The sequence below is a fragment of the Achromobacter marplatensis genome, assembly GCF_049060505.1.
GTDB lineage: Bacteria > Pseudomonadota > Gammaproteobacteria > Burkholderiales > Burkholderiaceae_B > Achromobacter > Achromobacter marplatensis_A.
Window position 1 is genome coordinate 279,276 of record NZ_JBMGRB010000010.1, and the last position, 56,128, is coordinate 335,403.

A 56,128-nucleotide genomic window follows, 5' to 3' on the forward strand; every position below is an offset into this window, starting at 1 on the left:
GAGGCGGATCGCCCGCCGAGGCGGCCAGGGGAAAGACGCACCACGCCACGGCGAGCAGCGTCTTCAGACTCGCGGATCGCGTTCGGCGGCTCACGGCGACTGCCCTATTCGGCGTTCCCACCCGTGAACCAGCGCAAATAGGGGTTGTCACGGCTGGCTGCCGCCAGCCGCGCGCCGTTGCGCGCCCAGCCGTCACGGTCGCCTTCATAGGCCGCCAACGCGCTTTGGTAGAACACGTCCAGCGCACTGCGCTGGCTGTCGATGTCCAGCGCCATGCCGGCGTCCACCGCGCCCAACGGCGGTTCGCTACGTTGCGCCAACAAAGCGGGCAAAGTGCGGGCAACCTCGCGCGGTCGAACCCACGTGGCGTACTCGATCGCCGGCCGGTCGTCGGTGACGGCGGGCGTCGACCCGGCAAAGCGCGCCAAACCGTCGCGGTCGGTCACCCAGGTCGCAAGCAGCGCCGCCGGCGATGCAATTCCGACCTCGGCTAGCGCGGCTTTCACGGTGGGCTGCGCGAACCGGGCGGCGATGCGGGCGGAATCCAACGGCAGCGGGGCCATCGACCCGATCATCAGCATTTCATGGAACTCGGTGGTCCAAAGGGTGGCGTGCGGGAACACGTTGATGAAACTGGCGACCAGCGCGCGGGTGTCTTCCACATTCTGCGTGGGCAACGGCAGCCATTGCGCGACGATGCCTTGGGGGTTCAGCCGCGACGACGCCAGGGAATAGAAGTCTTGCGAGTACAGATTGACCACACCCGCGGCCGACGGCGGAGGCGGTTCGAGCGTGATGAGGTCGTAGCGGTCGGCACTGCCCAACAATTCCCGCCGCCCGTCTTTCAGCCGGACTTCCAGGCCGGGGTCCGTCGACGCCCCATAGCTTCCCTTGAACAGCGGCGCGGCGTGCAGCACGCCGGGAAGCAGTTCGGCGACCACCCTGCGATCCAGGCCGGGATAGCGCGACAATGCGCCCGCCGTGATCCCGGTGCCATAGCCGATCACCAAGGCAGAGCGGGGTTCACCTGCATGCACGATCAGCGGCAAGAGCGCTTGCAGGCGCATATAGCGCAGCGAAGGCATGGCGTCGCCAGAGTTGGACACGCCCTGGATATACAAGCGATGGAAGCGCCGATCACCCTTCCCTTGCTCGACCACCGCGACCGTGCCGCCGTGGTTTTCTTCGTAAAAGACCAGATTGCCTCCTTGCGCGCCCGGCAAGAGGCGAGCCAGGTGATCGACCGGCATGGCAACGCCCAGGATGACGGCGGCGCCCGCGAATGCCGCGCTCAAGCCCTTTGTCAGCGGCGATGAGGATTGCGCGCGCCATATTGCCGCCACGCCGATGCAGCAGGCAATGAACGTCAGCAACGCCAAGCCGCGCACCGTGCCTAGATAAGGCAGCAACACGAATCCCGTCACCGCCGTTCCCACAATGCCGCCGAGCGTGTTCGACGCCAGTACCGCGCCCGCGCCCTGCCCTCGGCGTTCGGCGGGCACGGCAATGCGCAACACCGCGGGAAACGCCGCACCCAGCAGCAGCGTCGGCAACAGCACCACGGCGCTTGCCGCCACGGCGAACCGCCCGCTCATGCCGGCCATATCGCTGTCGGTCCAGCGCAAGATGGACGCTTCGGCCACGCTTTGCGCGCTGATCAGCCAGCGTCCCAGCAACGCGGCTTCCACCAGCGCGACCAGCCCGGCGCCCGTCACCAGGAACCCGAAGACGCGCCAGGGGTCGCCCAGCCAACGTTCGCAGCGCGCGTACAACGCCGCGCCCATCGCCAAGCCGGCAAGATAGACGGCCAGCACGATCGAAAATGCGAATGCCCGGGTGCTCATGAAGGGCACCACCATCTGCGACCACAGGACTTCGTAGCCCATCGCGACCGCGCCCGCGGCCGCATACAGCCCCAGCGCCACACGCGCGTCTTGGGGCAAGGCCGGCGTCGGCGATGTCACGCTTGGGGGCAGCGCTTCGCCAGCGGCTGGGCGACTTTTCCGGTGCAGCGACCACGCGCCCAGCGCGGCAAGCAGGTTCAGGCCGGCGGCCGCCCACGCGGCGCCGCGCACGCCCAGCGCGGGAATCAGAAGAAACGCGGGAAGCAAGGCGCCGATGATCGCGCCGCCCGTGTTGGCGGCATAGAGCGTGGCCCCGGCCCGGCCGATTCGTCCGGCGCCCGTCGCGCGCAGCAGGACGGGCAAGGTGCCGCCCATGAAAAAGGGCGCAACGCCAACCACTAACACGACCGCAAGCCAGGCCAGCAACGGGCTGACCGCTTCACCGCGCGCAAAGGCCGGCGCGCCAAGCGCCAGGATTGCGGTCACGCCCACGCCCAGGACGGCGATGGCCACTTCAATTCCCGCGTACAGCAGGAACGGTCTGGTGGACCTGTCGGCGCGGCGTCCCAGCAGCCAGCTGCCCGCCGCCAGCCCCAAAAAGAACGCCCCGACCGCAGCCGCGATCGCATGCACTTCGACGCCGACGATCAGCGACAGTTGTTTGATCCACAGGATCTGGAAAATCAATGACGCCACGCCGGACAAGGCCAGCAGCACGGCCGCCTGCCACAAGGTCGTCCGGGAAAAAAAGGCCGCGCCTGCCGCAGGGACCGCCGTCATCGGGCGCGCGGATGCATTCATGAGTTGTCCTCTTGCTCTTATCGGGTCAACCAAAATTACCAGCGGCGGGCGCAGCCGCAAAGCTGCACCCGCCCCTTACTTACCGCTTAACTGCCCTTCTTTTTCGCTTGCTGCGCGAAATACTCCTCGATCTTCTTGTCCACTTCTTCCTGCACCTGATCGGTGCTGAAGCTGGGCGGATTCTGGCTGGGCGGCCAGTCGATGAAGGTCTGTAGGAACTCGCCGGCCTTGGCGGATCCGATGAACGCCAGATACGCGTTCTTGGTCAGCCAGTCGTTGTACTGATCGGAAACGATGTCGGCGCGTTCATACGGGTCCATGCGCAGGTTGAACACCTTGGGCACGCGCAGGCATACGAACGGTTCCTTCCATACGGCGAACCCGCCCGGCGCTTTTTGTTCGCAAAACACGACCTTCCAGTTCTCGAACCGCATGGCGACCAGCAGGCCGTCATCGTTGAAGTAATAGAAGTCTTCGCGGGCGCTCTTATCGCTCTTGCCGGTCAGGTAGGCCAACTGGTTATAGCCGTCCAGGTGGACCTTGAAGTCCCGATTGGCGCCGTTGGGACGCCAGCCCTTGAGCAACTGATCCTTCACCCCGTCGTTGCCGGCGGCGGCCAACAGCGTCGGGAACCAGTCCAGCCCCGAAACGATGTCGTTCTTGACCGTGCCGGGCTCGATGTGGCCAGGCCAGCGGATCATCGCCGGCACGCGGAAGGCGCCTTCCCAGTTGGTGTCCTTCTCGCTGCGGAATGGCGTGGTTGCCGCATCCGGCCAACTGAACTGGTTGGGCCCGTTATCCGTCGTGTAGATCACGATGGTGTCCTTGGCGATGCCCAGATCGTCCAGCTTTTTCAGCAGCTTGCCCACATCCTGGTCATGCTCCCACATGCCGTCGGCGTAGTCGTTGCCGGGCATGCCGCTCTTGCCCTTGTGTTCGGGCCGGATGTGCGTGAACAAGTGCATCCGCGTGGTGTTCATCCACAGGAAGAACGGCTTTTCCGCCTTGCCGTGCTTGTCCAGATAGTCCAGCGCCGCGCCCACGGTTTCGTCGTCGATGGTTTCCATGCGCTTGGTCGTCAACGCGCCGGTATCTTCGATCTTGCCGTCCGCCGAAGCCTTGATCACGCCACGCGGCATGTAGGCTTTAATGACGGGGTCCTTTGCATTTTTCGGAAAGTACGGGCGCTCGGGTTCTTCTTCGGCGTTCAAGTGATAGAGATTGCCGAAGAACTCGTCGAAACCATGCTTGGTCGGCAGGTATTCGTCGCGGTCGCCCAGGTGGTTCTTACCGAATTGCGCCGTGTTGTAGCCCAGCCCCTTCAAGGCCTGCGCAATTGTGATGTCGCGGTCCTGCAACCCGACGGGCGCGCCCGGGATGCCCACCTTCGACAAGCCCGTGCGGCGGGCCGACTGGCCGGTGATGAAGGTGGACCGGCCCGCCGTGCAACTATTTTCGGCGTAGTAGTCGGTGAAAATTGCGCCTTCGTTGGCAATGCGGTCAATGTTGGGCGTCCTGTAGCCTACGACGCCTTTCGTGTACGCACTGATGTTGGCCTGTCCCACGTCATCCCCGAAGATGACAAGGATGTTCGGCTTTTTGCCGGACGTCTGCCCCTGAGGGCTGGACTGCGCATTTTGGGCCTGCGCATAAGCACTGCCCATCACCGCAAGTCCGCTCGCGGCCACCAGCGCCGCGCCCAACCATCGTCTTGCTTTCATGACTGCTCTCCTCGCCCAAAAGGGCCATGTACTCCCAAATCACGCCTGCTTAAGGCTTTTCGAACGCGTATATCCGTTTCCACTCCGTTTTCATGTCAACAACCGTCCATCCGCCGCGCTGCGCTTCGTCCAGCGCGCGGTCCAAGCGCCCGATACTGGAATCCCGGTCATAGGCCCATTCGCGCTGCGCGTCGGTGTGGTGGACGATGCCGGCAAAGCGCTTGCCCGCGCCAGCGGCTGTCCACTGCAACATCTGTAGGTCGCCGTCGGAATTGCCGAAGGCCAATAGCGGACGGCGGCCGATGTAGCGCTGGATGGCCACCGGCTTTCCCGGGCCGTCGTCAATGAATTCGAGCTTGCCCTGACGCCACAGCACCGGTTTGTCGCCGCGCATTTCGAACGTTGTGGTGAAGCCGCTGCCGATCACCTGCTCCGGCGGCACGCCGTAGGCGGCCTGTGCCCACGGACGCATGAACTCGGTTTCGCCGCCCGACACGATGTAGGTCTTGAAGCCGTTCGCGCGCAGATAATCCAGCAGTTCGCGCATTGGCACGAAAGTCATCGAGGTATAGGGCTGATTGAACCGGGGATGCCGCGCCGTCGCCGTCCACTGCGTCACGCTTTGCGTGAACTCGTCCACGGTCATGCTGGTGTGTGTGGCGCCCACGATCTTCAGCAGACCTTCCTGCCCGCTTTTAGCCAACGCGGTCTTGTCGCCTTCGATCGCCGCTTTGAACGGCGGGCGCTTAGCCCATTCGGGATGCGCGGGCGCCATCTCCTTGACCCGGTCCAGGGCGAACAACGCCTCGAAATACATGGGCTGCTCGGACCACAGCGTGCCGTCGTTGTCGAACACCGCGATGCGTTCTTCGGCCGCCACGAAGTCCGGGCTGCCGGGCTGCGTCACCGCGCGGACGAAATCCACGATGGCGGTACGCGACGGCCCGTCGTTCCATGACGGCAGGTCTGCTTGCGTCGGCGCGGCCTTCTGCGGGGAAGCGCAAGCCGTCAACAGCAACGCGATGGAAGCCGAAGCCAACCACGCCGTCCAACTCCGTCGTCTTTCAGTCGTTTGCTTCATTGCTGGCTTCCTTGCGCATTTTGCGCCGTTGCGGTTCGCCCTGCTGGGGCCGGATTCAAATCGCGCGGCAAGGCATGCGCGGGCGTCGGCGCCTGCCCGCCCCGCCATGCCTGTCTCCACTGAGCCGATGATTTTGCGAGCACGCCGCGCCATCCCGAAGTGGCCTGCGGCGTGCCATAGGCGTCTTGCAGCACGGCCGCTGCCGTCTGGCGCGGGCCCTGCCCTAACGGCGCCACGGCCGTCCGCAGGTCCTGCGCGCCCGACGCCACGCGCAGCCAGCGATAGAAGGCCCCAAGCGACGCGGTCTGGCGGCGCGCTTCTTGCTGCCATGCGCGCCACTGCCAGGCTTCACTCGCGCGCCGCGCGGCGGCCGCTTGCGCCGCACGGGCGCGCAGCGCCGCGGCAAGGCGCCGCCACCAGGGCCAGGTCAGCCATAGCGCGACGATGACAGCCAGCAGTCCCGCGCCCCACGCCAGCCAGGCGGTCGGGATGACCCAGCGCAGTCCGTGGCGCAAGCGGGCCAGGTCTTCCGCCAGCGAGAACGGCGGCGCGACGGCCGGCGCGGGCGCCACGGTGAATTCCCGTCCCGGCAATTCCGATTTGGCGGGCTCGCCGGTCGCGCCATCGCGCCATCTGACGATCAGGGGCGGCAGGCGGAACGTGCCTGCCGCCTGCGCGACGTAATCGGCGCGATCGGTCCGCTGGCCACCGACAAAACCGCCGCGGCCATCGTCCAAGGCGGTCACTTCGGGTTCGCGCGGGTAGCGTTTGAACCCCGGCAGATCCGGTAGCGCCACGGCGGGAAGCAGCATTGCCTGCACACCTTCGGCGCGCTGCGTGACGGACCGCGTGATCCGCCCGCCCACGACCAGCGGGTCGGGCGCCACCGAGAAGTCCTGGGACACTTCCATTTTTCCGGCCGCCACCGCCTGCCCCGCGGCCGCCGTCTGCGGCAAGACGGAAAACGAAAGCGGTTTGCTGGTGCCCGATGCCACCAGCCCGCCAGGGCCCACCTTGGCCGTCACCGTCAAGGCCGGCACTTGCATGGCGCCGGCCGACGTCGGGCTAAGCACATAGGTGTAGCGCACGCCGCTGTAGGACACCCCGTCTACGGAATCGCGCACCAACTCGCCTTCGCCCTGCGGCGGCGTCACCAGGGCGCCCGGAATATCCAGCCCGGGCAATACCGGCGGTTGCGTGAACCAGGTCGGAGTCAGCACCTCAAGCGCCACCCGCACGGTCGCGCCCACGCGCACTTCCCCCGGTGCCTGCAACGTCGCGGTAACGCGCAGGGTCGGCGCGTTTTGCGCGTTTTGCGCGCCTGCCGCGCCCAGCAGCCCCAATAGCCCAAAAAGGCCCAGCAGGGCCGATCGGCCGAAGCCGCCGAATGCGCCCTGCGCCAGTAACGAAATCGCCCGGTGCGCGCAGCTCATGGACGCCCTCCCGCCGCCGCGTCTTCAACCGCGAACCTGCCGCGCAGGAAGCGCGTCGGCGATAGCGTCAGGTTGCGCAACCACACGTCTTCGGAGGCGGCCTGAGCAACCGGCGCCGCCACCATCTTGCCGGCTTTTGCCGTCTTGTCCGCGATCGTCTGATCCGGCGGCTCGGCCTGATCGCCCTGCTGTTCCTGGCTCATCGCCGCCAGCAACCGCTCGACGATGCCCCGGTTCACGACGGCGGCATCCCACCCCGGCGACAAGGCCAAGGCCCGGTCGTAGGCCGCCAATGCCGCGTCGTATTGCCTCAGGCGCGTCTGGGTGTTGGCCACATAGAAAACGCCCTCTGGCGTTTCCACCTTTGAAAACGCGGCCAAGGCATCGGCGTACTTGCCCGCCTGGTAGGCGGCGCGCCCTTTCCAGTATGGGTCTTGGAAAAGCGTGGCGGCCTCTTCAAAGCGGCCGTTGTCGAATGCCCGGCGCCCCTGCTGGTCCGGCGTCAGAAACGCGTTGGCCAGCGGATTGGCGCGCGATTCCGTCGGCACGCCCATCGATACGGCGACAAGGATCGCGGCCATCCAGGCCACGTTCCATCCTCGCCGCACCGTCAACCATGCCAGCAATGCCAGCGGCCAGCACAGCCAATAGCCCGCATCCTTCCAGTGGATGGCGCCCGATTGCGCATCCTGCACGGCCTGAAAATGCTGCTGGGCGTGCAGCGTGATCCAGTCCAGGTCGTCGGACGTGGCCGAAAGGCTGCCCAGCGGCGCACCGGCCGCCCGCGCCAAGCCTTGCAGCGCATCCTTATCCAAGCCGGACTGGCCCACCGCCATCACCAGCACCTGCAGGTCGGGCGCTGCTTGCGCGCGCTGACGTACCGCGTCCAGGCTGCCAGCATCGGCGCCGTCGGTCAGCAACAGCAATGTGCCGCCGGCACGCTCGGCCGCCAACACCTGCGCGGCCAATGCGATGGCGCCTGCCGCATCGCGTCCTTGCGGGCCGATCAGGTCGGATGCCAACGCCTGGGTGAACAGGTCCAGCAAGTTGGTGTCGTCGGTGGGCGGCAGCACCAGGTGGCTACTGCCCGCGTAGGCGATCAGGCCCGTCTTGGCGCCGGCGCGACGCGCCGCCAGGTCTCGCACCAGGTGCTTCGCCGCTTCCAGACGCGTGGGCGGAACATCGGCGCCATCCATGGACGGTCCCAATGCGACAGCCACGATCAGCGGCGCCACATTGTCCAAAAACTCGGGCTGATCGCGGTGCCAGGCCGGGCCGGCCGCGGCAACGGATCCGACGGCCAGGATCAGCGCCAGCGCATCGATCGGGCGCGGCCCCCGGCTGCCGGGAGAGCGCACGATAAGGTATGGCAACAGCACGGGCGAAATCCGGCTGGCGCGTCCCACGGCATCCCCTTCGTCGTGCCGCGCCCACCAGGCCAGCGCCGCGCCCAGCAGGCCCAGCAACCACCACGGGCGCAGGAAATGGAAGGCGCTTAGGTCGAGGTCCATGCTTGCCCCTCTTCCGTCCGCCCTTTCCGTGGGCCCGGCGCACGGCGGGAGCGCCACGCGGAAATGGCGGCCACGCCGTGCCAGGCGGCCAGCAGGCACAGGGCCAGCCCCAGCGGCAACCAGAAGTAATCGCGCTTGGGTTGATGCCGCAACGTCTTGACCTCTTGCGGCGTGATGCGGTCCAGCGTGTCATACACCGATCGCAGGCTGGCCAGGTCTTCGGCCTTGAAGAACTGGCCGCCCGTCGCCCGGGCGATTCCTTCCAGCACGCCGAAGTCGACCCGGTCTTCGCCGGTTGCCGCCGGATCGCCAATGCCGATGGTATGCACAATGATGTGGTGCTGGGCCGCCAGCGCCGCGGCTCGCGCAGGCGGCACGGCGCTTCCGGTATCGTTGCCATCGGTCAATAGAATCAGTACCTTATCGCGTTCTTTTGCGGCATCCAGCATCCGTATGCCCAGGCCGATGGCATCGCCGATGGCCGTGTTGGGCCCCGCCATGCCCACGGCCGTCCGGTCCAGCAACAGGCTTAGCGCGACGTGGTCGCCCGTCAGCGGCGCCTGCGGATACGCGCTGGTGCCAAACACGATCAACCCCAGCCTGTCGTCCGCGCGCTTGGCGATGAAGTCCGCCACCACCGCCTTGACGGCCTTCCACCTTGATTCGGGCTGCCCCTGGGCGTTCCGAAAATCGGCGGTATCCATCGACTGGGAAATGTCCACCGCCAGCAAGACATCGCGAACTGCCTGGGTGTGCGTCAGCGGCGGTTCGACCCATTGCGGCCGCGCCAGCGCCAACACGATCAACAGCCATACCACGACGTTCAGCCAAAGCTGGCCGGGGCTGGCCCGCACGCCCGGCCGTGATGGAGACTGCCCCGTAATCGCGGCGACGGAATCGAAGAACGGCACGCGCAGCGCGTTGCGCTGCTGCACATAGGCCGGTAGCCAGCGATAGGCGGCCAGCGCCAAGGGCGCGGCGGCGAGTAGCCAGGGATATTCAAGCCGCCACATGGTGCTTCACCATCCACTCGCGGCTTGCGCGGATCAATTGCGAAAGCGCCACGCTGTCCAATCCACGCACCGTCTCGTCCGGGGCGTAAGCCAGCAAACGCATCAACGCGGCGCCGTCTTTCGGGAAGCCCTGCGGCACGTCGCGTTCCAGGTAGGCCAGCCACGCCTCGCCGCTCAGTGACGCCACCCCCGCACGCCCATCCGACGGCTGGGCGGCCAGCGCCGCACGCTTGAGCAACGCCGGCAGGCCGCGCGCCGCCAAGGGATCACTTGCCGCCGCCTGCGCCAGTTGCTGCAACGCCTTCAGCCCCTGCCGGCGGTAAAGATTGCGCCGGCGGCGGCGCCAAATGGCCACAGCGCCCCAGGTGCCGCCCATCACGACGACGACAGCCAGGACCGCCCACCCCCAAGTCTGAGGCCAGTACGACACCGCTGCCGGCAACGGCAGCTCGCGCAACTGGTCCAGGCCTGGCAGCGTGTCGCTCATCCCCGGGCCCCTTGTTGCTGCGGCGCGGTGGGCGCCGTTGCCTGTTTGCCGAGTTCGCGGCGCAACTGCGCCAGTTCATCTTCCGCCGTGTCGATGGACAGCAACGGCACGCGGCTGCGCCGCAGCAGTTCCGCCACCTGGCGCAGGCGGTCGCTGAAAAAGTGCGCAAGCGGCTCGCGTTCCCGCTGCCTGCCCACAGCCACTTCCAGCTGTAGTTCGCCCTGCGTGACCACCAGCCTTCCGTTGCTGGGTAGTTGCTGCGCCATCGGATCGAACACCAGCATGGCCAGCACGTCATTGTGGGCGGCCAGAAGACGCAAGGCGCGCAGCGTTTCCTCGTCCGCTCCGGCGAAATCGCTGATGATGCAGACCAGGCAGTCATGCGGCGCGTTCAGTAGCGCGCCGCGCAAGGCATGGTTCAGCCCCTGCGCGGCGGGCACATCCGGCTGGGCCGCGGATAAGTTGGCATTCGCGCGGGCCACTTCCGCCAGCAATGCGCGGACCCGGTCGCGGCTGCGCAACGGCTTGAAGGCCCTGACTCCGGCGTCGTCGAATACCAGGCCCCCGACACGGTCCCCTCCCCGATAGGCGATCCACGCCGCAATGGCTGCCAGCCGCGCCGCCACCGCGCACTTGAATGCGCGCACCGATCCGAAGTACATGCTCATGCGTTGATCGACCACGATCATCGCCGGGCGGTCCCGTTCCTCGGTGTAGGAACGCACAAACGGCTTGCCATAACGCAACGACGCGCGCAGGTCCAGGCGGCGCAGGTCGTCGCCGGCCACGTAGCGCCGAAGCTCGGCGAAATCCAGTCCCCGCCCCCGTAAGCGCGATCCGTGCGGGCCGGCAAGCACGCTGCTGAGCGGCTGGTGTGCCAGAAACGACAACCCGCTCGCGGCCGCCTCCAGCGCGATCAGCTCGGACAGCGGTGGGTGGACGGGGTGCGGCACGAGGTTCATGGCGAGCGCTATGCCGGCACGGCAACAACGTCAAGGACCCGATCGATGGCCTGGTCGGCCGTAATCCCGTCGGCGACCGCATCATACGAAAGGTGCAAACGATGGCGCAGCACCGCGTGGGCCACCGCGCGCACGTCGTCCGGCGTGCTGAAGCCGGCATTTTCCAGCCACGCGTGCACGCGAGCCGCACGGTCCAGGGCGATGGCCCCGCGCGGGCTGGCGCCTACTTGAATCCAACGGCCCAGATCCGCGTCGTAGTCGGCGGGGCGGCGCGTGGCGTTCACAAGGTCTACCGTATAACGGTCCACCGCTGGGGCCACCTGCACCGCCGCCGCTTCGGCGCGGCAGGCGAACAACGTCTCTTGTGAAATCCGGGCGGCATCGCTGCGGTCGGCCGTGGCAGCGTCCCCTGGCGCACCCCTCAGCAGCGCCAGCATGGCCATTTCGTCCTCGGCGCCGGGATAGTCCAGCTTGATCTTCATCAGGAAACGGTCCATCTGCGCCTCGGGCAAGGGATACGTGCCCTCTTGTTCGATCGGATTTTGCGTGGCCAGCACCATGAACAGCGCAGGCATCTTCCGCGTGTTGCCACCGACGGTGATCTGCCTTTCCTCCATGGCTTCCAGTAGCGCCGACTGCACCTTGGCCGGCGCGCGGTTGATTTCGTCGGCCAGGATCAGATTGCCGAACAGCGGCCCGGCCTGGAACGCGATGTGATTGCGTCCTTCCGCGTCCTGCTGCAACACATCGGCGCCGGTGATGTCCGAAGGCAGCAGGTCCGGCGTGAACTGGATGCGGCTCATATCCGCCGCCAGGTGCGCGGCCAAGGCCTTGACCATGCGCGTCTTGGCCAGCCCGGGCAGGCTCTCAAGCAGCACATGGCCGTCGGCCACCAACGCGATCAGCATTTGGCGTATGACCGCTCCCTGCCCCAAGACCTCCTGAGAAATCGCCGCTTCCAACGCCAGAATTCCATCGCGCTGCGCCATGCTTAGCCCTTTCGTCACATGCAAAACGGGTATCGCTCGCCGGGATTCCCGGCGAGCATTCAACGGCTGGCGACCTGTCCGGTGCGGCTTCGCGCCTGCTTCCATTGTTCAGGCGTCATCACCGTGCGAAAGCCCAGGTGCGACATCCCGTTCAAAGGGTCGGTGCCCCGGCGCGCGCTGGCCCGGTAGCTGATGCAGTAGGTGTCGCTGCACAGGAAAGAGCCGCCACGCGTGACCCGCTTGGGCGCGGAAGCCGGGACGTTTCCGTCGTCGGGATCGAAGCTGTCGGCCGGCCCGGCGGGATCTTGCGGCGGCTGGCGGTACTGGGCCTGAATACGGAACGCATCGGCGCGATACCAGTCGGCTGTCCACTGCCAGACGTTCCCCGCCATGTCATAGAGGCCGTAGGCATTGGGGGGGAACGAACCGACCGGGGTCGTACCGACCTGGATCTTTTCGTCCTTGACCACCGGGAACGGCTGCTGTTGCTGCGTGTCCCAGATGTTCGCCATGGGTTTGCCATCGGGGCTGAGTTCGTTGCCCCAGGCGTAGGTGGCCTGCTCCAGGCCGCCCCGCGCGGCGAATTCCCATTCCGCTTCCGTGGGCAGGCGCTTGCCCGCCCATTTGGCATACGCCTGCGCATCCTCATACGACACTTGGACCACCGGATGGTCGTCCTTGCCGTCGATGTTGCTGCCAGGACCTTGCGGCTGACGCCAACTGGCGCCGGGCACGAAGCGCCACCAGCGGGTGTAGTCGCGCAACGATACTTCGGACTCGGATCCCACGAAGACCATGGCGCCCGGCACCAGCAGGCTGTCGTCCGGACGCGGCGTGCCCGGGGGCAGTTGCACCTTCAGGTCTTCCCATTTCGGCTTTTTCTCGGCCGTCGTCACATAGCCCGTGGCCTCGACAAAACGGCGGAACTGGGCGTTCGTGACATCGTGGGTATCCATCCAGAAGCCGCTTACCCGAACGCTGTGCGGAGGCAGTTCGTTCGGCTGCGAGAGCTTGTGGTTGTTACCCATGAGGAATTCCGCAGGCGGAATCCAGGCCATGCCGGCGGGCCCCTGCTTGCCGTCGCCCAGCGTGGCCACCACGGCTGCGGGCTTGGGCGTCAGGCTGACGCCCGCGACATAAGCCCCCAGCGCGCTGGCGCCAAGAAGGACGCCAGCTATCGTCAATCCAACTTTCAGTTGCTGCTTCACGTGCCCCTCCGTACTGCTATGGAAACGAAACGGCGCGCCGGTACGCTGGCGCTTGGGTATCACGAATTGCTTGTCACGCTGAATCGGAAATGCATTCGGCGAATGCCGACGGAGACCTTCAAGAAAACACCTGCCGGGTCGGACAATCAATCCACGCTGAAAGCGTGGCGGTCCTTGCCCCTGATCCAGTTTGGAGGACGGCCGATGCCGTTCCACGTCTGGCCTGTTTCGGGGTGGCGATAACGGACCAGGTCAGAAAGATCGGGGCCAAACAAATGGTCTGGCTTTATTCCATATTCCTTTATCTTTTGCCGCATGTCGACAAGAATGATCTGCAGTTCCTGGCGACGCAAACGTTCTGCTTCTGCCTCAAGCGTGCGTATGCGCGCTTTGACCTGCCGATAATTCTCCTCCATGGACCCACCTCTCAGCCGTTCGGTGCGTGCGATAAAAATAACGTGTTGCGATTTCCTGCGATATCCGAAAAGCGAAATCACCCGGCCGTCATTTGTTAACGTTAGCTACGAACGCGCCGCAGCGTGTCGCGCGGCGATTCGCCGAACGCCTGCCGGAAATACTGCGCAAACCGCGACATATGCCGAAAGCCCCACTTCGTGGCGATCTCCGACACGCTACGCGTCTGGCCGTCCGTGAGCAAGTCCCGCAACGCGCCATTCAGCCGGGCCGTCATGAACCATCTTCCCGGTGTCATACCCACGCTGCGCCGGAAAATCAATTCCAACGAACGCAGGCTGTAGCCGCTGCGCCGGGCGATCTCGGCTAGCGCAACATCGGTGTCTTCGCCCGAAAGAACCAAACGCTCGCAGGCGGAAATCAAGTGGTGATGGCGCCGTTCAACGATGGAACGCGCGGCCTCATGCGCGGGTGTCGCACTGCCTAACGCGTCGATATAGCCGTTCAGGAGCGATTCGTAGACCACGGCAGCCAGATCGGGGTCCATCCCGCCCGTCGGTTGCGCGCGTCCGGCCACTTTTAGCGCGTCGTCGGCCAGGCACGTCAGTGCATAGCGGCCCCCCGCCGTCAGGTGCAAAGACTGCGCCGAATGCCTGGGCAGCGCCAGCGTAAACCCTAGCCTACGCGTCGCCCCCAGCTGGAGCACCGCTTCCGGAACAAAGAAATTCACCCAACGTGAAGGGCCGGATGCGTGATACAGCAGTTCCAGGCTTGCCGGGTAAATCTGTATTTCATCAGCGCGGATCGACGTGGTATTGACTTTGGTGTGGTCGCCGCCATCGGCCATGAATCCGATGCAGATGCCGTCTTCAGGCATGCTCCCTTGCGCAATCACCGGAAAGTCATAACAGCCGGTTTCCAGTCGAAGTTCGCCCAAAATCAGCCGTTGATGCTGCAGCACGGTTTCGCGCGACGAAAGCAGGCGGTGTTCGAAGCGGCCGCCATACACGACGTCGAATGCCTGCGACGGTTCGAAACCCGAATAGACCTGCGTCATGTAGACCGACTGAAAGGACACGGCAAAACCCCTGCATGATTTCGCTTTTCGGATAACGGCCGACTGAGATTAGCACCAGGCAATAAATCGCTACAAGGCTAAACGCCGTCTTTAATCGGTATACCTCAGAATTGTTACTCCTCTTCGATTTGCCGGAACCGCAACACAAGAAAGTCAATCAGCGCCCGCACCGAAGGCAGCAGCCCGCGACGCGAGGGGAACACGGCATGGATAATCTCGGGGCGCGGCGCCCAGTCGGGCAGCACGTGGATCAGCGCCCCGCTTTCCACGGCGTCGCGCACCACCATCTTGGGCAACTGCACAACCCCCACGCCCGCCAAAGCCGCGCAACGCAGTGTCAGCATGCCGCGGGTCACCAAGCGAGGCTCGTGACGGACCTGCGCCACTTCTCCTGCAGGTCCATGCAGGTTCCAGACATGTTGGCTTTGGGGCCGCCCAAGCTCCATGGTGGGTAATCGCGGCAGATCCGATGGCGTCTGTGGCGAACCGAGGCGCGCCAACAGCCCGGGGCTGGCCACCAGGCATTGCCGCCGTTCGGCCAGTACCCGCATGACCAGTTCGGAGTCCTCTAGCGGAGGCGGCCGGACGCGTATCGCCACATCAATGTTCTCGGCCAGCAGATCGACGCGGCGGTTCGTTGCCTCCAGGTGTACCTCTACCCCGCGGTACTCCACCATGAAATCCGCGATCATCTCGCCGACGCGCGTATCCAGCAGCGTCACGGGACAAGCGAACCGGACGATGCCGCGCGGCTCGCTGCGGGTTTGCTCGATGGCGTTGTGGGCGGATTCGGCTTCCACCAGCATTGCCTTGCAATGCGTGTGGAATGTCTGCCCGATCTCAGTCACGGAAAAATGCCGCGTGGACCGCTGGATCAGGCGCACGCCTAGCCGGTCTTCAAGCATTGATACCCGCCGGCTGAGCTTGGATTTGGGGATGTCGAGCGCCCGGCCCGCCGGCGCAAACCCGCCGTGGTCGACAACTTGAGCAAAGAAATAGAGATCGTTGAGATCGTGCATGTCGCGCAGTGTTCTGAAAGTAGAACTATGATGCCAAATTTTGGCACTACCGGAGTTATTGTCCGCATTTTATCGTCACGGCCATCTCGCATATCCAGATGGCACCACTCTGTTTCCCTTTCTCCGTATTGCTCGCTGCACCCATCTCTTGCTATGGGCCGCGTCGTTGGCCTTGCCCGCGATCTCGCGCGCTGACGTCCCGCCCTCGCTGCCTTCCATTGACCCGTGGCGCTACACAGAGGACTACCGCTATCTGGACGATCCTGCCAACCGAACCGGCGCCTGGGGCGAGCGCGGCAAGTGGATACGACTGGGAAACGGCGCCGGCCTGACCCTGGGCGCCGAGGTGCGCGCGCGCTACGAGCACTACCGCAACAATGAATTCGGCGCCGCCGCCGTGCCCGACGAGGGCTATGCGCTATACCGGTTTTTGCCTTATGCGGATCTTAGGGCCGGCCGGCACTTCCGTGCGTTCACTCAACTGATCCTGACGCAGACCAACCGCGATGGCGCGTCGATCGGCCCGCCCGACGATACGGGCAACGACGTGCTTCAAGCGTTTGCCGATGTCTCGCTTGCTGGCGCCGCCGGCGAATGGACGCTGCGTGGGGGACGCCAGGTCATGGCCTACGGCAGTGAACGCCTGATCTCGGCACGATACGGACCGAACGTGTTGCGTGCCTTTGATGGCGGCATGGCAAGCTGGCAGGCATCGGCCCTGCGCGTGGACGCGTTTCTTGTTCGCCCGGTTCGCAACGACCGTGGCAATTTCCAGGACCGCGCCGACCGCGATCGCCGGCTTGGCGGGTTCCACGCCACCTGGTTTCAGCCCGGCGGCCACCCCGACACCGGCCTGGACACCTATCTGCTCAACCTGTCCAGCAAAGATGCCCGCTACAACCAGGGCAGCGGCCCGGAAAACCGAAACACCGCCGGACTGCGGTATTTCGGCGAACGGGGGCGTTGGGACTGGGACCTGGAAGGCGCGTACCAATACGGCGGCTTCGCCGGCGCGCCGGTGCGGGCATGGTCGTTGGCCAGCCACGTGGGATACACCTTCGCGGACGCGCCGTTGCGCCCACGCTTGAGCTTGAAGGCCAACGTCATCAGCGGCGACCGCGACCCGGACGACGCGTCGCTCCAGACGTTCAACGTCCTTTTTCCACAAGGCAAGTACTTCGGCGAAGCCGGGCAGCTTGGCCCGTCCAACCTTATCAATTTGCACCCGGCGCTGACACTGGACCTGGGATCGGGCTGGTCGCTGGGCGCCGCGGCGGTCTTTTACTGGCGTCAAAGCCTGCAAGACGGCGTGTATGGCGTGGCGGGCAACTTGTTGCGCCCCGCCGGCGGCAGCCGCTCGCGCTACATCGGCACGCAGGCCGACGTCGTGCTGGGCTGGACGGTATCGCGGCACCTGAGTGTCGAGGCGGCCTATTCGGTCTTTCGGCCCAGCAGCTTCATCCGCGATACCGGCCGCGCCGACGTCCTGCATTTCGTCGGTTTGGAAGCGCTTTGGCGCTACTGATGATGTTCAACCACAATACGAGAGAAGCAATGAGCAGAAGATATGGATCGTTCGTTCTGGCGCTGGCGGCCCTGCTTCCGGGCGCGGCCTATTCCCAAGAGGCAGACCTGGTGTTGCGCAATGGCGCGATTCTTAGCATGGATCCGTCCGCGCCGCGCGCAAGCGCCGTCGCCATCCGGGGCGAACGCATTGTCGCGATCGGCGACGACAGCGAAGTCGCCCGGCACGTCGGCACCGCCACGCGCCAGCTGGATCTGCAGGGCAGAACGGTCATCCCGGGGTTGATCGACACCCACATCCACGCGATCCGCGGCGGCCAGACCTATGCGTTCGAAACCTATTGGTTCGACGCGCCCAGTCTGGCAGACGCCTTGGGCCGGTTGGAACGGGATGCCGCCAGCCGTCCCACCAGCGATTGGGTAGCGGTGGTGGGTTCATGGCATCCACAGCAGTTCCAGGAGCGCCGCCCGCCGACAGTCGCGGATCTGGACCGCGCGGTGCCGAACCATCCTGCCTACGTGCAATATCTGTACGACTACGCCTTGCTGAACACGCGTGGCATCGCGGCACTGGGACTGGACAATCCGCAGCCGCCCTCCCTGGCGGGCATCATCGTGGAGCGGGACGCGCATGGCCGGGCCACCGGAAAGCTGCTGGGCGGCGTCGGCCCATTCAATGCGCTGTTCGCCCGATTGAGCCATACGGCCGATCGCCAAGCCGGCCTGCTGGCATTCCTGCGCGCCATGAACGCCCGTGGGCTGACCGGATTCATCGACCCCTCCGCCGGCCCTCCCGAAGCCTACGAGCCCTTGTTTGCTTTACGTGATCGCGGCCAGCTCCCGGTACGTGCCGGCTACCGGGTTTCGGCGATGCGCGCAGGCGGCGAGGCGGACTGGTTCCGCGGCGTAATGGCCTTCCGTCCGCCCCGGCATGACGATGGCGAAATCGCGTTCCTTGGCCTGGGAGAAAACCTGGTCACCGCAATGAATGATGCCGTGCGCATGGGCCCGGGGTTCGATCCTCCCGCCGATGCCCGGCAAGAGCTCGTCCGGGTTGCCCGATTTGCCGCGGAACGCCGCATCCCCTTGGAGATCCACGCCTATACGGACGACGCCGCAAGCGCCATCCTGGACGCATTCGAGATCGTGGGCCAGGACCACGACCTGCGCCCGTTGCGCTGGTCCATCGCGCACTTGAACACCGGCAGCCGGCGCACGCTGGAACGCATGGCCCGCCTGGGGCTGGCCTATACGGTGCAGATGGGGCCGTATTTCGAAGGCGCGGCGATCCGCGAAGCGAATGCCGCGCAGGTCAGCGACATTTCGCCCCCGGTGCGGATCGCCCTGGACCTGGGCGTTCCCGTGGCGGGCGGCACGGATTCCACGCGAATTGGCGTGGCCGGCGTGTGGCAAGCCATTGAATACCACGTTCGCGGCGTGGCGATCGGCGGTTCGGCCGAGCGCCGCGCCGACATGCTTCTTTCACGCGAGGAAGCCTTGGCGATGTATACGCGCCAAGCCGCATGGTTGGCCTTCGACGAAACGGACCGGGGCCAGTTGGCGGTCGGCAGGTTGGCCGATCTGGCGGTACTGGACCAACCCTATCTGACCATGCCGGTCGACCGCATCCACACGGTTCGTTCGGTACTGACCCTGCTGGGCGGCAAGCCCGTGCATGACACGGGGGCGCTGCCTGTCGCGGCTGGCGCCCCCGCCCGCCAGCTTGGCGCCGGCGATTAGAAGGAATGGCTGATGCCGACCTGGAACCCTCTGGCGTTCTCGCCCGGCACGCCTTCCGGGGCCACGTCGCCGGTCACGAACGCCGCGTTGCCATCGTTTTTGATGAACGACATGGCGGTGTACAGCACCGTCCGCTTACTTAGCGGATGCACATAGCCCAGCGCGAATTGCTGGGCATTGTCGCCATCGGAAGCGCCGGTTTGCGCGGAGCGCGAGTAGGACAACTTCACTTGGCCTTTCCCCGCCGGAATCAAGGCGCCCGCCAGCGCGACGTGTTGACGCTCGGCCTTGACTGACTGCCGCAGGTAGTTGGCGAAGAGCTTCACGACACCGAAGTCATAGGTTCCGCCAAGGGTCGCCGTTTCATAGTCATCCCGGCCAATCGACGTGTTGCCATACGCCACCGCGATATTGACGGGGCCGGCCTGGAACCCTACCCGCCCCCCCGCGTAGCCTGCGCCCGACTTGTCTTCGTCGCGGGCATAGTTGATATGGCCGTACACCCCGCCCAGATTCTTGGGCAAAAAATACGCGACCATATTGCTGGCGCGGGATAGCGTCTTAGCGTCATCCAAACCCAACGGCCAGCCTTTGATGATGTTGCTGCTGCCCCCGACCCCCACCGTGCCGAACGGCGAAAATGACGACACGTTCCAGAACGCCGCCGTATAGTCGCGCCCTAACCGCAACTCGCCGTATCGCTCGTTGATCAGGCTGACGGTGGACCTGCGGCTCCAGGTCAGTCCCTGCGGACCGCCGCTGTTCGGCAGAATCGGCGCTTCCAGCCAGAATCCAACCGAATTGCCGTTGCCCAGCCCCTCCGTGCCTCGAATGCCGATGCGGCTAGGCAGCATATAGCCGCCCTGGTCCATGCCGATCTTGGATGATCCGCCCGCCGAAGCGCTGGTTACGTTGGTGTCGATATGACCGAACACCGTGACCGAGGTCGACGGCGATTGCGCGCCAACCGGCCCCGCGATGGCGCAGGCGCCCAGGAAACCCATTCTCATCATTAATGTCATGTCCCCTTTCCCCTTTTGCTTCAATTGCTTGCACGGATGCCGGCATCCCGGATCAGACGCGTCGTGGCTTCCATTTCGACGCGGACAAGCTCGGAGAATTGGCGTTGCGGCATGGGCGCGGAGTCGGCCCCCAGGCCGTCGAAGCGTTGCCGGGTCGTCGCCGAGCTCAACGCCTGGACCGTGCCCGAATGAAGCGTGTCGAGCACAGGGCCCGAGGTCGACGCCGGTACGAACATCCCGACCCAGAACTTCTGATCCACGCCAGCGAATCCGGCTTCGGCGGTGGTCGGCACATCCGGCAACGCAGCGGACCTTGCGTCCGCGCTGACAGCCAGCGCGGTGAGTTTGCCCGCCTTGACCATTGGCAGCGCCAAGGGCAAAGGCAGGAAAAACCAATCCACTCGACCCGCGATCACGTCGTTCACGGCTTCGGGCGTGCCTCGGTACGGCACATGGATCGCCTTGATGCCGGTTGCCGCATTGAATTTCTCGCCGGCGATATGGGCGCCGCTTCCGCTGCCTGACGAGCCGTAGGTGTATTGATCCGGTTCGGCGCGGGCACGGTCAACGAGGTCCCGCAAGGATTTGAAGCCGCGGGCGTTGGCCGCCACGATGACATTGGGCATGGACGCCAGCATGGTGACCGGCGTGAAGTCCTTCAATGTGTCGTACTTCAAGCCGGGATACAACGACTGGTTCGCCAGGTGCGCGGCCGAGTGCACCAAAAGGGTGTAGCCGTCGCCCGCCGATCCAGCGACCAGGCTCGCGCCCAGCACGCCGCCCGCGCCTGGGCGGTTTTCAACCACCACCGGCTGGCCCAATCGTTTTTCCAGTTGTTCGGCCACCGTTCTACCGATCACGTCGGTCGTGGAACCCGCCGTGAAAGGAACCACCATCCGGATGGCACGGCTGGGATACGCCTGCTGGGCCCGCGCCAGGGCCGGCGCCCCGGCAAGGGCACAGGCGAGTTGAATGAATCTTCTACGATGCAGCGTCATGGCTTGTCTCCGTGTTTATCGTTATTTGCCGCGCGAAAAAATGCCGATCGCCCAGGGCTGAGCGGCGATCGGCATCGAACTGCTGGTATCCCGTCAAGGCGTGATGACGGGCCTGTCTTGGGCACCCTCAAGCACCTTGATGTAAGCCTCGCGTGCGCGCTCAAGCGGCATCAGGGCTTCCCTGCCGACGGGAAAGGACTGCAGGCTGCGATCCTCGAACCCCGGAAGCAACTCGCGGAAGACCGCCGCGCATTGCGTCGCATCCAGCTTCAGGCTGTCCACGCCGATCAGTTGCAGGTCACGCCGGTAGAACGCCTGGATGTCGAACGGCACATTGCGGTCGGGTGTGGAAATGACGACCTGCCGGCCGCCCACTTTCAGCGATTCCAGGGCGGCCGCGAAATAGGGAGAGCCGACGGTGTTGTAGGCAATATCGGCGCCCGCGCCCTCTGTCATGTCCATGACCTGCGCGGCGATGCCGTCCTGACTTCCATCAATGATCCGCACGGCGGCGCCCGCGTGGCCCACATAAGACGCGCCGCCACGCTCCACGCCAATGACCCGCGCGCCCGCGCGCCGGGCCAATTGGATGGCGGCTTGCCCCACTTTGCCGTTCGACCCAAACACCAGTACCGTCTGGCCAGCCCCGGCCAGGCCCGCGCGGCGCAACCCTTCATACGCGGTGACGAACGGCACGCCTGCGGTCGCCGCGCTGGCCACCGGCACGTTCGCGGGCCGCCGCACCAAGGCCGCCACCGGCAGCAGCAGGTAGCGCGCGTGGGTCCCGTCCCGGGTAATGCCCAGGTCGCCGCCCGTGCCCCAGACGTCCTGTCCGATCCACGCGGCCGGCCCCGCCACCACGGTGCCGGCATAGTCGCGGCCAGGAGTGCGTGGCCATATGGCATAAGGCATCATGCCCATGGCCGCCTTGACGTCGCTGGGGTTGATGCCCGCGGCCCGGACTTCAACGACCGCATGGCCGCTGGGAGCCTCGGGACAAGGCATATCGATGATGACGGGCCGCAGCGCGGCGACATCCGCCGCACGGTCGGTTACACGGAGGGCTTGGCTTTTTCTAGTCATGTCTGTGAGGTAAGGCTTGAGAATTCATGGAAAAGGCTCTCCCGCGGCGCGGAAAATCCGCGCCGAGCGGCCATGCACGGGAAAGGACCAGAGGCTAGGAAAGCGGCGGCGACGGCATGCGCGTCTCGCCGGGTTCAAGCGTCAGTTGCACGTCCAGGTGGAACGTGCCGTCGCTTGAGGCTTCAAATTTCCGCAATAGCGACCCCACCGCGCCGAACGCGGCGTCACGGTAGGCATAAGGGTCGTTGGCATCGAATATCTGGGTGGTCAGAACCTTATGACCCGGCGCCGATGCGATGAAGTGCAAATGCGCCGGCCGCATGTGACTGCGTTGCTGCATGGCCAGGAGGTCGCCGCAAGGTCCGTCGATCGGCACGCCATAGCCAGCGGGCTTGACGCTTTCGAACCAGTAGCGGCCGTCCTCGTCCGTCACGAAGACGGCTCGCAGATTCATGTCTTCTTGATGCGGATCCTGGTTTTCGTAAAGGCCGCTGGGCGCGGCCTGCCAGGTTTCCAGCCGGGCGCCGGCCAATGGCCTGCCGTCCAGCGAACAGATGCGGCCGGTCACGCGCAGCGGCGCGCCCGTCGTGTCGTCGGTGGCGATCTTCGCCCCGTTCTCCAGGATCGGTTGGTTGGCCCGCCAAAAGGGGCCGATCAGCGCCGGCTCGGTGCCGCCCGCTTCCAGCACGCCCTTGGCATCCATCAGCAACACCAGCGTCGCTACGCCCAGGATATCGGCCAACAGGATGCCCTCGTGCCGCAAGGGGTTTGTCGCCTGCCCTACCCGCACCAGGAAATCCAAGCCCTTGTGCAGTTCTTCATACGTCAGCGTCACGTCGGCCGCGAATGCGTGAAGATGGCGGATCAAGGAATCCAGGATTTCGCGCGTGCGCGGGTCTTGCGGCTGGTTGGTCGCCAACACGGCCGCAAGCAGCGCCTCGGGCGTGGCAGGGATGGCGCGCTGCGGCTCGCAGGATTCTCGGTTCGGTTCCGAGGAAATGGCATGATTCATATTCATTCAACCCTGTAATCTGACGTTAATGACACACGCGTTCCGCCCATCATTCGGGCGTGATGCCGGCGTTGGCCGCCAGCGCTGTCCAGACGGGCAATTCCTGTGCGACCCGTTCGGCCAACTGGTCCGGTGAACTCGCCACGCAGCGGAAACCTTGATCCTGCAATTGGCGTCTGACGGCGTCGTTGGCCAGCGCCTCGCCGACTGCCTTGCTGACGCGCTGGACGAACGCCGCGGGCGTGCCTGCCGGCGCGAACAGCGCCTGCATGGTCTCTGACCGAAAACCGGAAAATCCGGCCTCGGCGATCGTCGGCACGTCCGGCAGTTCCGGCCAGCGTTCCGTGCTGCCCACTGCCAACGCCCTCAGCTTGCCGGACGCCATGACAGCCTTGGCGGCCGGTAACGCAGCGAATGCGCAATCCACGTGTCCGCCGCCCACGGCCATGATGGCGGGCGCGGCGCCTGGGTATGGCACGTGCATGAGGTCGACCTGCGCCCGTTGCCATAGCAGTTCAGCCGCAAGGTGAACGCTATTGCCGGTGCCGGGCGTGGCGTAGGTGCGCGCCCCCGGCGCCTGCCTGGCCGCGGCGAGCAATGCGGACAGGCTGTCGATTCCGCTGTCGGCGCGGACCACGATGACATCCGGAGACGTCACGGCGAGACTGATGGGGGAAAAGTCTCGAACGGCGTCATAGGACGCTCGAGCGCCGGCGACTGCTGCGTTGGTGATAAAAGAAGAGGAAACGATCAGCAGCGTGCTGCCGTCCGGTTCGGCCTTGGCGACCGACGACACGCCGATGTTGCCGCCAGCGCCAGCCCGGTTGTCCACGATGACCGGTTGGCCCAGCGCCTCCGCCAGGCGGGCAGCCAAGAGGCGGGCAACGATGTCGGTGGTGCCGCCCGCCGCAAAAGGCACGACCAGGCGGATCGGCCGCCGCGCGCCTCTGCCGAAAAAAGGAACGAGCTGTTTCGCCCCGCCCGCAATCGGATAGGCACACAGCGCGCCCATACAGGCCATCGCGCGTATGACGCTCCTTCTTGAGAGTCGACTGGACATGCTGCGGGCATCGCTCATTCCTGCGTTCCTAATGACGAAAATGGGGGAAATGGCGCTGCGGCGAACCCTGCAGGCGCCATCGGGCGGCGTTAACGTTCTGCCGTTTCTTTCAAGAATCCGTCCGTGCCATAGACCAGCCCCGTGTTCTCGGCCGCACGCACGACGTCGGGATGCCACGCAATGCGTCCGCACTCCTCATCGGTACCGCCCACCACCGAATAAACAACAAGCGCATGCGGGTTGGGATTGCGGAATCCGCGCATAACGCCGATGGGGCAGGAAATAACGTCCCACTGGTTCAGCATCACCGAGTGTTCGCCCTTGTCGCCCCAGATCACCTCCATATTTCCGTTCAGCGGGCAGAAGACTTCCTCGGTCTTGTGCGCGTGCAGGCTAGCGCCCTGCCCGACGGGGATTTCGATAAAGGTCACGCCAAAACGGTGATTCCCGGGGATGGCGGGTTGGACGCCTTTGTTTTCCAGCACGCCGCGGTTCATGATCTTGTAGATGTTCTTCTTCATGCCTGGCAGGCGGCTTTCGATGAAAGTCTCGCGGTAAGGCTCGACCTTGCCCCAACGCGCGATACGATTCGCTTCCATTTCTTGCGGCGAGATGTTCATATCATTCCTTTATTAGATGGACTATCAGCATGAGTTTCTGCGCGCTTTTGCGCGGCTTATGAAAGGTAATTCGCCGCTCGCCGCAGCGTCCATTACCATTTTCTGACTGCTTCCATATAATTTTGTTATGAATGAAAATTCACCCAAGGAGCCCACCCGAAGATGGATCTGCGACAACTGCGCTATTTCGTGGCGCTGGCCAACCAAGGACACTTCGGACGCGCCGCCAGCGTGCTGCACGTCGCCCAGCCCGCGCTGACCCGGCAGATTCAATTGCTGGAAGAGGAATTGGGCGTTCAATTGTTCGTCCGCCATTCCCGGGGGGCGACCCCCACCGAGGAAGCGGCGTTCTTGCTGGAGCGGGCGAACTTCCTGCTGCGCTACGCCGAACAGCTCAAGCAGGATATGTCCGCGCTGCAGCGCACCCCACGGGGGCAAATCGTTCTGGGCCTTTCTCCCGGACTGGCAATGACCTTGGCGGCGCCCTTGACCCGCGCAGTGCAAAGCGCCCTTCCCGATGTCCGCCTGCGATTCGTCCAAGCCTTTTCTCCGGTGTTGCACGACATGCTGCTTAAAGGCCAGGTCGACCTGGCCATACTGAATGGCCCGCTTCCCTTGGCGAATCTGGCGACGTATCCCTTCCTGACCGAAGGCCTGTGCCTGATCGGCCCGCCCGGCCTTCCGCCGCAACGCAGGAACGCGAAAATCGGGCTGAAGCAGCTGGCCGATCTGCCGTTGGTCATGACAGGCCTGGCAAAGTCGGGCGTGCGCCTGGAACTCGAAGCCCAAGCCGCCCAGGCAGGCATACAGCTCCATCCCGTCGTCGAAGTGGAAACCATCGAAGTCGCCAAGCGCCTGATCCAGGCGGGCGTCGGCGTCACCGTGCATTTCGCCGCCACGGTCGTGGAAGACCTGCAGGAAGGCCGCCTGACGGCGTCTCCCATAGATGGCCTGCACATGCGTCGCATACTGGCCCATACGTCGGACCGGCCCGCGTCGCGGGCAACGAAAGCCCTCGTCGCCATTCTTCGCGAGGTCGCCCGCGATCTGGTGGCTACGAAACGTTGGCCATATGCTGTGCTGGACTACCCAGAGGAAGAACGCGAGGATGCCGGCGCGTCTTGATTTTTATCATCGCCTGGCGTTCTAAAGGTAGGACGGTGCGTACACGCGCATGCGCTTCTGCACCGCGCGCCGCTCTGGTAGGTAACGCTGTGCAGCGGCGTTTTCTTGCTCTACAGCCGGTTCAGGCTGTACACCGACGCCGGTGGCAGGTTCAGCGGCACGAAGCGCTCTCGGCGAGCCGACAGCCCGCAGGCATCAAGCACGCTTTTCGATATCGGGCACCGCACGCCATAAGTGAAGAAGTGCATGGCCGCCCCAGGCCGCATGGCCTCGAAGACCGCCGTCAGCAATTGATGGTGATGCGCCCCGCTCATGTTGCGCAGCGGCAGGCCACAGATCGCGGCGTCGATGCCGTCCAGTTCCGGATGCAGATGCCTGGAAAGGTCTTGCGCCGACACCTGCAGCACGGCGGCTTCAGGAAACTGCGTCTTCAAGCTTGAACTCATGCCCGAATCCTGCTCGACCAGGACCAGGCGGGAAGGATGAACGCCCTTGCGCAACAGTTCGCGGGTGAACACGCCTGTGCCGCAGCCCAATTCCAGGACTTTTCCCGCCATGGCGGGCACCGCGGCGGTAATGGCTGCGGCCAGGGCGGGGCCGGACGGCGACACGGCGCCGATGGCCGAGGGGTTGGACAACAGGGCTTTGACGAACTGCTTGCGCTCTTGCAGCCAGCTCATCCGCCACGACGAAGGATGGCTGTGACGGGCGCTGGTCTTGCACGACGACGAGGAATGCATGGGTGCCTTTTATCTCCGGATTTTTGAACCCCATGCACGCCGGATTGCTGCGCGGCACGGGAGAACTACGCAGACATTACCTGCACCAGGGCGCCCGGGCCGGCAACCGGACGTAAGCAGGCTTATCAAATGGCGGCACCGCGGCCGTCCGGCCTCTCAGCGGGCGGCCGTCGCTGTCAGCTTGCGTTGCAAGTCCCCGGCTTGCATCCGCAAAGGCCACCGCCTTCGCTGCAAGGAGCCGGCGCCGCGGCGAATCGATCCGCGCGCCGGTCAGTTCACGGAAATCCCGGATTTGGCGATGACTGCATGCCAGACGTCCATCTCGTTTTTCAACCAGGCATGGAAGGCCTGCCCTTCAACGGGTTGCACGGGCGTTTCAACGAACTGTTGCGCCATGGTTTCCTTGAACGTTGGGCTGGCCAGCACCGTCTGGAGGGTTTGCTGAAGCTTGCCGACGATCTCCGGCGACACACCGGCGGCCGTATACAGCCCGAATAGCGCCGACGCGTCTATGCCCTCGTAGCCAAACTCTTTAATGCTTGGAATGTCCGGGAAGGCGCTTGAACGCTGGGAAGACAAAGTCGCCAGGGCGCGCAGATTGCCGGCGCGGTACTGCGCCGCCATCGGCTGCGGGGCGTCGAATTGCACCGAGAACACGCCGCCCAGCATATCGTTGAGCGCCTGCGCAGAGCCCTTGTAGCCCACGTGGGTCATGACCGTGCGGGTGCGGTCCTGAAACAACAGGCTGGCCAGGTGCGCCACGGTGCCCGGTCCGGAGGACCCGTAATTGATCGCGCCGGGCTTGTCTTTCGCCAGCCGCACCAGGTCGGGCAGCGTTTGGGCCGGGTAGTCGTTGCGCACCCACACGAATATCGGCGTGGTTCCGATCAGCGCGATTGGCGTGAAGTCCTTCAGCGGATCGAACGACAGTTTTTTGTACAGGCTGGGATTGGTCACGACCGTCGCCGTGCCAAGCAGGATGGTGTAGCCATCCGCAGGCGCGCGCGCCATGGCGTCATACCCGATGTTGCTGCCGCCGCCCGCCCGGTTCTCGACGACGACGGGCTGGCCCAAGCGCCCGCCCAACTCCATCGCAAGCGAACGCGCCAACACGTCGGTCGGCCCGCCAGCGGCGAACGGCACGATCATCTTGAGGGGCCGGGCGGGCCAGGGATCGGCCGCCCGGGCGTCCTGGAACGCCTGCACAGACAAGGCGGACAACAACCCGACGAATACGTTGCGTAGTCCCTTCATGACTTGTGTCTCCTCATGTTGTTTCTCCGTGCCGCAGGGCGTTGGCGCCTGGGCCGGTGCTGCCGCCTGACCTCCGACTGCCCGAGGCATGACGGATGACGCCTAACGGCGCGCCAATTTGGCCAAGGCCGCGTCGTACTCTTGTTTCAGCTGCGCCACGACGGCCTTGACCGGGGCGATGCCGTCGATGTTGCCCACGCCCTGGCCCGCCGACCAGATGTCACGCCAAACCTTCTTGCCCGAGTCCGATGCGGCGTTGAAATCCGCCGACGCGCGGCCTTCGCTTGGCAGGTGGTCCGGGTCGTATCCTGCGTCGTGCACGCTGGACCGCAGATAATTCGCGCGGATGCCCGAAAAATGGTCGGTGTAGACGATGCCCGCAGCGGTAGAAGCCACGATCGCCCGCCGATACCCTTCGGCCACATTCGCCTCTGGCGTGGCGATGAAACGGGTGCCCATATAAGCAAGGTCCGCCCCCATCGCCTGGATGGCAAGAATGTCTTCGCCGCGGGATACCGCCCCGGCCACCAGCAGCAAACCGTCGAACAGCCGCCGAACTTCGCCCACCAAGGCAAAGGGCGACAGGGTGCCGGCGTGCCCGCCCGCGCCCGCGCACACCAGGATCAGTCCGTCCACCCCGGCCTGAATCGCCTTTTCGGCATGGCGGACGTTGATCAAGTCATGCAGCACCACGCCGCCATAGCCGTGCACCGCTTTCACCAGGTCGGAGGGATCCCCTACCGACGAAATCACGATCGGCACGCGACGCCGGACGCAGACGGCCAGATCTTCGTCCAGGCGCGTGTTCGACTTGTGCAGAATCAGATTCACGGCAACAGGCCCCGGGCGCACAGCTTGTCGTTCCTGGCCGCCATCGCTTAGCGCCGTTTCAATCTGGACCAGCCACTCATCCAACAACGAAGCCGGACGCGCGTTCAAGGCCGGAAATGCCCCGACGATGCCCGCCCGGCATTGTGCAATCACCAGTTCGGGCCCGCTGGCGATGAACATCGGCGAAGCCACCACCGGCAGTTGCAGCGTCTTTAGCCATTCCATCAGATCACCCCTTTTGCGGCCAAGCGGGCCAACTCGTCTTTGTTCAGCGCCAGCATTTCGCCGTAGACCTCGGCGTTATGGCGCCCTATTCCCGACGCCGCAACCCGCACACCACCCGGGTTTGTCCGAAACCGGGGCACCGCATCCGCCATGCAGATGCTGCCGAAATCTTCATCCGGCACGTCCTTCAGGATGCTGCGCGCCTGGAAATGCGGGTCATCGCAAAGCTGGTCGGCCGAATAGATGGGCGCGATGGTGCCGTGCGCCGCATGGAATGCCGACAGCACGTGTTCCAACTCATGTTCGGCGCACCATGCCGCAAAAATGGCGTTCAGTGCGTCGGCGTGACGCGCCCGCAGCGGGTTGCTGGAGAATCTGGGGTCGTCGATCAGGTCCGGGCGCCCGATGGCGCGGCAATTATTGGCGTACAGCGCATTGGTGCTGCCGGACAACGACACCCAGCGGCCGTCCTTCGTGGCATACACGGCGGCGGGCGCCGAATATTGGCTGGTGTTACCCGAACGCTCGTGTACTTCGCCCAACATTTTGTACTTGGCGGGCAGGAACTCCATCAGCTTCAACATGGCCTCCGTCAACGATAGATCGATCTCTTCGCCGGGCGCATCCGGGTTGGCGGCACGCGCCCACAGCGCCGCCAACACCCCCACTGCGCCGAACAGGCCACCAATGGAATCACCAATGGGATAGCCGGTATGCATGGGTTCGCCATCCGGCTCTCCGCTGATATAGGTCAGCCCGCCCATGGCTTCGAATATCCGGGCAAATCCCGCGCGGTCTTTATAGGGGCCGGTCTGCCCGAAGCCCGAGACGCGCAGGATGGTCAGCGAGGGTTGCGCAGCCCAGAGCGTGTCACGGTCCAGGCCCCAGCGGTCCAGCGTGCCGGGCCGGAAGTTCTCGATCAGCACATCGAAGTGGGGCAGCATGCGCAACAGCATGGCGCGCCCTTCCGGCTGGCGGAAATCCAGTGTCACGAAGCGTTTATTCCGGTTCGTGACTTTCCACCACAAGGCCTTCCCGTCTTTCAGAGGCGGAAACGCCCGGGCCCCGTCGCCCTGCCCGGGAAGCTCGACCTTGACGACGTCGGCGCCATAATCGCCCAGCAACGCAGCCGCGGAAGGCGCGGCGATGATGGTCGCGATATCCAACACCCGCAATCCGGTCAGCGGCCCTGTCATGCCCCCTCCTGCGGCAAATGGTCGATGTAGTCATCCAGCGCGTCGCCCGGTCCGCCCAGCAAGGTCTGGTTCACCAGGAGGCGCTTGGCAAGATGGCTGATCGCCGTTTCGTCCTGCAAGCCGATGGCGCCATGCAGTTGCAGTACGTCCAGCGCCACGGCGTGCGCGCTTTCGGCGCCGATCCAGCATGCGGCAGCCACGGTTCCGGCGTGGGCTTCCGGCGCCTCCTGGCGCCATTGGCCGATGGCGTTCCAGGCCAGGGCGTGGGCATTGCGCCAGGCACGATACAGGTCCACCACGCGATGGCGCAGCGCCTGAAACTCCGACAGCGGCCGTCCAAACTGGCGGCGGGTGCCCAGATATTCCACGGTCTGCCGCAATGCCTCGCGCATGACGCCCACATTCTCCACGCACCAGAGCAACTTCTCGGCCTGCCCGAACGCGGCGCAGAAGGCGCGGGCGGCCGCGCCACGCACGATCAGATCGGCGGCATCGGCGCCTACAGCATCGAAGTGCAGGTCGGCAGCGCCGCGGGCGTCGTACAGGCGATAGGCACGCCGCGCCAACCCGGGCGCCTTGGCGGGTAGCAGGAAGACGCCAAGCTCGGCACTGGGCGCATCGGACAACGTGGCGGCCACCAACAGGTGGGTGGCGCTATCGCCCCCCAGCACCGTCGCCAGCGTTCCGGTTAGCGTCCACCCGCGCTGAGTGGCCCGGGCCGTGAACGCTGGATCCGCCTCTAGTGCGCACGCCAGCCTGGTGTGCCCCGCCAGCGTGTCAACCAGCATCCGGCTGACGGCGTCCGTGGACGCCGCGCCGGCGATTGCCCAGGCCATCGGCGCCGCAACGGCTGCGGTGCCGTAAAGGGGCAGGAAGAGGTGAGCCGCGAGGGTCTGCGAGACATGCGCCACGTCGGCCAGGCGCCCCGACGCCCCACCCTGCTCCTCGTGGGCCATCAACCCCAACAGGCCGAAACCGGCGATCTCCGCCCATGCCTGGACGCAGCGGGCGCCGCCGCTCTGAATGGATTCGCGGCGAGCGTCGGCGCTGTACTCGCGGGCCAGATACTTGCGTAGCGATTCGTCGATCATCGATTGCTGCTCGTCGGCATCCGCGTCGGCAACCGCATCCAATTCCGATTTTCCGCTGAACAGCACACGCGCAATGATCTCCTTTTGAATCTCGGACGCACCGCCGCCCAAGGTCACGCCCCGATAGCGTAGAAAGTGCAGATGGATGTTATTGACGTTGTCCGGGGCCAGGGGCGGCGAGGACGCCCGCCCGTCCAGCGCGGCGGGATCGACCGGCAGTCCGTGCCTGCCGATCAGTGCCATCTGCGCCGCGTACAGGTCCTGGATCAATTCCGTGCCCTGCAGCTTCAGCAGCGACGGCGCAATATCGGAATCGCTGCCTGCGGCGGCCGCCGTCAGGGCCTGCCACCACTGCGACTCGTGGGCGAGGAATCGGCACTCCAGCTGGGCCAGTTGCGTCCAGGCGCGTTGATTGGCGCGCGCCAGGGCCGGCGGGCCTTGGTACTGCCGCGTCAGGTGTTTCAGCTTTTCAAGTTCTGCCTTGCATTCGCCAACTCGCGCTAGAAACAGGCGTTCCGTGACCAGCAGATCTTTGGCGACCGCCCAACCGGCGTCTTGCGCGCCGACCAGGCAATTCAAGGGCACGCGGACCTCGTCGAAGAACAACTGGACATGGAATTCGGCGCCATTGATGAAGCGGATCGGCCGCACCGTCACCCCCGGCAAAGTCATGTCGATCAGCAACACGGACAGGCCGTCCTGCTTGCGGCGGGCGCCGGGATCCGTGCGGACCAGGGCCAACGCCCAATTGGCCCAATGCCCGAAGCTTTGCCAGATCTTGGTGCCGTTGACCACGTAGACGTCGCCGTCCCGTCGCGCCGTCGTCTTGACCGATGCAAGATCGGACCCTGCATCGGGTTCGGAGTACGCCTGCGCCCAATAGTCCTCGAAAGACAAGATGCGTGGGAGAAACTTGGCCTGCTGTTCGGGGGTGCCGTGGTTCATGAGGGTGGGCCCGATCATGTCGATCCCGAGGTTCTCGAACCTGGGGCACCCCGCCAACGCGTATTCCTCGCGGAAAATGGCCAATTGCCACAACGCCCAGTCGGGTCCGCCATGCTGGCCGGGCCAACTCGGCGCCGCCCAACCCTGCGCATGCATGATTTGCTGCCATCGACGGGCCTGCTCACGGGTAACGAGGCAGCTGGCCGCGTCGGCCTCGTGCAAATCCGCCGGCAGGCAGGCGTGCAGTGCCCGCCGGATTTCCTGCCGGAAGGCCGCCGCCTGGTGGGCATCGAATGCCTTGTCGCTGCTGCCTCCGTTCATGTGGGTTCCTTGCGGGACTGAGCGGCGGCGTCGGACGCCATGCGGTCCCAGTCGTATCGGGCAGGCTGGCGATCCAGGAACCGCAATACCGCGTCCCGGTGATCGGCGGACGTCGCGCATGCGCTTTGCGCGCAGCCTTCCATGTCCACGAATGTGCCGTAGTCCATATCGAAGCTGCGGCTAAGCAGGCGCTTGGTCAGGCCAATAGCCGGCTGCGGCGCCAAGGCGAACCGGCCGGCAAGTTCCATCGCGGCGTGCATCAGGGAATCGGGATCGCAGACCTGGTAGACCAGCCCCAATTCCAACGCTTCTTCCACGCCGACGGGCCGGGCCGTCATCAAGAGGTCCCGCGCCTTGGCCAGGCCGATCAGGCGCGGCAGGATGTGGATGGCGCCCATGTCTGGCAAAACGCCCAGGCGGTTGAACACCATCGAGAAAGTGGCCGTGCGCGACGCGACGATAAAGTCCGCCGCCAGCGCAATGGAAAAGCCGGCGCCGAAGGCTGGGCCATCTACCGCGGCGATGACCGGAATCTCGAGCCCGCGCAAGCGCTCCAGCCAATCGTGCAGCCGCAGGATGCGCCCGCGCGCCGCATCGCCCGCATCCCGCTCGGGCGTTACGCCGGTGATGCGGTCGCGCATGGCGCGGATGTCGGCGCCCGCGCAAAAGCTGCCGCCCGAACCCGTCAACACCAGCGCTTTGATCGCGTCATCCGCGCGGACGCGCTCGATCATTTCCGAATAGTCTTGGCGCAGCGCTTGCGTCAGTGCGTTGCGGTGGGTGGGGTTGGCATGGGTGAAAACAGCAATGCCCTCGTGAATCGCCAGACGCGATTCACGGAAATCCAAATCACGGTTTTCCATATCGTCTCCTTCGGGACGGACGGTTGCCGCCTGATGGCGGGTCCGTCCGGCTGTGTGTTGACGCTATGGTCTGCCTGCAGACCGATGCTGCACCCCCCCTTATCGGGGGGGGCTGGCTGAAAAACGAATGTCGCGCAATGCGGTGTCGATCAAGCCAAGGTGGCGGGCGCGCAGTACGGCTTCGTCGCGTCCCAGCACGCCCAGCTTGCCGTAGACGTTCTTCAAGTGCCATTTGACCGTTTCAGGCGAAATCCCGAGCACACGGGCAATGCGCTTGTTCGGCATCGCACAGGCCAATGCCTGAAGAACATCGAACTCGCGCGCACTGAGTGTCTCGATCTGCGCCGGGGCGTCGCGCGTCGGCACCCGGATATCGGTCTCGACGGCAGCCGCCTTCAAGCGCTGCCAGTAGAACGCGGCGACCGGGCTAAGCAGATCGGCCCGCGCCACACGGTCGCCCAAGGTTTGCAAGGCGGGGCCGTAGTCCATCAAGACGCGCATGCAACCCAGTTCCTGGGTGTCGTGCATCGCCTGGGCCATCAGCGGCAGCGCCTCGTCCGGCTTGTCGCCTTGCGCCAGCAGCAAGGCGGCTTGGCTACGCATTTGTATCCCGATCCGCCCGAACCCCAACGTGCCGGCCAGCCGGCAGGCGTCCTGCGCCTGGCGCAGGGCCTCGTCCAGGCGGCCCGCGGCGACCAGCCACCGTGTGCGGGCCATGGCCAGCAGCATCCCGAAGGGCCGTTTGGAACCGACCGGGTTGGCGCCGTGGCGTTTCGTCATGAACGTTAACTGGGCCAGGTACTCTTCGGCGCCGTTCATGTCGCCTGCCAGGCACAACACCCGGCAACGCTCGGCCAGACTATGCACAAGCGCGCGTTCCAGCCCGCGTTCGGCGGCCTGTTCGTCCAGTCGGTCCAGATGGGATAGCGCCTCGCGATAGCTGCCTTCCCGAGCATAGATGCGCGCCAGGACGACCCCGATGCGCAGCAGGGAGTCGGGCAGCGACACGCGTTCGATCAAGTCGATGCGCAATTCAAGCATCGAACGCGCGGTTTCGATGTCGTTGACCTCGTACAGCACGTCGCCCAGGTATCCGGCCGCAATGCACGCCGGGTCGCTGATCATGCCCAGGCTGCCTTCGGCCTCTTCCAGCGCCGCGCGCAATACTTGTTCGGCGCTGCGCATATTCCCCTGCTGCAAATAGGTGAAACCTGCAATGCACTGCCCGGTCAGGGCGCCAAACGCGGAATCCAGCAACACGGCGCCGTCGTCCAGCACTGGGCGCGCGCCTTGCTGGAGCACGCGCGCCCGCTCGAACTTGCCTTGGTGGGCGTATAGCCAACTAAGGATATTGCGGCGCCCGCCGATGAGAATGGCGTCCGAGCCGCCCGACAGTGCCTCGACTTCCGCCAGCATCGCCGCGGCCCCATCCGTGTCATCCTCCTGCACCGCCAAGGAGCCCTTCAGCAGGGTCAAATGTGCCCGCGAGGCGGTATCGTCGGGGGCCAGCGCGGCCTCAAGTTCGGCGACGCTTGCGCGGCATTCGGCAAACCGCCGGTAGCACAGGTGGGCCCACGCCTCCCAGACCCGCAGGGCCGGGCTGCCCCGGCGCGCGGCTAGCGGCAACAGCGCAACTGCGCTCACCAGGCTGCGCATCTTCCCGCGTAGAAACAAAGCGGGCGCATCGCGTTCCAGCCAGAACGCGGCGCGGTCTTCGCGCCCGGCGCTAAGCGCATGGGACACCGCCTCTTGAAGTTGGCCATGTTCACCGAACCAGTCCGCCAACGCGTGGTGCGTGTCGACCTGCTCCGACGGCGGCAAGTTCCGGAATCGCTCCATCAGCAATTCGCGCAGCAGCGGGTGGAATCGATGCCAGCTTTCCCGCCCATCGCCATCGGAGGACATCAGGAAGAGGTTCTCGCGGTGCAAGCGCGCCAGCAGCGCCTGCCCGTGCGCGGGGCCGAACAACACCGCGCACAGCGACGCGCAAAACTGCTTGGGGGCGGACAGGCGCGTCATGTCGGCCAGCAAGCCCTCGTCCATCATTGCGAACACATGCCGATTGAAAAAAGCAGCGAAATCGGCGGCGTTCTGAAGGCTGGCTTGCGCCGCCGCGGTGGAGGCCGACGCGTCCAACGGGATCGCCGCCAGCTGCAGCCCGGCGATCCAGCCGTCCGTCAGGTCATAAAGCAGCCGCGCCGTGCGCTTTTCAGCCTGGGGATGGCGGTGCTTCAGGTACTGCTCGACCTCCGAGAACGAAAACCGCAGCGCGTCGAAGCCGAATTCGGCCACTTGGTCTTTGTCTCGCAGCCGGGCCAGCGACAAGCCGGGCGCGCTACGCGACAACAAGGCCAGGTGTAGATTCGGCGGCGCGAAATCGACCAGTGTCTGGAAGAACTGGTGGCCGACCGGGTCGGACACGCTTTGGTAGTCGTCCACCAGCAGGTAGAGTTCCTTGGCATGGCGTTGCGCGGCAAGGATCAACGCGATGGCCACGGCGTCGGCCGACACAAGCGCGCCGTCGCGGTTCAGAATGAACGCCGCTTCACGGCCAAGCGCCGGGTCGATGCGGTCCAGGCTGGCGAACAGGCCCTCCAGCAGATGGCCTGGCTCGACGTATTCAGGAGGCAGCGCCGACCAGGCGAAGTCATAGCCCAGGGCAAGCATCGCGCTGCGCCATTGCTCGCCCAGCGCGGTCTTGCCCGACCCGGCCGGCCCCTGGATCACCATCAGGGTTTTCCCTCTGGCCTCGATCAGCTTGTCCAACAGACGGCCGCGAGGCAGCAGATTCTGGCCACTGACAGCGCCTTTGGTTCCAACCGGGAGTGTGTCGTCGGGACGCATTGGTCCTTGCCTCCATTGCCAGGATTCTAGGTCAGCAGGATGCCACGTCCCTCCCCGATACGGGGGGGGAACGGGGATGGGTTTATCACTAGTCTGCGGAAGTCGCACCACTTTCCAGACCAAACGGAGACGCCATGTCCCATCACGTCCTAGTTGCCGGTATCGGCATGACGCCCTTTTGCAAACCGGCCCAGTCGCCCTCCTACCTTGAGCTGGGCCAAGCGGCCATCCAAGACGCCCTGACCGATGCCGGTCTGCCTTATGGCGCCATCGAACAAGCCTACGCCGGCTACGTGTATGGCGACTCGACCGCCGGCCAACGCGTGCTGTACCAGATCGGCATGACCGGCATTCCCGTATTCAACGTGAACAATAACTGCGCCACCGGTTCCACGGCGCTGTACCTGGCGCGCCAAGCCGTCGCGTCCGGCAGCGCCGAATGCGTGCTGGCCTTTGGCTTCGAGCAGATGCGGCCCGGCGCCATCGCCGCCCAGTTCGACGACCGGCCAACTCCCTTCGATAAGTTCGACGAGCTCACCGCGGACCTCGTCGGCATGCCAGAACTTCCGCTGGCCCTGCGCTACTTTGGCGGCGCGGGCCTGGCCCACATGCGCGAATACGGCACGCGAGTCGAGACCTTCGCCAAAATCCGGGCCAAGGCCAGCCGGCATGCGGAACAAAATGGGCGCGCGGTGTTGCGCACGGTGCTGACGCCGGAAGACGTGATGGCCTCCCCCATGGTCTGGGAAGGCGTCATGACGCGCCTGATGGCCTGCCCGCCCACCTGCGGCGCGGCCGCCGCGGTGCTTTGTTCGCCGGCCTTCGCGGCCCGCCACGGCTTGTCGAACGCCCGGGTCCGCATCGCCGGACAAGGCATGGCCACCGATACCCCTCAAACCTTCGAGGCGCGGGACATGCGGCGGCTGGTGGGCATCGAGATGACCGAGCAGGCCGCGGCGCTTGCCTACCAGCGTTCGGGCTATGGCCCAGAAGACGTTGACGTCTTGGAGCTGCACGATTGCTTTGCCCACAACGAATTGATCAGCTACGAAGCCTTAAGCCTGTGCCGCCCCGGCATGGCCGAAAGGCTGGTGGAAAACGGCGACAACACCTATGGCGGCAAGTATGTGGTCAACCCGTCCGGGGGACTGCTTGCCAAGGGTCATCCCTTGGGCGCCACCGGCCTTGCGCAGTGCTTCGAACTGGTCAGCCAGCTGCGCGGCGTCTGCGGGCCCCGCCAAGTGGAAAACGTCCGGGTCGCGCTACAGCACAACCTGGGTTTGGGCGGCGCTTGCGTCGTGACGCTGTACGCGCGTCATTGAGCCGTGCCGCGTGTTCCCCGCCTATCCCTGCTTTCTCAAGGTCCCGACATGAAGATCCATGTGGGGCGGTGCGGCTGGCGGCGCAGTAAGGCTTACCTATTCCACGGGACGTTGATTCGCCCTTCATCGTCCCATTTCCAGAACACTGCTGGCGAAATTCGAGAACTACCGCGCCCGCGGTTCTTCGCCTATTGTTAATCCCAGCAACTATCCGGGTGGCGGGCACGAATGTCAGCCATCGCAGGGTACTTGCCCCCCTATCGATTCTTCCAGGGAGTCCCCTCCATGAGCACCCCAGCAAATTTCAACGGCGCCCGCCCCGTCATCGACCCGGATCAGGCCGCCATGCTGCTGATCGACCACCAAAGCGGGTTGTTCCAGACGATCGGCGACATGCCCTTCACGACGGTGCGCTCGCATGCCGGCGCCTTGGCGAAGATGGCCACGCTGACCAAAATGCCCGTCATCACCACGGCTTCCGTGCCGCAAGGCCCTAACGGCCCCCTCATTCCGGAAATCCACCAGAACGCACCCCATGCCAAGTATGTTGCGCGTCGTGGGGAAATCAATGCGTGGGACAACCCGGAATTCGTGGCGGCCGTGAAGGCCACTGGCCGTAAGCAGCTGATCATCGCCGGCACCATCACCAGCGTGTGCATGGCGTTCCCGAGCATTGCCGCGGTCAACGAAGGCTTCCAGGTGTTCGCCGTGATCGACGCGTCGGGCACGTATTCCAAGATGGCGCAGGAAATCACCATGGCCCGGGTCGTTCAAGCCGGCGTCGTGCCGATGGATACCGCCGCCGTGGCTTCCGAACTGCAGCGCACCTGGCACCGTGAGGACGCGGCGCAATGGGCTGAACTGTACGGCGCGATCTTCCCGTCCTATCAACTGCTGGCCGAAAGCTATGCCAAGGCCCAGGACGTCGAGAAGAACCAGGAACTGCTGGACTCCCAGCGGACCTGAACCAAGGGCCGTTTTACAAGGGCCGCGCCGCACGGCCGGCCCGGGACGACCTCTTTTGTTCCTCAATCGTCGCGCAGCATCTGCGCGCGGCATTCTTCCAGCGCCAAGCCGGCGTCGCGCAACATGAAATTCACGAGCGTTGTCGATACGCCGAGCATGGCGGCAATGTCCCGCTGCGTGTGGCCCGACAAGTGATAGAGTTCGAACGCGGTGCGCGTCCGTTCCGGTAACAGGTCCAGCGTGGCGACGATCCGGCGCAGGTTCTGCCGCGCGATGGCGATACGCTCCGGCGTGTGCGTGCCGTTCGAGACTTCCGCCCCATCCTCTTCCGAAAAGATATGCGATTCAAGCTGCGCCCGGCGATGGTGATCGATCGATAGATTGCGGACAGTCTGATACAGGTAGGCCACCGGCTGGCGCACATTGAACGTGCTGGTCGCTTCCACGATTTTCAGATAGACCTCTTGGACCACATCCTCCGCCTGCTCGCGTGATCCCAGAATTTTCAAGGCCGCCTGGCGCAGCTTCGTTCGGTACGCCAGGAAGGTGCTATGGATATCCGGATTCAAGAGTTCGACATTCATGAAGCGTACCTCTTTCTGAAACGAATATAAATAGAATTGGTTATCATTCCGATTCCGGCGTTTAGAGTAACGATGGCGCTTTACGCGATGCAGATTCGGGGCAAAAAGTTACATCTTTCACCGCCCGGCAGAACGCCGGACGGGGTCGCGCAGCGTGCGGCGCTCAGGCCGGCAGCGCGTCGGCAAACGCTTCGCCCGCCGACTGGGACTGAGAGGTGGGGGATGGCCGCAAGCGGCCGTTTTCCATATGCAGCAGACGGTCCGCAAGATGGAAATAGCGATCGTCGTGGGAGATCACCAACACGGTCTTGCCCATGGCTCGCAACTCGGGCAGGACCTCCCGATAGAACACGTCTTTGAAGATCGGGTCCTGGTCGGCGGCCCATTCGTCGAAGATCAGGAACGGCCGGTCTTCCAGATACGCCACCACCAGCGCCAGGCGCTTGCGCTGCCCTTGCGACAGCGCGCGCGTGGTGAAGGCGCCGTCGCGCACCTGCACCTTGTGCTGCAGATGCAGGCGTTCGATCAGCCGATTGCCTTCGTTGTCCAGGTCCGCGCGGCCGGTTTCCAGCAGGCGGTCGAACAAATGGAAGTCGGAAAATATGGCGGTGAAATATTGGCGGTAGTTATCGCGGTCGGCATCCTGGATGGGGCGGCCATTGAGCGTGACGGCGCCGCCTTCGGGCGCATACAGCCCCACCAGCAATTTGGCCAACGTCGTCTTGCCGCTGCCATTGCCCCCCACCAGGAAGACGATTTCGCTTGCGCGAAAGCGCAGGTCGATCGGGCCCAGCGTGAAGAAATCATCACTTTGCTCGTGGTAATAGCGATGCGTGACGCCGAGCAAGGCCAGTTCACGCAGCGGCTCGGGGGCGTTCTGGGCGGGCGCCGCGGGCGAGGCGGGCAATTGATCGACGATGGACTGTATTTGCCGGGCCGACACTTGCGCCAGATTCGCGCGCGGAATGTTCATCAGCAGCACCTCCAGCGGCGCGACCATGTAGACGAATATCAGCGCAAAGCCCGTCATCACCCGCGTGGAACCCTCCGCGTCGCCCACCAGCGCAAACAGCACCAGTCCGATGAAGGCGTAGATCAGGAAATTGCCCCAGGACGAAGCCGTGACGAAGATCGACATGCCTAGCGCGCGCTCGCGCCGCACCGTCTCGATCGCCTGCCCCAGCACCTGATCGGCAAACGCGTCGCGCTTGCTCCGGTTAAGGCGTAGTTCCTTCGCGCCGTCGGTCAGCGCGCGGAAATGACCGAAGAGCCGGTCTTGCTCGCCGGCGGCCAGGTTCAGGTGCTTGATGGCCCGCAGGTGGGCGAAGTGGTAGCCCAGCGAACCCAGGCCGATCGCGCCCAGGGCGAACACGAATACCTGCCAGGACAGCATGGCCATGTACACCAGGCAGCCCGTCACCACGACGGCATTGGTCAGGATGGCGGGCAGGCTGACAAAAAACTGCGCCACATTGGCGCTGTGCTCGGATAGCGCCGACTGGATGCGCGCAGCCCCGGTTTGCTCCAGGCCGCGGAAGTCCGCTTCCAGCACCCGGTTGGACACATAGCCGCGCAGCGCCGCGTGGGCGCGTTGGCTGAGTCTTTCGAACAGCACGGCCGACACCATGTTCGCCAGTAGCGACAGGACGGCGACACCCGCGAAGATGCGCCAGTGCCCTGCCCGTTGGGCGGCGTCGGCGGTCAGCGCCAGATTGATCTGCGCGATGAGCAACACGCCGCAAGCGCCGGACACGACGCTGGTAAGCGTCGCGGCCGTAAACAGCGCGCGCGACTGGGCAATCAGATACGAAAGCACAGGCACCTCGATGACAAGTATCGGTATGAGCAATAGACGAAGCAGCGCGCGGAAAATTTAGTCCGCACTGTTGCGAGCATCCCGCGCGGCGCCGCACCGCGACTGAAATTCCAGCAGCCTCATTCGTCTATGGGTTATGTCGACGGTCTTCTATGCGGACGCCGCCTCGCCGCCGCGCGGGTGGCTTCGGGGGGCGCCATGATCCCCTTCCTGGCCCCCTACTTCCCCGGGGAATGGCGTAGCCATGGGCAATCGCTCCGGTTGGGCGCCGCGGGCGGCCCGCCAGCCCGTGCGCTGCTGGATGACACGGCCCGCCTGCGTCAGACGCTGGAGCGCTACCGGGCAACGCAATGGCCGGGCGCCGATGCGCGCGCCGCCGCCTCGGCCTGGACGCTGCAGTATCTGTGGGCGTTGTTGGCGCCTGCCGTTGCCGCCGCCACCGGCGCCCGCCGCGAGGTGCCGTGCGCTGCGGCCGCGATGCGGTTGATGCTGGATGGCGCCAACACGCCCGTGGCGTTCATCGTGGCGGAACTGGGCCCGGCACAACCGGACGCCGATACCAGGGAGCGCTACGGCGCATTGGTGTGGGAACACTTGCTACCGCTGGCCGACGGCATCCATGCGGCCAGCCGCCTGCCGCGCAAAGTCGTGTGGGCCGGCGCGGTGCGGTATCTGGACGCCTTATTCGACGCCTTGCGTGCCATGGGCTGCGATGTCGCCGAGGACCGACGCCTGCTGTTGGAGACCGCGTCCTGGTCCGGGGACGGCCGCGCCAACCCTTTGTGCCTGCCGGCGCGCATACCGCCTGCCCACGCACCGGGGCCGGTGTATCGGGAGTGTTGCCTGTACTACCTGCTGCCGGGCCAGACCCAATGCGCGGCCTGCCCTTTGCCCCGGCAGCTTGCGCCGGGCGACGCCGCTGGCGTGAAAGATATTTCGTTGCCGGCCTAAACATGCGCCGCCGTGATTCGTCAGTTAGGGGAAGACCCAAGGCGGCGCGTTCGCCCCGAGGTCCGTTCACGACTGCCTCGGCGCGCCCTGCGCCGGAACCTGCTGAGACAAGAGCTTGCCCCACATGGATGCTCCGATAGACGGGCCGCTGGCCCATGCCGTGCGAATCGCCGGGCGCGACTGGCGCATTGAGAACCACGCTGGCGCCTTGGCGGTGACCGGCCCCGACGGCCGGATCCACAGCCGATGGGACTTGCGCGCTGGCGCGGACATGCCGGCCTTGCGCTGGCGCGACGGCCAGGCGATCGCGGATGATGGCTGGGCCGTGCTGGCCGCAGCGTTCGCTTTCCATCCGCGCAACGACCGACTGGCGCTGGAGGCGCCCGCCGCCTGGAGCGAATCGTTGGCCGCCCGTGGCGCCGCGGTGGCCGAGGACGGCCGCGTGGCCGTCCTGCGCACCGGGCTGCTGCAACAACCCGAGCCGTGGCTGGCCCAGCCCCACCCGCCCTATGCGCAACGCTGGACGATGAGCCACGGCAGGCGGCATCCGGCGCGGCCCAAGCGGCCACAGGGCGAAGTCTATGCGCGCCACATCCCCTGGCTGGGCAAGACGTTAAGCCTGACCGCGTTCGATCTGAAAGCGGATTTGCCCGCCCTGCACCGCTGGATGAATGATCCCGTGGTGGCGCATTTCTGGCAGGAGGAAGGCAGCCTGGACAAGCAGCGGGCGTATATCGAAGGCTTGCTGGCAGACCCCCGCGTCGACCCGCTGATCCTGCGCCTGGACGGCCGCGCATTCGGCTATGTCGAAACCTACTGGGCCAAGGAAGACCGCATCGCGCCGTACTACGACGCCCGCGACTATGACCGCGGCTGGCATGTGCTGATTGGCGAGGCGGATTGCCGCGGCCGTCCGTTCGTGACCGCCTGGCAGCCCAGCGTGGCGCATTACCTGTTTCTGGACGACCCGCGCACCACGCGATTGGTGATAGAGCCGCGCGCCGACAACCACAAGATGCGGCGCAACCTGCTGAAAGGCGGCTACGCGATCCTTAAGGAATTCGATTTTCCGCACAAGCGGGCGGCGCTGGGCATGCTTTTGCGCGAGCGCTTTTTCGACGATGCGGCCTGGCTGCGCGCGCCCGAAGCGCCCGCCTCGTCCGCTTCCTGATTCTCACTTCGGACTCATCATGCACACTTATGACCTGATCGGTATTGGATTCGGCCCGTCGAACGTCGCCCTGGCGATCGCGCTGGAAGAACAGGGGCAAAGCGGCGGACGCGACATCGATGCCTTGTTCATCGAACGCCAGCCGAGCTTCGCCTGGCACCCGCACATGCTGCTGGACCACGCGCATATGCAGATCTCCTTTTTGAAAGATCTGGCGACGCCGCGCAACCCGTCAAGCCGCTACACGTTCCTGAATTACCTGCACGAAAAAAACCGGCTGCAGGACTTCATCAATCTGAAGACGTTCTTCCCCAGCCGGCACGAGTTCAACGACTATCTGTCATGGGCGGCGGGCCACTTCACGGACCAATGCGCCTACGGCGAGGACGTGCTGGAGGTGGTGCCCGAGATCCACCAGGACCGCGTGCAGGCGTTGCGGGTCCGCGCCCGCGCGGCAGACGGCAGCGTGACGGAACGCAGGACCCTGTCGCTGGTGATCAGCGTGGGCGGCACCGCCAACGTGCCCGACGCCTTCCTGCCCTTCCGCGACGACGCCCGCGTCTTCCACAGCAGCCGCTATCTGGACGCCATCCGCGAACATGGCGGGGCGCGCAACATCGCGGTGATCGGCGCGGGCCAGAGCGCGGCCGAGATCTTCCTTGACTTGCATAGCCGGGGCCGGGCGTCGGTGGACCTGATCACGCGGGCGCGTTCGATCAAGCCGTCCGACGATAGCCCATTCGTCAACGAGATCTTCAACCCCGAATACACCGACTATGTCTATGGCCATGACGCGCGCGAACGCGCCGCGTTGATCCAGGAGTTCATGAACACCAATTACGCCGCGCCGGACCTGGACCTGATCCAGGCCATCTACGAAGTGCTCTACCGCCAGAAGGTGTCGGGCGACCACAAGCATCGGTTCCTGCGCCGGCACGATGTGAAACGCGTGCTGGCGACCGATCAGGGCATTTGCCTGACGCTGGAGGACCTGGACCGCGGCGTGACCGACACCGCCTGCTACCAGGCCATCGTGCTGGCCACGGGCTATCAGCGCGTCACCCATCAACGCCTGCTGGCACCGATGGCGGCGTACCTGGGAGACTTCGATGTCGACCGCCACTACCGCATCCGCACCGGCCCCGATTTCCTGCCGGCGATCTACCTGCAAGGGTGCTGCGAGCCCACGCATGGCCTGTCCGACACCTTGTTGTCGATCACATCGGTGCGCACGGCGGAAATCAGCCGCGCGCTGGATGCCGCCCTTGCCCGTCAGGGCCACGACGCGGCGCGCAGCGCGCCCGCCCTGGCCACGCACTGACTTTTCCGACTTCCGCGGAGCCCAGACATGTCCAGCCTACCGGTTACTTCCCTGCCCTCGCTTGAATCCGCCAACGAACTGGCCCGGCGCCACCAGGCCCTGAGCCAGCCCTATAGCCTGACGCCTAACGCGCTGCTGCAGCGCCAGAGCGAACAGGAGTCCAATGCGCGCAGCTACCCCCGCCGCATTCCGCTGGCGCTGCGGCGCGCGGCGGGCGTGTATGTCGAAGATGTGGAAGGCCGCGTGTTCCTGGATTGCCTGGCCGGCGCCGGCACCCTGGCGCTGGGGCACAACCACCCGGCGGTGCGGGCGGCGATCCAGCAGGTGCTGGACGACGGCCTGCCGCTGCATACGCTGGACCTGACCACGCCGGTCAAGGACCGCTATGTGCAGGACCTGTTCGACTCGCTGCCCGCTGATTTCGTGCGCGGCGCCAAGATCCAGTTTTGCGGCCCGACCGGCGCGGACGCGATCGAAGCGGCTTTGAAGCTTGCCCGCATCAGCACCGGCCGCAGCACCGTGTTGGCGTTTCATGGCGCCTATCACGGCATGACCCAGGGCGCGCTCAACCTGATGGGCAACCTGGGGCCCAAGGCCGCGCTGCACGGCACCCTGTCCAACGTGCAGTTCATGCCCTACCCCTATGACTACCGCTGCCCGTTCGGTCTGGGCGGAGACGCCGGCGCCCAGGCGGGGCTGCAGTATCTGCGCACCGTCCTGCACGACCCGGAAAGCGGCGTGCCCGCGCCCGCCGGCATCGTGGCCGAATTGATCCAGGGCGAAGGCGGCGTGGTCTGCGCGCCAGACGCCTGGACGCGCGGCCTGCGCCACCTGGCGACCGCATCCGGCACGCCGCTGATCATCGATGAAGTCCAGACCGGGCTGGGCCGCACGGGCAAGCTGTACGCGTTCGAGCATGCCGGCATCCTGCCCGACGTGCTGGTGCTGTCCAAGGCGATCGGCGGCGGCCTGCCGATGTCGGTCGTGATCTATCGAGGCGACCTGGACCAATGGCGGCCGGGTTCACATGCCGGGACGTTCCGCGGCAACCAATTGGCCATGGCAGCGGGGTCGGCCACGCTCGGCGTAATCCGCGCGGACGGCCTGACCGACCGGGCCGCCGAGCTGGGCGTGCATCTGCGCCGCCGGCTGACGGCGTTGCAGACGGTGTTCCCGTGCATCGGCGACATCCGCGGACGCGGCCTGATGGCGGGCGTGGAACTGATCGATCCCGACGGCGGGACCGATACGCTGGGATTTCCGCCCGCCGCGCCGGCGTTGGCCAGCGCGGTGCAGGCGGCGTGCCTGCGCCATGGCTTGATCCTGGAGTTGGGCGGACGCCACGGCAGCGTGCTGCGCCTGCTGCCGCCGCTGATCATCACCGCCGCCGAACTCGACCTGGTCTGCGACATCCTGGCCGCCGCGTTGGCCCAGGCCACCCAAGCCGTCCTACCCCACTGATACCCCATGCCGCTGCACCCCGACATCGAAGCCTTTCTTGACCTGGTCCAGGCGGGCCGCGACCAGGGCCGTCCGCCCATGCACGCAATGAGCGCCAGCCAGGCGCGGCAGGACTACGACCAGAGCGCGCGGATGCTGGACAGCAGCCCCGTCGACCTGGACGATATCCGGGACCTGGAAATCCCCGTGCGCGACGGCGCGCGCATCGACGCCCGGCTCTACCGGCACGCGGGCGGGGTCCGTCCGGTGCTGTTGTACTTTCATGGCGGCGGCTACTGCGTGGGCGGCCTGGAATCCCATGACGCCCTTTGCCGCGATCTGGCGCTGCGCAGCGGCTGCGCGGTGCTGGCGGTGGCCTATCGGCTGGCGCCCGAACACCGCTTTCCCACCGCCTTCGAGGACGCTGTGGACAGCCATGCCTGGCTGCGCGGGCAGGCGTCGGCGCTGGGTGTGAACGCCTTGCGCATGGCGGTGGGCGGCGACAGCGCGGGCGGCACGCTGGCCACGGCCTTGTGCCTGGCGATTCGCGACGCCGGTCAGCCCCAGCCGCTGTTGCAAGTGCTGCTGTACCCCTGCACCAGCGCCCGCCAGGACTCCGGGTCGCACCGGCGCTATGCCGAAGGGCACTTGCTGGAAGGCGACACGCTGCAATGGATGTTCGCCAACTACCTGCGCGATGACGCCGACCGCCACGACTGGCGCTTCGCGCCGCTGGAGGCGCCCGACCTGCGCGGGCTGGCTCCCGCGCTGGTGGCGCTGCCGGAATTCGACCCCTTGCACGACGAAGGCCAAGCCTACGCACGCCGCCTGCGAGAGGCGGGCGTTCCCGTGGACCTGCGGGTGTATCCGGGCATGATCCATGACTTTGCCCGCCTGGCGGACGTTGCGCCGGACACCGGGCAGGTGCGCATGGATGTGGCGCGCGCGCTGCATTCGGTCCTGATCGGGACCTGAGGGTAAACGATTGCTTGCATGGCTCGGAGTAAAAAATAATAATGGGAATCATTCTTGAATATGACCCCTACTCTCGCTCCGCTGGCCGGGGCGGCGTTTTCCTTGCCCCAATGTCAGCGCCCTCCCCGAACCGTGCCGCAAAACGGACCGCCACCGCCTCGGCGGTGCGCGAGTTCGTCGACGACCTGCTCAGCCACTACCGCGATTTATACCGCCACCTGAGCTACCAGCTGCGCAACCCGGACGACGCCGCCGACATTGCCCAGACCAGCTTCGAACGCGCCTACGCCAGCGGCCTGGACGAGGCCCGCAAGAACGGCCCCGGCATCGAATCATCGCGCGGCCTGCTGTTTCGCATCGCGCACAATCTTTGCATCGACGAAGCGCGCCGCCGCAAGGTCGCCCAGACCTGGCTGACCGAGCACGCGCCGCTTGAAGCGGAACAGACGGCGCCGTCGTCGGAGCAGATCGTGTCGCAACGGCAGATGGCTGAACGCGTGGCCGAGGTGCTGGCGTCCCTGCCGGCGCGGCGCATGCAGGTATTCCTGCTTTACCGCGCCTATGGCCACAGCCGTGCCGAAATCGCGCAACAGCTGGGCATCACGGAAGCCGCCGTGGCCAAGCACCTGGTGCGCGGCACGCTGGATTGCTCGCGCGCCCTGCGCAATCTGCACCTGGACACCGGCCCCGCCGGCGCCAGCGACCGCCCGCAAACCGAGTACGATCTGGTCACGGACGACGGCAACTGACAATCATGCAGCAAGTACCCGACGAGGGACTCATCGACCAGGCGCTCAGCCTGATCGCCACTTCGGAAATCGCAACAGAGCGCGCCGCGCGCCAGGCCGCCTCGCGGCTGGCGGCGTGGCGCACGCGCACGCCCCGGCACGAAACCGCCTACCTCGAGGCGGTGCGGCGCTGGAAGCTGCTGGGCGTGGTCGCGCCGGAAATGCGCGAGCACTTTCACCAGGAAATTCCCCCTGCCGCGGCCCGCGGGATATCGCGCCGTGCGCTGCTGGGCTGGGGCGCGGCGGGCGCCTGTACGGCGTTGCTTGGCACGGGCTGGTATTGGCGCCAGCCCCTGTACCAGGCGTCTTATGAAACCGGCTTGGGGCAGCTCTCCCAGGCGCAAGTACCTGACCGCGCCCAGGGCGGCGGCTTGGGCACGCGGATCGACCTTAGCGCCCAGACGCGCCTGGCCGTCAGCCTCTACCGGCACGAACGCGTGGTGGAACTTAGCCACGGCGAAGCGTTGTTTACCGTGACGCCCGACGCGGCACGCCCGTTCCGGGTGCGTACCCGGGGCGGCGAGGTCGAGGTCGTGGGCACCGTATTCACCGTCAGCCACCGCGGCGACACCCTATCGCTGGCCGTCGAAGAGGGCCACGTCCGCTTCCACCCCGCATCGCCCGCCGACCATTGGTATACCGTCAAGCGCGGCAGCCCTCCGCTGGATCTGCGCGCCCACACGGCCGTCAGCTGGCGCAATGGCAATGTCGAGCCCATCCGGCGCATCGACCCGGAAAGCGTAGCCGCTTGGCGCAACGGCTGGCTCTGGTTCGACAACCAGCGGCTGGATGAGGCCCTGCCCACGATCAACGCCTTCCGCACGCGGCCCCTGACCACCGCCAGCCCGGCCGTTAACGGCCTGCGTCTGACCGGGCGTTTCCGTAGCGCGGATGCCGACACCGCGCAGGCCCTGCTTGAGGCGATCCTGCCGCTTCGGTCGGAAACCCGCGCCAACGGCGATGTGGTGTTGCGGTTGCGCTGAAATTATTTTCGCCAGGGGTGTATCCGTTTCGGCGCCTCATCCGTCTTCTGTATCGATAGGCCGCCCACGGGGGCGACGATTTTCTCGATAGACGGAGTTGAAATGCACCAATCCGGTATTCGCCGGTCTGCGCTGGCCCTGGCCCTGGCGGGCGCACTCGGCCTGCCTTTGGCGGCCACGCCCACCGGCGCCCAGGCCCAGGCCCAGTCCGAACGGCTCTACAGCATCAACCTGGCCGCGCAGCCCCTGAACACGGCGCTGACCGCGCTCTCGCGGCAGACCAACACGCCCATCATGGCGGGCGGCGCGCGCGTGACCGCGCACAATGCGCCCGCCGTCTCGGGCCGCATGACGGTCCAGGACGCGCTGTCGCGGCTGCTGGCGGGGTCCGGGCTGTCCAGCGCCGCCACCCCCGGCGGCGGCTTCGCGGTGACGGCGCCGGACCAGGGCCCTGCGGTGACCACGCTGGCCCCCGTCCTGGTGACAGGCCGCTCGCAATTGTCCGAGCCCTACGCGGGCGGCCAGGTCGCCCGTGGCGGCCGGGTGGGCCTGTTGGGCGAACGCGACCTGATGGACACGCCGTTCAATATTGCCAGCTACACGTCCGAACTGATCCAGAACCAGCAGGCCAACACCATCGCCGACGTGCTGGCCAACGACGCATCGGTGCGCACCGTGAATGACGGCCAGGGTTCCGTGGCCGGCACGGGCGACGAATTCCAAATCCGCGGTTTCCCCGTGCGCAACCAGGACGTGTCCTTCAACGGGCTGTACGGCATGCTGCCGTTGCGCACGATCGCGATGGACGGCGTGGAGCGGGTCGAAGTGCTGAAGGGCCCTACCGCCCTCTTGAACGGCATGAGCCCCCGGGGCAGCGTCGGCGGCGGTATCAACGTCGTACCCAAGCGCGCCGGCGACGAACCGCTGACCCGCCTGACTGCCACCTACCAGTCCGATTCCCGCTTTGGCGGCGTGCTCGACATGGGCCGGCGCGTCGGTGAGAACAATGAATTCGGCATCCGCTTCAACGGCTCGTACCGCGACGGCGACACGGCCGTGGAGAACCAGTCCAACCAGATGGGAACGGCCGTCGTCGGGCTGGACTATCGCGGCGACAAGTTGCGCGTTTCGCTGGACGCCGGCCACCAGACCAACAATATCGACGCGCCTGGCGATTCCGGCGTGCTGATCTTCGGCGACAACCTGCCGGTGCCGCGCGCGCCGGACGCATCCAAGGGCTATTCCCCCGATTGGGGCTATTCCAAGTCGCGCGACAACTATGGCGTGCTACGCGCGGAATACGACATCACGCCGCAATTGACCGTCTTCGGCGGCGTGGGCTACCGGCGCAGCAACAACCGCTATCTGTACGCGGACCCCATCGTGGTGGGCTCCGAAGGCGAACTGCTGATGCGTCCGTACTACTGGCCCAGCTGGGAGCAGAACGTCTCCAGCGTGTGGGGCGCGCGCGGCAACTTCAATACGGGGTCGGTCAAGCATGAAGTCAGCCTGAGCTATTCAACCTTCGAGCAGCGCGCGGGCTACTACGATTACTACATCTTTGGCCTGTCGCCGTCGAACCTGTACGACCCGGCCGAAATCCCCAAGCCGAACATCGACGGGTTGTCGAGCTCGCCGCCCCGCACCTCGCTGCTGAAGTTGCCGACGATCGCGATAGCCGACACGCTGTCGTTCGCCGATGATCGGGTGCAGCTGACCGCGGGCGTCCGCTATCAGACGGTGAAGTCGACCAACTACAGCTATGCCACCGGGCAGGAAACCTCCAAGTACGACGAGTCGGCCGTGACGCCGGCCTTCGGCCTGGTGGTCAAGCCGTGGCGCGATGTGTCGTTCTACGCGAACTACATCCAAGGTTTGACGACCGGCCCCATCGCCCCAGCGGGCACGTCCAACGCCGGCGAGATCTTCGCGCCCATCAAGACCAAGCAGGTCGAAGCCGGCGTGAAGGTCGACTTCGGGTCCGTGACTACCACGCTCGGCCTGTTCCAGATCAAGCAGCCCTCCGGGCTGGCGACGGTCAGCGACGGCGTGACGCGTTATGACATGGGCGGCGAACAGCGCAACCGTGGCGTGGAGCTGAACGCCTTCGGCGAGCTGGCGCGCGGCGTGCGCCTGCTGGGCGGCATTACCTATATCCAGCCCACGATGACCCGCACCGCCAACCCCGGCACCGAAGGCAACAGCGCCGTCGGCGTGCCGCGCTGGATGGCCAACATCGGCATGGAATGGGACCCGTCGTTCGCGCCCGGCCTTACCCTGACCGCCCGCGCGTTGTCCACCAGCTGGCAATACCAGAATCTGGAGAATACGCGCCGCATTCCGGGCTGGACGCGTTGGGACGTCGGGATGCGCTACGCCACCCGCGCCTTCGACCACCCGGTCACGCTGCGCGCGACGGTCAACAACGTGTTTGGCAAGGATTATTGGTCGTCGGCGTCCGAAGGCTATCTGCGCCTGGGTTCGCCCCGGTCCGTGATGCTGTCGGCGTCGATCGACTTCTAGGGCGCTGCGGCGCCGACGCGGCCTTCTGCTCAAAGCCGGCACTTCGAAAGAAGCTGCGTTTACCCTCCCCGGCGTGCCTGAACGCCGGGGAGTTTTTTTTCGCCTTGTGGCCCGGCGGGCTTTACAGCGTGGCGGCCGTGGAGCGCGTTGCGGCCGGCCTGGTCGAAGACGGCGGCGCGGCATTCCCATTCAGCAGCGCCAGCAGTTCGCGGCGGAACCCCGCGGCCAGACGTTCGATGGTGTCCGCCTGGTACATGCGGCGGCTGAATCGCCAGCTGAACGAGAGTTCGCCGCCATAGACCCGGCCCACCACTTCCAGCCAGTTGGCCAACGGCGCGGCCGCGTCCTTCTCGGCGCCACCGTGTTCGTCGGCCGGCGCGTACAACGCGTCGGCGTCGAACGCCTGATCGAACTGGCCCATGTAGTTGAAGGTAACGCGCGCGGCGCCCTGGCGCATGCGGGCCTGCTGCTCGGGCATGCCCAGGTACTTCAGCATGCCGAACCCCACGCCCTTGCCGGGCACGGCGCGCAAAGCCTGCCGCGTGGCGGCCACGGCCTGGCGCAACGGCAGCCCCGCCCCGGACAGGCGCACGGGATACACGGTGGTGTACCAGCCCACGCTGCGGCTCAGATCGATATCATCCGCGTCGCCTTCACGGCCGTGGCCTTCCATGTCCACCAGCACATCGCCGCCCGCCCAGTCCGACAGGCATCGGCCCAGCGCCGTCAGCAGCAAGTCGTCGATCGACGCGTCATAGACGCCCTGTGCGGCGCGCAGCAAGGCACGGGTATCTTCCGCGTCCAGGGCGATGTCGATGCCCTGCACGTCCGCGGCGCGGGGCGTGTCGACGTCGGGATGGTCGCGGGGGATGCCGCTGGCGCCGGCGACCTGCGCGGCCCAATAATCCGCCTGATCGCTGATCCGGCCCGCCGCCACGCTCCGGTGCAGCTGTTGCGCCCAATCGGCAAACGGCGCGCTTGCCGGCGGCAGCGCCACGGACTGGCCTAGATCCAATTGCCGGTAGGCAGTTTGCAGGTCTTCCAGCAGCACGCGCCAGGAATATCCGTCGACCACCAGATGGTGCACAACCGCCAACAGCCGTTGCTGGCCATCGGGCAGGCGGAACAGCGCCAATCGCCATATCGGGCCATGGTCAAAGCGCAGGCTGCGCTGCACGTGCGTGGCCTGGTCGCGCAAGGCGTCCGCGTTGGCGACGTCCGTGATGCCGATCGAAGCCACGGGCGCGCCCAGGGGGTCGGCCGCCTGCGACCACTGCCCGTCGGCCGCGCGCAGGAATCGTGTGCGCAAGGCAGGATGCTGCGCCTGCACGGCCTGGGCGGCCGCCTGCAGCAAGGCCGGATCCAATTGAATGCGGGGCGTCAGCAGAACGGACTGGTTGTAATGGTGCGGCGAAGGGATATCGCTTTCGAAGAACCAGGCCTGGATGGGGGTGCACGGCGCGGACCCGGCTATCGAAGCGGCGGCCGGCCCGGCGGCCAGGGTCAAGGGCATCGCCGATGCGGCCGTTGTCGCGGGCGCGGCAAGCGCCGCCTCGTCCAGGTGCGCCAGCAGCGCGTCGATCGTCTGGTGGCGCATCAGGTCGCGCAGCTTGAAGCTGAGTCCCAGATTGGCCTGCCGAACCTTCGATACCAGCTGCAGGCTAAGGATGGAGTCGCCGCCCAGTTCAAAGAAGTTATCGGTCACGCCGACCTTTTCCACGCGCAACACCTGCCCCCAGATCTCGGCCAGACGCGCTTCGCGCGCATTGCGTGGCGCCACATGCGCCAACGCGGCGGGCGCAGGCGCTTGAGGCGCCGGCAGACGCGCGCGGTCCAGTTTTCCGCTAGGCAGCAGCGGCAACCCGGACAGCAGTTCCACCTGCCCCGGCACCATGTGTTCCGGCAGATGCGCCGCGGCATAGTCGCGCACGTGGCGCGCCAGGTCTTGCGTGCCCACGCCAGGCAACGGCACCACATAGGCTAGCAACTGCGCGCCCGTCGGCCCCTGATGCAAGGTGATCACGGCCTCCAGCACGCCGGGGCATTCGCGCACCCGGGCTTCGATTTCGCCCAGTTCGATGCGGAACCCCCGCAGCTTGACCTGATGGTCGGCGCGGCCCACGTACTCGATGTTGCCGTCGGGCATCCAACGCACCAGATCGCCGCTGCGGTACAGCCGCGCGCCCGGCGTCCCGAACGGATCCGCCACGAATCGTTCGGATGTCAGTCCGGAACGCCCCAGATACCCGCGCGCCAAGCCGTAGCCGCCGATGTAGAGTTCGCCCACATGCCCCACCGGCACCACCTGCATATCCGCATCCAGCACATACAGCGTGCGGTCGCCCACGACCCGCCCGATGGGCGCATAGGCGCAGGCGAAGCTCTCGTCGCCGCGAGATTTCCAGATCATGGGCGTCACCACCGTCTCGGTCGGGCCATACCCATTGATCAGCCATTGCGGCCGCAGCGCCTGGCGCACTTTGTCATAGGTGGCGCGCGGCATCGCCTCGCCGCCATAGACGTAGAGTTTGACGGGCGGCACCTCGGCCCCCGCGCCCTCGGCCAACTGGCCCAGGTAGGCGGGCGGAAACGCGGCGTGCGTTACCTGGTGGCGGGCCAGCACGCCCAGCGTCTGTTCCGCCGTCCACAGTTCATCGTCGCGCAGCACCAGGCTAGCCCCGGTGATCAGCGACGTCAGCCAGCGTTCGTGCGCGCCGTCGAAGGACAAGGACATGAAGATCAGCTCGCGCCAATTTTCATCCATGCCATAGATCTGGCCGGTCGCCGCGCAATGCATGCTGAGCGGCCCGTGCGTGACGCAGACCCCCTTGGGACGGCCCGTGGAACCCGACGTGTAGATCAGATAGGCCAGATTGTGGTCCGACAGCGGCACTGCCGGATCGTAGTCGGGCCATGTGGCGTCGGGTTCCGCGTCCAACGCCAGCACGGTCAGCCCGACAGGCAGCGCGGCAGCCACACTGTCACGCGCCAGCAGGCGCGTCTGGGACAGCAGCAGCGCCATGCCGCTGTCGTCCATCATGAAGCCCAGCCGCTCGGACGGATAGGCGGGGTCCATCGGCACGTAGCAGCCGCCGGCTTTCAAGACGGCAAGCAAGGCCACGAAGACCTCGGGCGTGCGTTCCATCAGCACCCCTACGCGGGTTTCCGGACCCACGCCCTTGGCGATCAGCCGGTGCGCCAGCCGGTTGGCCGCGGCATCCAATGCGCCGTAGTCCAGGCAGCGGGCGCCCATGATGACGGCGGGCGCATCGGGCCGCCGACGCGCATGGGTCGCGATGCGGGCGTGCACGGTCGGATGCGGCTGGCGCGGCCACTCGCCCCGCCGGTGGCCGCCCCAGGCCCAGACTTCGGCGCGCTGCGTGGGCGTGACCCAGGGTAGATCGCCGACCGCGCGCGAGGCATCGTCCGCCATGGCCGACAATGCCTGTTCCATGTGCTGGCGCAACGACTCCACGAAACCGCCGTCGAACGCGTCGCGGCCGTAGCAGTATTCAATCTGCAGCGTCTCGCCGCACATCACCTGCAAGTCCATTGCATAGCCCGTCAAGCCTTGGCGGTCAGCGTCGCCGAAGTCCAGCCCATAGCGCTCATCGCCGCGCAGCACCGCATCGACCGGATGGTTTTCGAAAACGATGATGCTGTCGAACAGCGAACGTCCCGCCGACCCGGCCCAACGCTGGATATCGGCGAGCGGCGTGTGTTCGTGTTCACGCAGGTCAAGGTTCAGCGCTTGCAGGCTGCGCAGATACTCGCCCACGGGCTGCTCGGGGCGGTGCGCGACCGGCACTGGGATTGTATTGATGAAGAGCCCCATGATGCGTTCCACGCCGGGCAGGCTGTGCGGGCGGCCCGCGACCGTCGCGCCGAACGCCACGGCGTCCTTGCGGGTGTAGCGTTGCAGCAGCAAAGCCCAGGCGCCCTGCACCAGCGTATTGAGCGTGACCCGTTGACGTTGCGCGAAGGCCGCGAGCCGGGCCGTTGCCGCGGCATCCAGGCGGGTATAGCACTTTGCGTAACCGGTCTGCCCCGTGGGCCGGCCTGCCGCCGCTAGCAAGGTGGGGCCGTCCAGCCCGCCCAGCAGGCTGCGCCACCAAGCCTCGCCGCGCCCGGCGTCCTGGCGCGCCAGCCACCGAACATAGGCGCCATAGCCTGGCCCCGCGGCGGGAAGCGCCTGCCCCGCGTAGGCGCGCAGCCACTCGCCCATCAGGCGGGACTCGCTCCATCCGTCCATCAAGGCGTGGTGCTGGGTCCAGACAAGTTGATAGCGGTCTTCATCCAGCCGCAACAGGCACACGCGGGCCAGCGGCGCGCGCGCATAGTCGAAGTCGCGCGTCAGTTCGGCGTGGGCATAGGCGTCGATGCGCGCCTGGCTCGTGTCCTGGCCCCGCCAGTCGACCACGGGCACGACGGCGTCGACTTCCCGATAGACCAGTTGCAGCGGCCGCGCCAGGCCGCCCTGCCACAGAATACCGGTGCGCAGGACCGGGTGACGCGCTACCAGGACCCGCCATGCCTGCGCAAAGCGCGCCACATCGATATAGCCCACCGGCACGGACAACTGGTTGACATACAGGCCCGTGCCGGGTGACTCCAGGGAATGGAAGATCATGCCTTCTTGCACGGGCGATACCGGATACACGTCTTCCAACGCCGTCGCGTCCACGCCGCAACGCGCCAGTCCATCGTCGTCCAGATAGTCGAACAGCTTGCCCTGCGGGACCTCATCCGCCACCGGAGCATCTGCGCGCGTCAGCGTCGCTACCAGGGCCAGTCTTGCAACGGTCTGATGCTCGAACACGTCGCGGGGGTTGATGCCCCACCCTGCCTGGCGCAGCCGCGCCACGATCTGCAGGCTAAGAATGGAGTCGCCACCGAGTTCAAAGAAGTTGGCGTCGCGGCCAACGGTGGCGCAGCCCAGCACGTCGGCCCAGATGGCGGCGATGGCGGTTTCCGTCGGGCCTTCTGGCGGCGTGGCGTCGGCTTGATCGTCGAACACCGGGGCCGGTAAGGCCTTGCGGTCGATCTTGCCGTTGGCGCTAAGCGGCAAGGCGTCCAGCGCGATGATGCGCGACGGCACCATGTAATCCGGCAACTCGCGGACCAGCGCGGCGCGTAGCTTGTCGGTGTCGGCCACCGGCGCGACATAGGCCACCAGGCGTTGCCCGCCACCCGGGCCTTCAACGGCAGCCACCACCGCTTCGCGCACGCCTTG

The 56,128-nt window shown here is 65.8% G+C and carries 43 protein-coding genes (1 of these 43 running past the window's edge); 13 read left to right on the forward strand and 30 right to left on the reverse strand.

Annotated elements, in window-relative coordinates; translation table 11 throughout:
* The 14 genes from ACI0FO_RS24075 to ACI0FO_RS24140 form a co-directional block, all read right to left on the reverse strand.
* On the reverse strand, positions 1–94 hold the 5' end (the start) of the coding sequence (locus tag ACI0FO_RS24075) for a BamA/TamA family outer membrane protein (RefSeq protein WP_416030831.1). 1,040 nt of this gene lie to the left of the window's left edge; 94 of the gene's 1,134 nt are visible here — the first part of the coding sequence; it begins with the start codon at positions 92–94; its stop codon lies off the left edge, out of view.
* Between the two features lie 10 nt (positions 95–104).
* On the reverse strand, positions 105–2,624 hold the full coding sequence (locus ACI0FO_RS24080; protein WP_416030934.1) for a fused MFS/spermidine synthase: 2,520 nt from the start codon (positions 2,622–2,624) through the stop codon (positions 105–107).
* A 107-nt stretch (positions 2,625–2,731) separates the two neighbouring features.
* Positions 2,732–4,366, reverse strand: coding sequence for an arylsulfatase (locus tag ACI0FO_RS24085; protein ID WP_416030833.1), 1,635 nt, complete (start codon positions 4,364–4,366; stop codon positions 2,732–2,734).
* A 49-nt stretch (positions 4,367–4,415) separates the two neighbouring features.
* Positions 4,416–5,447, reverse strand: coding sequence for an HAD family hydrolase (locus tag ACI0FO_RS24090; RefSeq protein ID WP_416030835.1), 1,032 nt, complete (start codon positions 5,445–5,447; stop codon positions 4,416–4,418).
* Positions 5,444–6,880 carry a hypothetical protein gene (locus tag ACI0FO_RS24095; RefSeq protein WP_416030837.1) on the reverse strand — a complete coding sequence of 479 codons (1,437 nt, stop codon included), beginning with the start codon at positions 6,878–6,880 and terminating at the stop codon, positions 5,444–5,446. Before ACI0FO_RS24095 ends, ACI0FO_RS24090 begins: the two co-directional genes overlap by 4 nt.
* The gene (locus ACI0FO_RS24100) at positions 6,877–8,391 is read right to left on the reverse strand and encodes a vWA domain-containing protein (protein WP_416030839.1); all 1,515 of its coding nucleotides are present in this window, start codon (positions 8,389–8,391) and stop codon (positions 6,877–6,879) included. Before ACI0FO_RS24100 ends, ACI0FO_RS24095 begins: the two co-directional genes overlap by 4 nt.
* A complete protein-coding gene (locus ACI0FO_RS24105; RefSeq protein ID WP_416030841.1) occupies positions 8,376–9,404 on the reverse strand; it encodes a VWA domain-containing protein in 1,029 nt (342 codons plus the stop codon). Before ACI0FO_RS24105 ends, ACI0FO_RS24100 begins: the two co-directional genes overlap by 16 nt.
* Entirely contained in the window at positions 9,391–9,891 is a 501-nt protein-coding gene (locus ACI0FO_RS24110) for a DUF4381 domain-containing protein (RefSeq protein WP_416030843.1), read from the reverse strand. Before ACI0FO_RS24110 ends, ACI0FO_RS24105 begins: the two co-directional genes overlap by 14 nt.
* On the reverse strand, positions 9,888–10,853 hold the full coding sequence (locus ACI0FO_RS24115; RefSeq protein WP_416030844.1) for a DUF58 domain-containing protein: 966 nt from the start codon (positions 10,851–10,853) through the stop codon (positions 9,888–9,890). The genes ACI0FO_RS24110 and ACI0FO_RS24115 overlap by 4 nt, the downstream gene beginning before the upstream one ends.
* Positions 10,854–10,861: 8 nt before the next feature.
* Positions 10,862–11,842, reverse strand: a complete 981-nt coding sequence (locus ACI0FO_RS24120) for an AAA family ATPase (RefSeq protein WP_416030846.1) — start codon at positions 11,840–11,842, stop codon at positions 10,862–10,864.
* A 59-nt stretch (positions 11,843–11,901) separates the two neighbouring features.
* Positions 11,902–13,050, reverse strand: coding sequence for a formylglycine-generating enzyme family protein (locus ACI0FO_RS24125; RefSeq protein ID WP_416030848.1), 1,149 nt, complete (start codon positions 13,048–13,050; stop codon positions 11,902–11,904).
* A gap of 146 nt (positions 13,051–13,196) precedes the next feature.
* The gene (locus ACI0FO_RS24130) at positions 13,197–13,466 is read right to left on the reverse strand and encodes an H-NS family nucleoid-associated regulatory protein (protein ID WP_416030850.1); all 270 of its coding nucleotides are present in this window, start codon (positions 13,464–13,466) and stop codon (positions 13,197–13,199) included.
* A 101-nt stretch (positions 13,467–13,567) separates the two neighbouring features.
* Positions 13,568–14,542, reverse strand: a complete 975-nt coding sequence (locus ACI0FO_RS24135) for a helix-turn-helix transcriptional regulator (RefSeq protein ID WP_416030852.1) — start codon at positions 14,540–14,542, stop codon at positions 13,568–13,570.
* Between the two features lie 113 nt (positions 14,543–14,655).
* Positions 14,656–15,561 carry a LysR family transcriptional regulator gene (locus ACI0FO_RS24140; protein ID WP_416030854.1) on the reverse strand — a complete coding sequence of 302 codons (906 nt, stop codon included), beginning with the start codon at positions 15,559–15,561 and terminating at the stop codon, positions 14,656–14,658.
* Positions 15,562–15,709: 148 nt separating this feature from the next.
* On the opposite strand from ACI0FO_RS24140, the gene ACI0FO_RS24145 reads away from it, so the two are divergent.
* Positions 15,710–17,086, forward strand: a complete 1,377-nt coding sequence (locus tag ACI0FO_RS24145; RefSeq protein WP_416030856.1) for an alginate export family protein — start codon at positions 15,710–15,712, stop codon at positions 17,084–17,086.
* A gap of 29 nt (positions 17,087–17,115) precedes the next feature.
* On the forward strand, positions 17,116–18,825 hold the full coding sequence (locus ACI0FO_RS24150) for an amidohydrolase (RefSeq protein ID WP_416030858.1): 1,710 nt from the start codon (positions 17,116–17,118) through the stop codon (positions 18,823–18,825).
* Here ACI0FO_RS24150 and ACI0FO_RS24155 read toward each other — a convergent pair.
* The 6 genes from ACI0FO_RS24155 to ACI0FO_RS24180 form a co-directional block, all read right to left on the reverse strand.
* Complete coding sequence (locus ACI0FO_RS24155) at positions 18,822–19,847, reverse strand: porin (RefSeq protein ID WP_416030860.1); 1,026 nt, start codon at positions 19,845–19,847, stop codon at positions 18,822–18,824. The genes ACI0FO_RS24150 and ACI0FO_RS24155 overlap by 4 nt on opposite strands.
* A 20-nt stretch (positions 19,848–19,867) precedes the next feature.
* Positions 19,868–20,845, reverse strand: coding sequence for a Bug family tripartite tricarboxylate transporter substrate binding protein (locus ACI0FO_RS24160; RefSeq protein WP_416030862.1), 978 nt, complete (start codon positions 20,843–20,845; stop codon positions 19,868–19,870).
* Positions 20,846–20,938: 93 nt separating this feature from the next.
* The gene (locus ACI0FO_RS24165) at positions 20,939–21,928 is read right to left on the reverse strand and encodes a quinone oxidoreductase family protein (protein ID WP_416030864.1); all 990 of its coding nucleotides are present in this window, start codon (positions 21,926–21,928) and stop codon (positions 20,939–20,941) included.
* A gap of 94 nt (positions 21,929–22,022) precedes the next feature.
* Positions 22,023–22,940 (reverse strand): dioxygenase, encoded by a 918-nt coding sequence (locus ACI0FO_RS24170; protein WP_416030866.1) that lies wholly within the window; start codon positions 22,938–22,940, stop codon positions 22,023–22,025.
* A gap of 49 nt (positions 22,941–22,989) precedes the next feature.
* Positions 22,990–24,018, reverse strand: coding sequence for a tripartite tricarboxylate transporter substrate-binding protein (locus ACI0FO_RS24175; RefSeq protein ID WP_416030868.1), 1,029 nt, complete (start codon positions 24,016–24,018; stop codon positions 22,990–22,992).
* Between the two features lie 71 nt (positions 24,019–24,089).
* A complete protein-coding gene (locus tag ACI0FO_RS24180; protein WP_416030870.1) occupies positions 24,090–24,620 on the reverse strand; it encodes a cupin in 531 nt (176 codons plus the stop codon).
* Between the two features lie 162 nt (positions 24,621–24,782).
* Between ACI0FO_RS24180 and ACI0FO_RS24185 the strand changes: the two genes are divergently transcribed.
* Positions 24,783–25,745: a LysR family transcriptional regulator gene (locus tag ACI0FO_RS24185; RefSeq protein WP_416030872.1), complete on the forward strand. Its 963-nt coding sequence runs from the start codon at positions 24,783–24,785 to the stop codon at positions 25,743–25,745.
* A 110-nt stretch (positions 25,746–25,855) separates the two neighbouring features.
* Here ACI0FO_RS24185 and ACI0FO_RS24190 read toward each other — a convergent pair whose 3' ends face one another.
* The 7 genes from ACI0FO_RS24190 to ACI0FO_RS24220 all read right to left on the reverse strand — a co-directional run bounded on the left by ACI0FO_RS24190 (position 25,856) and on the right by ACI0FO_RS24220 (position 36,055).
* On the reverse strand, positions 25,856–26,485 hold the full coding sequence (locus ACI0FO_RS24190; RefSeq protein WP_416030874.1) for a class I SAM-dependent methyltransferase: 630 nt from the start codon (positions 26,483–26,485) through the stop codon (positions 25,856–25,858).
* Between the two features lie 270 nt (positions 26,486–26,755).
* A complete protein-coding gene (locus tag ACI0FO_RS24195; protein WP_416030876.1) occupies positions 26,756–27,739 on the reverse strand; it encodes a Bug family tripartite tricarboxylate transporter substrate binding protein in 984 nt (327 codons plus the stop codon).
* Positions 27,740–27,841: 102 nt separating this feature from the next.
* The gene (locus ACI0FO_RS24200; RefSeq protein ID WP_416030878.1) at positions 27,842–28,795 is read right to left on the reverse strand and encodes an NAD(P)H-dependent flavin oxidoreductase; all 954 of its coding nucleotides are present in this window, start codon (positions 28,793–28,795) and stop codon (positions 27,842–27,844) included.
* Positions 28,795–29,991 (reverse strand): CaiB/BaiF CoA transferase family protein, encoded by a 1,197-nt coding sequence (locus tag ACI0FO_RS24205; protein WP_416030879.1) that lies wholly within the window; start codon positions 29,989–29,991, stop codon positions 28,795–28,797. The genes ACI0FO_RS24200 and ACI0FO_RS24205 overlap by 1 nt, the downstream gene beginning before the upstream one ends.
* The gene (locus tag ACI0FO_RS24210) at positions 29,988–32,348 is read right to left on the reverse strand and encodes an acyl-CoA dehydrogenase family protein (RefSeq protein ID WP_416030881.1); all 2,361 of its coding nucleotides are present in this window, start codon (positions 32,346–32,348) and stop codon (positions 29,988–29,990) included. The genes ACI0FO_RS24205 and ACI0FO_RS24210 overlap by 4 nt, the downstream gene beginning before the upstream one ends.
* The gene (locus ACI0FO_RS24215; RefSeq protein WP_416030883.1) at positions 32,345–33,211 is read right to left on the reverse strand and encodes an enoyl-CoA hydratase/isomerase family protein; all 867 of its coding nucleotides are present in this window, start codon (positions 33,209–33,211) and stop codon (positions 32,345–32,347) included. The genes ACI0FO_RS24210 and ACI0FO_RS24215 overlap by 4 nt, the downstream gene beginning before the upstream one ends.
* A 99-nt stretch (positions 33,212–33,310) precedes the next feature.
* Complete coding sequence (locus ACI0FO_RS24220) at positions 33,311–36,055, reverse strand: LuxR C-terminal-related transcriptional regulator (protein WP_416030885.1); 2,745 nt, start codon at positions 36,053–36,055, stop codon at positions 33,311–33,313.
* Between the two features lie 134 nt (positions 36,056–36,189).
* On the opposite strand from ACI0FO_RS24220, the gene ACI0FO_RS24225 reads away from it, so the two are divergent.
* The gene (locus ACI0FO_RS24225) at positions 36,190–37,377 is read left to right on the forward strand and encodes a lipid-transfer protein (RefSeq protein ID WP_416030886.1); all 1,188 of its coding nucleotides are present in this window, start codon (positions 36,190–36,192) and stop codon (positions 37,375–37,377) included.
* A gap of 285 nt (positions 37,378–37,662) precedes the next feature.
* Positions 37,663–38,343 carry a hydrolase gene (locus ACI0FO_RS24230; RefSeq protein WP_416030888.1) on the forward strand — a complete coding sequence of 227 codons (681 nt, stop codon included), beginning with the start codon at positions 37,663–37,665 and terminating at the stop codon, positions 38,341–38,343.
* Positions 38,344–38,405: 62 nt separating this feature from the next.
* Here the strand turns inward: ACI0FO_RS24230 and ACI0FO_RS24235 are convergent, their stop codons facing one another.
* Together ACI0FO_RS24235 and ACI0FO_RS24240 are read right to left on the reverse strand one after the other, a co-directional pair.
* Entirely contained in the window at positions 38,406–38,927 is a 522-nt protein-coding gene (locus ACI0FO_RS24235; RefSeq protein ID WP_416030890.1) for a sigma-70 family RNA polymerase sigma factor, read from the reverse strand.
* 163 nt (positions 38,928–39,090) lie between these two features.
* A complete protein-coding gene (locus ACI0FO_RS24240; RefSeq protein ID WP_416030892.1) occupies positions 39,091–40,743 on the reverse strand; it encodes a cyclic peptide export ABC transporter in 1,653 nt (550 codons plus the stop codon).
* A 198-nt stretch (positions 40,744–40,941) separates the two neighbouring features.
* Between ACI0FO_RS24240 and fhuF the strand changes: the two genes are divergently transcribed.
* The 8 genes from fhuF to ACI0FO_RS24280 all read left to right on the forward strand — a co-directional run bounded on the left by fhuF (position 40,942) and on the right by ACI0FO_RS24280 (position 50,895).
* Positions 40,942–41,694, forward strand: a complete 753-nt coding sequence (fhuF, locus tag ACI0FO_RS24245; protein WP_416030894.1) for a siderophore-iron reductase FhuF — start codon at positions 40,942–40,944, stop codon at positions 41,692–41,694.
* A 124-nt stretch (positions 41,695–41,818) separates the two neighbouring features.
* Positions 41,819–42,865 (forward strand): GNAT family N-acetyltransferase, encoded by a 1,047-nt coding sequence (locus ACI0FO_RS24250; protein ID WP_416030896.1) that lies wholly within the window; start codon positions 41,819–41,821, stop codon positions 42,863–42,865.
* A gap of 19 nt (positions 42,866–42,884) precedes the next feature.
* On the forward strand, positions 42,885–44,186 hold the full coding sequence (locus ACI0FO_RS24255) for a lysine N(6)-hydroxylase/L-ornithine N(5)-oxygenase family protein (protein ID WP_416030898.1): 1,302 nt from the start codon (positions 42,885–42,887) through the stop codon (positions 44,184–44,186).
* 27 nt (positions 44,187–44,213) lie between these two features.
* Positions 44,214–45,647, forward strand: coding sequence for a diaminobutyrate--2-oxoglutarate transaminase (locus ACI0FO_RS24260; protein WP_416030900.1), 1,434 nt, complete (start codon positions 44,214–44,216; stop codon positions 45,645–45,647).
* A gap of 6 nt (positions 45,648–45,653) precedes the next feature.
* A complete protein-coding gene (locus ACI0FO_RS24265; RefSeq protein WP_416030902.1) occupies positions 45,654–46,601 on the forward strand; it encodes an alpha/beta hydrolase in 948 nt (315 codons plus the stop codon).
* Between the two features lie 110 nt (positions 46,602–46,711).
* Positions 46,712–47,350: an RNA polymerase sigma factor gene (locus ACI0FO_RS24270; RefSeq protein WP_416030904.1), complete on the forward strand. Its 639-nt coding sequence runs from the start codon at positions 46,712–46,714 to the stop codon at positions 47,348–47,350.
* Between the two features lie 5 nt (positions 47,351–47,355).
* Positions 47,356–48,372: a FecR family protein gene (locus ACI0FO_RS24275; protein ID WP_416030906.1), complete on the forward strand. Its 1,017-nt coding sequence runs from the start codon at positions 47,356–47,358 to the stop codon at positions 48,370–48,372.
* A gap of 102 nt (positions 48,373–48,474) precedes the next feature.
* Complete coding sequence (locus tag ACI0FO_RS24280) at positions 48,475–50,895, forward strand: TonB-dependent siderophore receptor (protein WP_416030908.1); 2,421 nt, start codon at positions 48,475–48,477, stop codon at positions 50,893–50,895.
* A gap of 121 nt (positions 50,896–51,016) precedes the next feature.
* Here ACI0FO_RS24280 and ACI0FO_RS24285 read toward each other — a convergent pair whose 3' ends face one another.
* Positions 51,017–56,122 (reverse strand): amino acid adenylation domain-containing protein, encoded by a 5,106-nt coding sequence (locus tag ACI0FO_RS24285; protein WP_416030936.1) that lies wholly within the window; start codon positions 56,120–56,122, stop codon positions 51,017–51,019.
* Positions 56,123–56,128 lie beyond the last annotated feature (6 nt).

Excerpts from the sequence above, each read along its gene's own strand:
- ACI0FO_RS24120 (WP_416030846.1), bottom strand. The coding sequence starts at position 11,842 with ATGGCGCAGCGCGATGGAATTCTGGCGTTGGAAGCGGCGATTTCTCAG.
- ACI0FO_RS24100 (WP_416030839.1), bottom strand. The coding sequence starts at position 8,391 with ATGGACCTCGACCTAAGCGCCTTCCATTTCCTGCGCCCGTGGTGGTTG.
- ACI0FO_RS24235 (WP_416030890.1), bottom strand. The coding sequence starts at position 38,927 with ATGAATGTCGAACTCTTGAATCCGGATATCCATAGCACCTTCCTGGCG.
- ACI0FO_RS24260 (WP_416030900.1), top strand. The coding sequence starts at position 44,214 with ATGTCCAGCCTACCGGTTACTTCCCTGCCCTCGCTTGAATCCGCCAAC.
- ACI0FO_RS24185 (WP_416030872.1), top strand. The coding sequence starts at position 24,783 with ATGGATCTGCGACAACTGCGCTATTTCGTGGCGCTGGCCAACCAAGGA.
- ACI0FO_RS24210 (WP_416030881.1), bottom strand. The coding sequence starts at position 32,348 with ATGAACGGAGGCAGCAGCGACAAGGCATTCGATGCCCACCAGGCGGCG.
- ACI0FO_RS24080 (WP_416030934.1), bottom strand. The coding sequence starts at position 2,624 with ATGACGGCGGTCCCTGCGGCAGGCGCGGCCTTTTTTTCCCGGACGACC.
- ACI0FO_RS24085 (WP_416030833.1), bottom strand. The coding sequence starts at position 4,366 with ATGAAAGCAAGACGATGGTTGGGCGCGGCGCTGGTGGCCGCGAGCGGA.
- ACI0FO_RS24200 (WP_416030878.1), bottom strand. The coding sequence starts at position 28,795 with ATGGAATGGCTAAAGACGCTGCAACTGCCGGTGGTGGCTTCGCCGATG.
- ACI0FO_RS24105 (WP_416030841.1), bottom strand. The coding sequence starts at position 9,404 with ATGTGGCGGCTTGAATATCCCTGGCTACTCGCCGCCGCGCCCTTGGCG.
- ACI0FO_RS24170 (WP_416030866.1), bottom strand. The coding sequence starts at position 22,940 with ATGAATCATGCCATTTCCTCGGAACCGAACCGAGAATCCTGCGAGCCG.
- ACI0FO_RS24180 (WP_416030870.1), bottom strand. The coding sequence starts at position 24,620 with ATGAACATCTCGCCGCAAGAAATGGAAGCGAATCGTATCGCGCGTTGG.
- ACI0FO_RS24165 (WP_416030864.1), bottom strand. The coding sequence starts at position 21,928 with ATGACTAGAAAAAGCCAAGCCCTCCGTGTAACCGACCGTGCGGCGGAT.
- ACI0FO_RS24225 (WP_416030886.1), top strand. The coding sequence starts at position 36,190 with ATGTCCCATCACGTCCTAGTTGCCGGTATCGGCATGACGCCCTTTTGC.
- ACI0FO_RS24275 (WP_416030906.1), top strand. The coding sequence starts at position 47,356 with ATGCAGCAAGTACCCGACGAGGGACTCATCGACCAGGCGCTCAGCCTG.
- ACI0FO_RS24265 (WP_416030902.1), top strand. The coding sequence starts at position 45,654 with ATGCCGCTGCACCCCGACATCGAAGCCTTTCTTGACCTGGTCCAGGCG.
- ACI0FO_RS24230 (WP_416030888.1), top strand. The coding sequence starts at position 37,663 with ATGAGCACCCCAGCAAATTTCAACGGCGCCCGCCCCGTCATCGACCCG.
- ACI0FO_RS24175 (WP_416030868.1), bottom strand. The coding sequence starts at position 24,018 with ATGAGCGATGCCCGCAGCATGTCCAGTCGACTCTCAAGAAGGAGCGTC.
- ACI0FO_RS24195 (WP_416030876.1), bottom strand. The coding sequence starts at position 27,739 with ATGAAGGGACTACGCAACGTATTCGTCGGGTTGTTGTCCGCCTTGTCT.
- ACI0FO_RS24255 (WP_416030898.1), top strand. The coding sequence starts at position 42,885 with ATGCACACTTATGACCTGATCGGTATTGGATTCGGCCCGTCGAACGTC.
- ACI0FO_RS24095 (WP_416030837.1), bottom strand. The coding sequence starts at position 6,880 with ATGAGCTGCGCGCACCGGGCGATTTCGTTACTGGCGCAGGGCGCATTC.
- ACI0FO_RS24205 (WP_416030879.1), bottom strand. The coding sequence starts at position 29,991 with ATGACAGGGCCGCTGACCGGATTGCGGGTGTTGGATATCGCGACCATC.
- ACI0FO_RS24115 (WP_416030844.1), bottom strand. The coding sequence starts at position 10,853 with ATGAACCTCGTGCCGCACCCCGTCCACCCACCGCTGTCCGAGCTGATC.
- ACI0FO_RS24090 (WP_416030835.1), bottom strand. The coding sequence starts at position 5,447 with ATGAAGCAAACGACTGAAAGACGACGGAGTTGGACGGCGTGGTTGGCT.
- ACI0FO_RS24110 (WP_416030843.1), bottom strand. The coding sequence starts at position 9,891 with ATGAGCGACACGCTGCCAGGCCTGGACCAGTTGCGCGAGCTGCCGTTG.
- ACI0FO_RS24190 (WP_416030874.1), bottom strand. The coding sequence starts at position 26,485 with ATGCATTCCTCGTCGTCGTGCAAGACCAGCGCCCGTCACAGCCATCCT.
- fhuF (WP_416030894.1), top strand. The coding sequence starts at position 40,942 with ATGATCCCCTTCCTGGCCCCCTACTTCCCCGGGGAATGGCGTAGCCAT.
- ACI0FO_RS24160 (WP_416030862.1), bottom strand. The coding sequence starts at position 20,845 with ATGACGCTGCATCGTAGAAGATTCATTCAACTCGCCTGTGCCCTTGCC.
- ACI0FO_RS24140 (WP_416030854.1), bottom strand. The coding sequence starts at position 15,561 with ATGCACGATCTCAACGATCTCTATTTCTTTGCTCAAGTTGTCGACCAC.
- ACI0FO_RS24250 (WP_416030896.1), top strand. The coding sequence starts at position 41,819 with ATGGATGCTCCGATAGACGGGCCGCTGGCCCATGCCGTGCGAATCGCC.
- ACI0FO_RS24220 (WP_416030885.1), bottom strand. The coding sequence starts at position 36,055 with ATGCGTCCCGACGACACACTCCCGGTTGGAACCAAAGGCGCTGTCAGT.
- ACI0FO_RS24130 (WP_416030850.1), bottom strand. The coding sequence starts at position 13,466 with ATGGAGGAGAATTATCGGCAGGTCAAAGCGCGCATACGCACGCTTGAG.
- ACI0FO_RS24150 (WP_416030858.1), top strand. The coding sequence starts at position 17,116 with ATGAGCAGAAGATATGGATCGTTCGTTCTGGCGCTGGCGGCCCTGCTT.
- ACI0FO_RS24270 (WP_416030904.1), top strand. The coding sequence starts at position 46,712 with ATGTCAGCGCCCTCCCCGAACCGTGCCGCAAAACGGACCGCCACCGCC.
- ACI0FO_RS24280 (WP_416030908.1), top strand. The coding sequence starts at position 48,475 with ATGCACCAATCCGGTATTCGCCGGTCTGCGCTGGCCCTGGCCCTGGCG.
- ACI0FO_RS24155 (WP_416030860.1), bottom strand. The coding sequence starts at position 19,847 with ATGACATTAATGATGAGAATGGGTTTCCTGGGCGCCTGCGCCATCGCG.
- ACI0FO_RS24215 (WP_416030883.1), bottom strand. The coding sequence starts at position 33,211 with ATGGAAAACCGTGATTTGGATTTCCGTGAATCGCGTCTGGCGATTCAC.